Consider the following 55,684-nt stretch of genomic DNA (forward strand, 5'->3'; position numbering starts at 1 on the left):
ACATCTGACAACTATTCATAAGGCTGATGGCTATGAATATTAGTCCTAAAAACAAGGATGCCCTGTCGGGCAACTTATTTATTGGCGACAATTTCCCAGACGCTAATCCGTTGGCGGTACTCGCGGAGCTCGATATATCCGCCTCGGTTATAGCGTCCGCCCCCTTGTCGCATTTTAGGTGGCTCCATTAACCCTCTCAATAAAAAATTGTAGTGCGATCGAAAACCTCGAACCGGTTTCTTGAAGAAGCCGGGATTTTTGATTTTAAGCAGTCAGTCGATTTTAGATTTTAGATTTTAGATTTTAGATTTTAGATTGACTTCACATATGAATCTGGGAGCTTGAACTAGAGCTTAAAATTTGGGGCGGATGCCCGCTCCTATCGGAAACTTGTATCTGTCTTTGAGCGGGTTATTAAGTATATCCACGGAACAAAGGCCACACCAAGAAACTAGGTAAATGTAGGTAAAAGCGGGTTTATAAACAGGCTAAAAGTTTTACCTTGAATTAAGCAGAGCGATTTCGCTAGCAGTCATTAGTAATCTCTTAATAGATAAATTTTAATTTAATTGTTACCGTTTCTTAACCAAAAGTAGAGATGTGGGGGTTGCCAGAAGCGAGGAATCGGGACGGGGTTTGTGTTTCAAGTAGCAGGGCGATCGAGGAAATATCCGATCCCCAAGTCCGGCTGACACAAATCACTCATCAAGAGCCAATCGATCACATTTACTCCCGTAGTTGAATCACATAAATTTTGGCAAAATTAGTTAATACTGTCAAAAGTGAGTTCAAAAAAAACACATGATGACAACCCAAACGCTGTTACCTCAATTTACTATTGCAGAGCTAGTCTTTCAGGTATATCACTCCGGTCTGCTGACTCCCACTCACCGACAACAGCTCAAGATAGCCCTGTTAAATGACTGTCTTACCGAAGAAGATCAAACAGCCATCAACCGCTTGCTCCACGCCGTTCGCCGGGGCTGGCTGAAGGTTGTAGATTAAACTCGGTGCTAAATTTTTTGCCACTACTCTTTAAATGCACTGTCACTTGAAGGCAGAATTAAATCCCCTTAAAAAAATTAGGCATTAGCCTAACTGTAGGGTGCGCCACAGGCACCCTGCCGTTTTAACTTCTATTTTCTCAGCTTATTTAGTCACAGATTGTGCCGTCAGGCATCATGGCCTCTCTCAGATTCGCTTCATCTAAATTTGTCCCGCGCAAAGAAGCTTGATGCAAGTTTGCTCCCCGGAGATTTGCTCCCTTAAGGGAAACTCCGCTCAAATCTGCTTGATGGAGATTTGCACAGCTCAAGTTAGCTCCACTCAAATCGGCTCCCTTCAAATCAGCTTTTTCCAGATTTGCTTCCGTCAAGTTTGCCCAACTCAGATTTGCTTGAGTTAGGTGAGCACGGCTCAGGTCAGCTTGCGTTAAGTTCGCATCGGTTAAATTTGCTTTGCTCAGGTTGATTCCGCAAAGCTTGACTTCTGTCAAGTTGGCGCCTTGCAAGTTAGCGTTAACTGCATAAACTTGAATCAAAATTGCCCCCTGAAGGTTTGCATCTCTCATGTCTGCACCCCTGAGACTCGCCCCCGTTAAATCGGCTCCGCTGAAGACGACACTCCGCAAGATGGCGCCGCTCAAGTTCGCTCCCACGGCTTCGCTTTCGCCAAAATTAGCGGACATGAGGTTGGCTTGGGAGAGGTTGGCTTGACTGATATCTGCTTGATACAGATTAGCTCTGTAGAGGGTGAGACCGATCGAATTTGCACCTTTTAAATTAGCGTGACTCAGGTCAATATCGCGCAAATTTGTCCTTGACATATTGGCACCGCTCAGGTCTACTTTGTGAAAAACCCGTTCTCCGGCTGCATACCGTCTGAGAAGTTCATCTGCATCCATGTCATTTTCCCCAAAATAATTAATAATACCTTTGATATTTAAATAATATTAGGAATGAGTGACCTTTACGTTTCTTGGGCTGAGTACCATCGGAAAATTGAGGATTTGGCTGTAAAAATTGAGGAATCTCGGTGGAAATTCGATCGAATTGTCTGTCTGGCGAGGGGAGGGCTGCGGGTTGGAGATACTCTGTCGCGGATTTTCGACAAACCTCTGGCGATTTTAGCGGCCTCGTCCTATGGTGGGGCCGAGGGAAATGTCCGGGGCGCGATCGAGTTTGCCCGCGATTTGACAATGGTGGGCGATAATTTGGGCAGCAGCATTCTCCTGATTGACGATTTGGTGGATTCGGGAATTAGTTTGAACCAAGGTATCGCTTGGCTCAAGAGTCGCTACGGCGAGGATATTCAGGAAATTCGGACTGCTGTACTCTGGTACAAGGCTTGTTCTGTTGCCAAGCCGGATTATTATGTAGATTATTTGGCTGACAATCCTTGGATTCACCAACCTTTTGAAATGTACGAAAAGATGAGTGCGGCTGATTTGGTGGGGAAAGTCAATCGATTTTAGATTTTAGATTTTAGATTAAAGAATTGAAGCATTGACTTGCGCGACATAAATACGTTCGGCAAGTTTCATCGGATACAGGTTTTTTATTTTTGGACGGATCGATCGCGTGGCGGGTATCCTGGATGCGGGAATTGTCAAAAATTAGTATAACCCGCCCTCAACGGAGTCTTTGATTTGTAGTTGCTCTTTTGCCCAAGCTCGAAATGCTCTGATTGTCGGGCTTCGGCCTTGGGTGTTGGCGCGATCGACATATTCGGGAATTACATCAATAATGGGAAAGTCGGGGAAATTTTGGCTGGTATCGGACTCAGTATATTTTCCCTCTTGAAGCAGATAGATTTTCAGGGTTCGCCCGTCATATCTCCAAAGTTCCGGCACTTTCAAAGCTTGATAGCTGTTTAAAGCGGTTGGTGAAGAGTTGTCAATCTCGATCGCTAAATCGGGAGGCGGGTCTACTGTTAAATCTATTCGATCCTTGCCTCTGACAGCAGCTTCATTTTGAATGTAGAAACAGTCATCAGGTTCTACGCCGCTCAGCATTTCTTTACTTTTGAACGTAGTGGAACCTAAAACATCACAATCAATATTAAGCTCTTCCAGCATTAACTTAACGAAGTCGCCAATCAATGACTTAGCTTTTTCATGTTTTGGTAGTGGCATTCTGATTTCCAGTGTTTCTTTGTAATAAGTAAGTCGAATGGCGTAACCTTCTCCTAACTCGTCTAGGATAGACGAATACATTTCCCAGCTAACATTTTGTAACTGCACTTTATTGCCGGGGGGGACAATTAGTTGATTCAGTTCAAATACTGTGGATTTGGTTTCAGTTTGCATCGGTTGCTTCTAGGAATGGGACTCATATCATGTCCGATCGATTAACCATAATATCCCGGTCGGGGCGGGTTTTTGAGGTTGTCAATTATTGGCTGGTGTTGTTGGTGAACCCGCCCCTACGAAAATCGCGGTCGATCGACCGGACATGATATCATAGCTCTATTTTATCAAGGGATTGAAGAATCGATCGCCCAAAACTTTGATTTGGCTTTAGCTGCTATTTTGAACTTTTTGGCATAGTCCGCCAGGGGTTAAAAACTCCTGTCTCATAGAAGACAGTCCTCTGAAAGAGGACTGGATATTTATCAAGGTTGGGCAGTCGGTTTCAACTGAGATATTGCACCATTCTCAACAAGCTTTTTATGAACAGGCAAGATGCCTGTTCCACAAACAGTGAATTTTCTTGTGGAACAGGCATCTTGCCTGTTCTTGAGAATGGTGCAAAATGTGAGTTTTAACCAAATTTAGCTATGAGACGGGGAATTAATTCCCCGGCCCTCTTGTGGGTAAATGCAAGTCGGCTGATACAATTAGCGAACCGAAAGAATCCGATCGCCCAATTCCACACTATCTGCCAAAACTTCCTGCCGCGCCCACCTATCCGCCGCCAAAATATCGTCTAAACCAGGGCTTTCACAGTTATCGGCTTGATGTTTGTCGCAGGTCTTCTCAATCAACTTCGGAATATCCAAAAACTGGATTTTTTCCTCCAAAAATAGCGCTACCGCCTGTTCGTTTGCCGCATTCAGCACCGCCGGCATCGAACCGCCCGCACGTCCCGCCGCATAAGCCAACTGCATACAAGGATACTTTTCGTGGTCTGGTTCTCGGAAAGTCAAATCACCGGATTTTACCAAATCCAACTGCGGCCAATCCGTATGAATTCGCTCCGGCCAAGACAAAGCGTAAAGCAGCGGCAAACGCATATCCGGCCACCCCAATTGCGCCAAAACCGATGTATCTTGCAGCTCAATTAACGAGTGAATTATGCTCTGGGGATGGATGACAATATCAATGTCGTCATAATCCATTCCGAATAAGTAATGAGCCTCAATTACTTCTAATCCTTTATTCATCAAAGTAGCAGAATCGATCGTGATTTTGGGCCCCATCGACCAATTCGGATGTTTTAAAGCATCGGCTACTGTTACTCCTGCTAATTTGTCGATCGGCAAATCTCGAAAAGAACCCCCCGAAGCAGTGAGAATAATTCGCCGCAACCCGCCAACCTTAACACCTTGGAGACACTGAAAAATTGCTGAATGTTCCGAGTCAGCAGGTAATATTTTAACTCCGTATTTTTCGATTAAGGGGTTGACAACGGGGCCCCCTGCGATTAATGTTTCTTTATTGGCTAAGGCAATATCTTTGCCTGCTTTGATAGCCGCAATTGTTGGCAGCAAACCGGCACAGCCAACTATGCCGGTGACGACGGCTTGAGCGTCGCCGTATTGGGCAACTTCGACAACGCCTGACTCGCCAGCAAGTAAAATAGGTTGAGGGTCGATGTCTGCGATCGCCTCCTTCAATTCCAGTAATTGATCTTCGTCGCAAATCGCCACAATTTCCGGTCGAAACTGGCGAATTTGCTGGGCCAGCAACGTTACATTTCGTCCGGCGGTTAACCCGACAATCCGAAATTGATCGGGGTATTGAGCTACAATATCCAGAGTTTGAGTGCCGATCGAGCCTGTGGAGCCGAGAAGAGTTATTGCTTTCACAATTTTTTAATGTTTTGTGGATTATTCTAATATTACGATTGCGGGGATAAAAATTATTGGTTAACTATTGCGTGGAAAGCACATTCGATGGAATCATATTTTGAGTGACCACAAGGTGCCAGATTTCATGCAGAATAGGGAAAATTTTGCTGATGACCGTGAGGACATCAGTGTGTCGATCGCCGAAAATGTAGAGGAAGGTCGATCGCGGCTACCGTCGAGTTTGGTTGGGGCGATCGCGACTGCGGCGGCAATTTTCTTTTTGTGTAGCAGTTTGCGGCACGCTTTATTCCAATCAACTGCTTTCGATTTGGGAATTTTTGACCAAGCAATTTACTTAATCGCCCAAAACCAAACGCCTTTTTCTTCTTTAATGGGGATTCATATTTTGGGCGATCACGCAGCGGTAATATATTATCCGCTAGCTTTGCTGTACAAAATTTCCCCGGATGTGCATTGGCTGCTGTTTGTACAAGCAGTTGCATTATCCCTGGGGGCTTGGCCTACCTGGAGTTTAGCGCGTTTGGCAGGTTTAAATCAAGAACAATCCCGCGCGATCGCATTAATTTATTTGCTCTATCCGGTGGTATTTAACATCAATTTATTTGATTTTCACCCGGAAGTAATCGCTTTACCCGCACTTTTTGCCGCAATTTTGGCGGCGCGTTTAAATAAAATTGTGTGGTTTTGTGCAGCTATTTTGTTAGTTCTAAGTTGCAAGGCGGTTTTGTCTATAACCGTTGCTGCTGTGGGTTTATGGCTGTTCTTTTGCGAAAAAAAGCAACGGTACGGGGCGATCGCACTTTTGCTAGGTGCAGCTTGGTTTTTGATAGCTTCCCAGAAAATAATCCCCTTCTTTAGTGGCAGCGAAGTAGCTGGAGTCGGGCGCTACAGCTATTTAGGCAAATCCGTACTAGAAATCATCATCAATCTCATATTAAAACCACAGTTAGTATTAGGAAAAATCCTTTCCTTCGATACATTCAAATATTTATTCCTCCTCACCTTACCTGTGAGTTGGCTGCTATTGCCCTTCTCTGGAAAACTACGCCTACAATATCTAACAGCCCTAATTCCTGCCATCCCTACCCTCCTGATCAATATCCTCTCTGACTTGCCATTTCAACGCAGCTTAGCCTATCAGTATTCAGTACCTGTAATTCCCTTTTTATTTTTAGCAGCGATAGCGAAGGAAGAAACCAGGAAGAGGGAAGAAATAAAAGCCAACAAGGAAGAGGACAAAGCAAATAAGCAACTGTTTTTAACATGGGTAAATCTGCCACCAATTAAAAATTTCCGAATTTCTCAACTTTGGCAGGGAATTCAATTGCCGAGAATCATGATAATTTGGTCGTTAATAATTTTCCTATTCCTAGGCGAATATAAAGATTTTTATCTGTACCTAAATAGACTAGATACCTGGCAAGCTACACGCGAAGCAGCCGCACAAGTTCAACCCCAAAGCAGTATTCTAACAGATAATAGACTTGCCCCTCACTTTACCCACCGCCCAATAGTAAAATTGCTGTCACAAATTTCGCCCCAAACAAATTTAGCTGAATTTCAATACATATTATTAAACCTGCGCCATCCCTGGCCAGATACTGAAAAACTTGGTGCTGCTTTAGCAAATCAACTAAAAAGCTCTCCAGATTTTAAGTTAACTTATCAAAAAAACGAAGTTCTGCTATTTAAACGAAGCGCTGATTAAAACAATAAAATGCTAACTTTAAAATCCCTAAAAAATCATCCAATATTTTTAATGATTGGCGCAACAACGATAGTCTTATTTACCGCCAGCAGCGCGCGGCACGCTTTGTTTCAGTCAACAGCATTCGACTTAGCAATTTTTGACCAAGCAATTTATTTAATCTCCCAAAATCAAACGCCATTTTCCTCTTTAATGGCAATAAATATTTGGGGAGATCACGCCGCTTTTATTTTCTATCCACTAGCTTTACTTTACAAAATATATCCAGATGTTCGCTGGCTTTTTTTAGTGCAAGCTGTTTCCCTAGCTTTAGGCGCTTGGCCGAGTTGGAGTTTGGCACGTCAAGCCGGATTAAACGAACGAAAAGCAATTGCAATTTCAGCCCTATATCTGCTTTATCCCGCAGTATTTAATGTCAATCTCTTCGACTTCCACCCAGAAGTAATTGCTTTACCAGCATTGCTAGCGGCAATCTTAGCCGCGAGGCTGAATAAAACCTTGTGGTTTTGTGCTGCTATTGTATTAGTTTTGATCTGCAAAGCCGTGCTATCTTTAACTGTGGCTGCGATGGGTTTGTGGCTGTTGTGTTTTGACAAAAAACGCAATTGCGGGCTCATAGCTCTATTTCTAGGCGCGGGTTGGTTTCTGGTAGTTACTCAGGCAGTTATACCGTATTTTAATCAGGGAAGAGAACACGCGGGGATCGGGCGATATCAATATTTGGGAAACTCTGTTTTTGAAATTGCTATTAATTTAATAGTGAAACCCAATCTAGTTTTAGGGCGTTTGTTTTCTTTAGATACTTTGGGATATTTAGCGTTATTGCTATTACCTATAATTTGGTGGCTGTCCCCGCGTCATCTGTCATCTTTAATTAGTGCTGTGCCGATGTTGGCGATGAATATTCTTTCCGATATCCCCGCTCAGCGGGATTTAATTCATCAATATTCAGTGCCGGTATTGCCGTTTTTGTTGGTAGCCGTAATTTCCAGTTTAGCAGCTAGCGATCGGCAAAAGGGAAAGACAATATTTGATAGATTGCCAATTCCTAGTTATCCATTGCCTAGAGTCATTGTAATTTGGTCGTTGATTGCTTTCTTAGCTTTAGCGAAGTACGGCTATTTTTGGACTATTTATTTAAAGGGGATCGACACTTTGCCAGCTACCAGAGAAGCAATTTCTCTTGTTGAAACCAAAGGCAGTGTTTTAACAAATGCTCAGATTGCTCCGCACTTAGCGCACCGCCCTGTAGTAAAATTAACTCAGGCTGACGCGCCGCCTGCAAATCTCGGAGAATTTGATTATGTATTGCTGAATCTGAGATATCCTGGCTGGATGAGCGATCGAGCTTTTGTGGAAAACCTAGTAACTCAACTAAAAAACACCCCTCAATTTCAACTTAAATATCAGCAAGACGACATTTATCTATTTACTAAGAGTCATTAGTTATTAGTTAAGCGAGGTAGATGCAATGGTAAACGAATCTTCTCAACCTCGCATCACCAGCAAAGAAACCGGGTTTTTAGCCGCATCTGTCAGTCCTAGCAAAATTCTCGCACAAAAACCCGGTTTCTGGCCAATGTCGAACAGCTTAGATGCAATGGTAAACGAATCTTCTCAACCTCGCATCACCAGCAAAGAAACCGGGTTTTTAGCCGAATCTGTCGGCCCTAGCAAAATTCTCGCACAAAAACCCGGTTTCTGGCCACCCGTGCGTAACTCCTGAAACTTTTAACTGTCAACTGTCAACTTTCAACGCCTTTCTTGCCAACTTCACGTAAGTTTTCACAGTTGCATAAGGCATTTCCAAATCAGCAGCAATATCGAGCAAAGATTCCCCCAATTCCCGGCGCACCAAAATCGTCGCCCAAGTTTCCGCAATCTCAGCAGCGCGACTTCCGCCTTTACGTTTTCTGCGCGCCATAAACTTCTGTGTCAATTCATCTATTCGCGCCGCCAGTACGCTTTGTATCGACACTTCAGGTAGCGCTTCTGTCAACCATTGCGATCGCGTTTTTCCCAATCCAAAAGTTGTTTTGTAGCCGGTGCCGCAATCAGGCGCTAACCGCCCCAAAGCATAAAATAATTGTACAAAATCAGGACGATTGTGAGCCGATCGCCCTAGACCAAATTCCACCGCCCCAGTGAATCCCGTTACCATGCCTTTTTTCCCCGCCGCTACCTTTTGCGACTCCAATTCGTGGCTGCTAATAATTGCATTTTCATCAATCCAGTTCAAAAATTCTGCTCGGTCAAAATTTACCACCGAAAAGTTATTTCAGCGGCGCAAATAGCTGTGAAAAACATTTTATATAACTGGCTAAGGGAAGTGATTGCCTTTGCTAGGAAAGCTTGTAGGAGTTACAAAACTAAGTTTGATGCTGGGCAAAAATGGGCTTTCGGCTGTTAATAATTGCTGGTAAGTTGTGGGAGCAAAAGCAATATCCCAAGAGCGAATTCGCAGCGGAGCATTTAGCAAATTTATCTCTTCGGGCAAATTTTGCAGCCACTGACTCAGCCACTGCACTACGGGCTTTGAAAGTCTTGTTACGTACCAGCGATAAATGCGATCGCCCAAAAGCTGAAATTCTTTGCCGCCAGGGAGCAAATCACCTTCCAATCCCGAAATAGTAAAGGCTTTTTCTGACAAGCGAATTTCAAAGGTGATACCCGCCACGTGATTTATCTCGCGCAAATCAATCCCAAATCGAAAATCGAAAATCCTCAAGAAAGAGCATTTATCCGTGGGGTAGCCTCTAAAATCTAAAATCTAAAATCTAAAATCTAAAATCGATTGACTGTTAATCGCGCAAAAGTTTCGATAAATCCGGGTCAGTTTCCTGTACTTGACGTAAAAACCAAGCGTGCAAACCTATAGCATACTGCGCGTACAGATAGCTAGCAGCGCCGGGAGTCAATTCAAGCAGTAATCCGACTAACTCGGTGTCAGCCGGCCAAATCAGCCCAGAAGCAGGAGATATTCGATCGCCTGTGCCGCTGCGGTTCGGGGAAGTTGCCATCAGATGCCGTGCCTATAGCCGTCACAGAAAGAGTGCCGTGCTATCTTAGCCGATTTTTATCCCCTTTGGGGGATGATAGTTAAGGGCGATCGATCGCCCAAATCTTTTGGTAGCTCGAAAAACTCGCTCTCCCGCCAGTTTCCCTCACCCTCCGGGATAGACAAAAACCACTAAAAAACCAACAACCTAAAACTCAATCTTTGTCAAGGTTTTCCTTCTTGTAAGTAAACAGAAATATACAAGTGTTTAAAATCACATACTGCGCTACAATTGTCAAAAGCTCGTAGCATCCTCAACTCCGATCCTAAACTATGAACACAACAGAAAAATCTAAACTATCCAACGAAAAAACTTTGGAGGCAATGAAGAATTTCTCCGAAACCTACGCCAAGCGCACGGGAACTTACTTTTGTTCCGAACCTTCCGTCACTGCTGTCGTGATAGAAGGACTAGCAAAACACAAGGATGAACTAGGCGCTCCCTTATGCCCTTGTCGCCATTACGAAGATAAAGAAGCCGAAGTAAAAGCCGCCTACTGGAACTGTCCCTGCATTCCCATGCGCGAGCGCAAAGAGTGTCACTGTATGTTATTTCTGACGCCAGATAACGATTTCGCTGGAACTAATCAGGAAATAGGAATGGATCAGATTCAAGCGGTCAGAGATACTATGTAATTAGTTAAGTAGGCGGTCGTGAAATGGCAGTAGTTTTGAAAATGCGTCGGAATTTTTCCTGTTTTTAAGACTTAGCTATTAAAAAAAAATCGATCGCCGCCTACTCAAACACACATCCGCCATCGAAAATCCCCAATCCCCAATCGAATGACAGAGGAAATCCCGATCGAGTTTTGGCAAGGTATCGAACAGTTTAACAGCCAAGAATTTTACGCTTGTCACGATATTTTAGAGGCGTTGTGGATGGAAGCCGGGGAGCCGGAAAAAAGGTTTTATCAGGGAATATTGCAAATTGCGGTCGCGCTTTATCACTTAGGAAATCAAAACTGGCGCGGTGCAGTAATCTTGCTGGGAGAAGGAATAAATCGGCTCAGTTATTATCAGCCTAGTTATGCTGGAATTGCTGTTGAAGACTTGCTCGGACAAAGTGCTAAACTTTTGAGCGCTTTGCAACAAGCTGGCCCGGAAAAAGTTGCTGATTTTTTACCTTTATTCGCAGGTACAGAAGTTGCAGGCTTGCAATTGCCGCGAATTATCAAAGTACCAAAAAGTTAAATAAAAGTTAAATAAATGTTTGTATTAGGGTGCAGTAGACTTTGCCTCTACACAGAGGAGGGCTGGCTTTCTTGCCCGCTTCCCAAGCAGATTAATTGACTGTGTAACGAGCATCTTGCCGGTTCCCGGTTAAGACAGTTGCAGCCACTGAGCAAAATAGCCAATTAAATTCGCTGTTGTCTTGCTAGGATAATTGGTTGAGACTATCGGGTCAATCGATCGACCTCACGGGAATCTTTCTGACCGTCAAGATAAAATATCTAACTGGATATAATCCCCTTCAGCAATTTCACAAATATTGAGGCTCCAAGCTTATGATGCCCTCCGCTAAACTACTCAATTCCAGACTATTCAAAGGATTATCGCTGCTTTTGCCCCTGACTCTGGCAGGCGCGATCGCCTCTCCCACCTACCCGCAAGCCGGGGCGCCCCGCACTCTCAGCGTGCGATCGGACATTCAAGAAGCCGACTCCAAAACCGGCATCGTGACAGCCCGCGGCAACGTCCAAATCAACTATCCAGCCCGCCAAATACAAGCAACCGCAGCTCAAGCTCAATACTTCAGCCGCGAGCGCCGGATCATTCTCAGCGGAGATGTTTACGTATTGCAGCAGGGCAACAGCCTGCGCGGCGAAACCATAACATACCTCATCGACGAAGGGCGGTTTATTGCCCTGCCCGACAACCCAGGACAGGTAGAATCTGTTTATCTGGTTGCCCCCGAACAAGATGCGGCAGCCCAAAATACATTGGGCTCCCCACGTCCAACTACAGCCCCCCGGTAACAGTGGCTCGCAGCAGCGAAATTTCGCCTCAGCCAAAACCTACTACTTGGGATAGATGCGAAATTTCGTCTTTATAAAAATCACCAACTTCAAAAGGTAAAATTTAAATTAGAGACTCGATCGCACAAAGCCGCAGTCTGAAATTAGCTTGTAGAGCTTGCCGGGAGCGAAAATGAAAATTGTACTCGAAAATATTCACAAATCCTACGGAAAACGCAATGTAGTTAGTCGCGTCAACCTGTCGGTAGCCCAAGGAGAAATCGTAGGATTGCTAGGCCCCAACGGTGCCGGCAAAACCACAACATTTTACATAGCAACCGGATTAGAAAAACCCAATCAAGGCACCGTTTGGCTAAACGATTTAGACATCACTAAATTGGCGATGCACCAGCGAGCGCATTTGGGAATTGGCTATCTCGCTCAAGAAGCAAGCATTTTCCGAAACATGAGCGTGCGCGACAACATTTTGTTAGTTTTAGAACAAACTCAAGTGCCCCGCTGGGAATGGCGAGAGCGAGTCGATTTCCTATTGCAAGAATTTCGCTTAGAAAAAATAGCATCTAGTTTGGGAATTCAAATCTCTGGGGGAGAAAGGCGGCGGACTGAACTGGCCAGAGCCTTAGCCGCAGGGCGAGACGGGCCGATGTTCCTATTTTTAGACGAACCGTTTGCAGGCGTCGATCCGATCGCCGTAGACGAAATTCAAACCATTATTGCTAAACTGCGCGATCGTAAAATCGGTATCCTCATCACAGATCACAACGTCCGAGAAACCCTCGAAATTACCGATCGAGCCTACATCATGCGAGACGGCCAAATTTTAGCCTCCGGGGCTGAAGAAGAACTCTACAGCAACCCTTTAGTGCGACAGTATTACTTAGGTGACAACTTCGTGCGCTAGCCTTTGATAGCAACCCCGAACGGAGTAGGGGCGGGTTCGCCCACAGATAAATATCCCAGCCCAAATATCCATAAACCCGCCCCCCCACGACTAGATTCAACTATCAAAACAAAACACATAATTGAAGAATTGAGAATTTAAATTTTAACTTGAGGAGCCAACTGCAAAAGCGCCAAAGTATGAAAATAGCACTATCCAAATCCTTCAATCCCCTTAACTGGCTGCCGCGAATTTCAGTAATGGACTGGTACATTACCAAAGAACTAATCGGCCCATTTTTATTTGGCGTCGGACTCTTTACATCCGTCGCCGTCACAGTTGGAGCCTTATTTGAATTAGTCCGCAGAGTAGCAGAATCCGGCCTCCCCTACGGCGCAGCCATAGAAATTTTTCTCCTGCAAATTCCCTACTTCGTAGTATTGGCTTTCCCCATGTCAATGCTGCTAGCAACCTTAATGGCTTACAGCCGAATGTCAAGCGACAGCGAACTCATCGCCCTCCGCAGTTGCGGAGTTAGCGTTTACCGATTAATACTGCCTGCTGTGATTATGAGTTTAATTGTTGCAGGCCTCACCTTTGCTTTGCAAGAGTTAGTTGTACCCGCCGCCAGCTACAGAGCTACTCTGACTTTAGACAGAGCCCTGAAGCGAGAAAAACCGACATTTCAAGATAGAAATATTATTTACACAGAATTTCGCAAACCAGAAAAAGGCGGCGACGAAATCCTCGCCCGCTTTTTTTATGCAGAACAGTTTGACGGCCAGCAAATGAAAGGTTTAACAATTATCGATCGCTCCACCCCTGGCCTCAATCAAATCGTTTCTTCAGAATCCGCTACTTGGAATCCCTCAGAAAATACCTGGGATTTTTTCAACGGAACCGCTTATATAGTAGCTCCTGACGGCTCTTACCGCAATATAGTCAGGTTTCAACACCAGCAGTTGCAACTGCCCCGCACGCCCTTAGATTTAGCTGCCAGAGCGCGGGATTTTAAGGAAATGAACATTGCCCAAGCTTTAGAGCGTTTAGATATCCTTAAAAACAGCGGCGACGAACCGCAAATTCGCAAATTAAAGGTGCGAATTCAAGAAAAATATGCTTTTCCTTTCGTGTGCATGGTATTTGGTTTAGTGGGAGCCGCTTTGGGAACTCAACCGCGACGCTCCGGCAGAGGAACGAGTTTTGGTATTAGCGTAGTTGTGATTTTTACTTACTACGTATTTTCTTTCATCACCAGTTCTATGGGCGTGAAAGCTGTTTTGACTCCGATTCTTTCCGCTTGGCTGCCGATCGTGTTTGGTTTGGGAATCGGAGGATTATTGTTGGCGCGGGCTGCCGCTAGGTAAGTTTTACCACTAACATTGGGAATTGGGAATTGGGAATTGATAATATCGTTTTCGGGGCCCAACTTCCATCATTTAAGGATTAGCAAAAGTATTGATTTCGCCACCGCCAATGTAGCGTCCCGGAGCCAGGGAGCCTGGTGTAGCAAAAGTTTGAGGTTGAATGGGCTGCACGCCCTGATTGGTATTTTGGGGAACAACTCCAAAGTTAGGCTGCTGTGGTAAATTAAGCTGACTCGGTGGAGGTGTTTGAAATTGAGAATTCGCTGAATTGGGAGAGAATTGAGGGCTAATTATCTTGCTTGGGCCGAGCGCACTTGGAAAGGGAGATGGACTGACATTCGGAAGTAGAGGCGTTGGCGAAGGTATGGCTACTGGAAGTGCCACAGGTTGAACTTCTGGTGCGAAGCCGGAACCAGATAAATCAGTTTGGTAGGGATTTTTCGGCAAAGCCACCGTTGCAGCCCCTGCATTAATTTCCGGGAGGTTCGGTACTCTGGAAGTTAACCCCGCCGATGATTCAGGGACTGTAGCTGTCGGTTTTAAGAATTCTTGAGATTCCTTGCTCGCAGTATTTGTCGGAGCCACAAGTGGCAGAAGTGCTGTGGGAACATTCACAGGATTTGCTCCTCCTTGAGCTGTAGCGGTCGTTGGGAGCAAATTTGTCGCATTTCCTGCAGCAGGATCGGAAGCCGGTCGATCGAGCAATTTAGCCGATTCTGCTGTTTTCTCATCCGAAGCCGCCGTTGGCGAAGTGTTAGCAACGACGTATTTTTTCATAGCTGCTTGCAGCGGACTCAAAGGCAGAGAATTTTCGTTTTGTTTACCTGAATTAGCATCGCTAGACGCCTCGGATAAAATTGCTGTCGCTGTACCCCCAGACTCAGGCTTAATCGTTTTTATCCCGGAAGTTAGTCTCTCGCTGCTAGATAAACTCAATGCTGATGTTGCGTTTGAACTTGGCAAGCTGGAATTTTGGGGGTTATTGTTTCCGGCCTCGACAGCAGGATTTGCTAAATTTGGCAAGGAGAAAAATCCGCTGCTTCCTACCTGCTTGGGTGCTGAAGATGGCTGAGGAGTTTCTAAGTCCCGATCTCGAAGTTCCTCGAATAAACCTTTGCTTTTTACTGCTGATGAATTTAACAAGTTCAGTTCGGAAGCAGTAGATCCATTAAACTGATTGACTAGCACTGGTGAGCTGTCGATTTCAGCCGCAATGGCGGTATCTTCAGCAGATAGTCCCGATAGCGAAGCTGGAGTGTTTGAGGCTGGTTCTTCTTCGCCATCTATACTCAACCTTTCTGGATTTACAGAGACCTCCCAGATAAATAACCCCCCCGCACACAGCACGGCTAAGGGAGCCCAAACCGCCGGTTGCGTCCAGTGGCGCAACCGCGCTATTAGATAGCGGACAGATGTAGGAACTCGCTTAAAAATTGACATAGTTTTGCTTCCTTCCGAGCCTGCGGATTTAAAACTATTTTTCCTAGTCTACCACATGAATGTTGATTATTTTTGCTATGGAATGAGAATTAAATAACTTCCACTCTTGAAAGTGGGATGGGCTCTTATAGCCCTTCCTTTTTGGACGGGCTATAAGAGCCCATCCCACAATAACAATTAAAATTATAAGTTATTTAATTCGCGATACTATGCCGGGGTAAGTGCGATCGGGAGCATCTCGGTTTGGCTTTTACTGTCGGTGTGCGATCGTCCGGCTCGCTATATTTATAGACTTTGCTGTGTGGGACGGCTGGGAGTTCCCAAAAACGCTTTTTACTTTCTGCCCAGATGCTCCGAGTACGATCGAACTTTTGATTGAAAGTTGCGAAAGCTGAATGCAACCGGTGAAAATCCATAAAGCACTGGTAGAAAGATGTCTTGCTTTCCTTAAATCAAGAGGCATAAGATGATAATATGTTAGAGGATGTAGTCCCCTGTCTGCCCAGTATGTCAGCAGATCGACCTCAAACCAAAATGTCAAGGTAAAATTGGCAATTGCTCAGAACAACACGAATAGGAAAGTTGAGAGGAAATTAATGAAAAAAGTAGTTGAAGTATTAGCAAATCGGGAACAACTAATAGATCGATCGCTGGAGATTGTGCTGTCGAAAATCTCAGAAGCCATAGCAGAACGCGGACTTTGTACGATCGCCGCAGCGGGCGGAAGCACACCAGAACCGCTCTACAGATCGATCGCAGCCCAAGACCTGGCTTGGGACAAAATTCACGTTTTCTGGGGCGACGAACGCTACGTTCCCCCAGAACACCCAGACAGCAATCAAAAAATGGCGCGCCTCGCGTGGCTCGATCGAGTGAATATCCCCGCCAGCAACATCCACCCCATGCCCACAGGCGCCGGCGACCCCGCAGCCGACGCAGCAGCGCACCAAACAGAATTGCAGCAGTTCTTCAAAGTATCCGAGGGCGAGTTTCCTGCCTTCGACATCATTTTATTGGGCATAGGAGACGACGCCCACACAGCCTCTCTATTTCCCGGCACAGCAGCCTTGGAAGTCCGCGATGCCCTAGTAACTGTCGGCAACAAAGACGGTCAACCCCGCATTACCTTTACAGTCCCATTAATCAACCGGGCCCGGTGCGTCATCTTCATGGTTGCAGGATCCAGCAAACAACCCGCCCTCACTCAAATTTTTGCCCCCGCAGCCGACGAAATGACCTATCCAGCCAGACTCGTTCAACCAGAAGGCGAACTTTGGTGGCTGCTCGATGCGGCGGCTGGCGAAGCAGTAAAATAATAGCCGACAGAGCAGCCAGCGTGCCAGCACAGTCAGCATTATCACTAACTGCATCTTGCCCATTACAGCTAACGTCACGGCGTCAGCTCAGTTGCTAGTATTAGAAGCAATATAAGAATTGTGGCGGTTAAAGTTAAAATTTGACCATATACACGAGTATTTTTGTCAGGAACCTCAGCCCTGACGGCATGAGGCTTGAAAGAGAAATCTAACAAGCCATTCAGACGGGCTATCGTCTTAACAGACTACGTTTTGTGAGTAACGACACCCGCTTGATACGAAGCTAGTCCCTTGCTCTGTCGCTAGTGGTTAAACAGTTCTCCGGTAACAGGAACAGTGCTGCTAGCCCGCGCAAGCTCAGAAAACATTGACCGACAAGCTAACTTTACCCCAGAAATGGGAGATTGAGGACAACCATATCCTCACGGGGGGCAACCATACCCCCCTACCCCGCAAGGGGATTCAATTCAATGTAAAGCCGTCCTGTAAGGACGGGGTTTCAGACCCAAAAACTTTTGATGAGGCTGATTTGAAAATCTGGCCGATAGCAAGGAGAAATCGATGATTGTCTGTCCCAATTGCAATCACCAGAACCCCGACGGGGCCAGCCAGTGTGAGGCTTGCTACACGCCTTTACCTGCTACCGCAAGTTGCTCGAACTGCGGTGCAGCAGTTCAGACAGATGCAGCATTTTGCGGCCAGTGTGGCTTTAACTTACGTCCGGGTGCCATAGTTCCAGAAGTTGAGGTGACAGTACCGTCCCCCTCGCCTCTAGGCCCCACAGTGGTATCGTCACCGGCGCCCGATTTAGTGCCGCCCGATCCTCTGATGGCAATGGAACCTCTAGTTACCCTGAATAAGGGTCTCAACTTGGAAAAAACTCCCGCCAGCATTCCGACGATTCCAGATCCCCCGCCTTCGCCCTCGGTTCCTGTTACAACTGAATCGGTGGCAACACCAGTAAATATCTCTCCTCCGCTTCCGGGCCCACCGCCAGCAGGTGTAGCTAAAACTCAACTGCAACAGCAGTCGGCGCGCCTGCTACACGTTCAGACAAATACGCCGATGGAATTGCCTCACAGTCTGTCTGTGGTTCACATAGGCAAGCCAAATGACTTAGTGCCGCCGGATATTGATGTTTCGGGATTTGCTAATTCTGAGATAGTTTCTCGGGTACACGCAAATCTCCGGGTGGAGGGAGATGCCTGCTACCTAGAAGATGTAGGCAGTTCCAACGGCACTTACGTCAACAATACTCCGCTACCCAAGGGAAACCGCCACCGGTTGCGACCGGGAGATCGCATCTCTCTGGGGAAAGGAGACCTGGTTACGTTTTTATTTCAAATCTCTTAGAGCGAGTTTGGATTGGGCGATCGAAAGTCTAAAATCTAAAATCGCATCTTGAGGCGCTCAACCAAAACTCAATGCTGCCAATGTGATTAAGCTGACCTTGCTACATCCACTCCAGTCTATACCCGTCCGCAGTTGGATCTTTGAAGACGAGCAGGTCGTGCGGATCGGGCGCTCGACCGAAAACCACGTCGTTCTTTTTAGCGCTGTGGTTTCTCGTCGCCACATCGAATTGCGGCGCAGCGGCATAACTTGGGAACTGATCAATTTAGGTACCAACGGCACTTACCTCGATGGTAAGCCGATCGCTAAGGTTCCCATTGTGGACGGTCTGATCGTTCACTTGGCTCGCTCTGGGCCGAAAATTCAAATCAACGTAGGCCCGAATCAGTCCTCCGTCCAGTTAGGACTTCTTAGCGTCAAGCCCAGGGAGGCTAAGGAAATTAACGCTCCCTCGGCCGGCGTGCAAATGAGCACGATTCCTGTTCCCGACCACAAAGAAGTTGGCACTTCCAGGGAAGAGGACGAGTTAACCCAGGCAGATAATAATCGCCATTATTCGGAAGAAGAATATTAAATCGGCTTCTTTGGACGATCGACATTTTTCAAAGGCGACACTCAGGAGTTTATTTATGAGTACATCACCACAGATTGTTAGGCGCAGCGAACTGCAGGGGCGCCGCACCATCGACCGCAGAACGGCGGAAGAGGTCGGCAGGGTAGATCGGGTTTGGCTCGATGCTCACTCCCAACGGGCAATCGGCTTTACTTGCAAGTCGGGACTTTTGGGGAGCAAAAAAACTTGGTTCGCTTGGGCGCAAGTAGATACGGTGGGGGAAAATGTTTTTGTCACCATTAACCCGGAACTGCCGGAACTTCATCAGCCGGAACAAGCTGTTTGTCCGATCGGGCTTGAGGTGCTCACGGACGCTGGAAATAAGGCAGGTGCAGTGGTTGACTACCTTTTTGATGTCCGCACGGGTTCAGTCACCCACTACCTATTTAAATCGAGCGGCTGGCGCGGTGTTTTAGACGACATTTACTTGTTACCTGTGGCAGCTATTTCGACCATCGGCAGCAAGCGGGCGATCGTCTCTGAAGCTGCTGTATCGGAGCCAGTGCAGTACGCGGAGGGACTGCACAAAAAAGTCGGTCTGGTAGCAGAGTTTTTACATGAAGATTTCGACAGAACTCTCAAAAATGTGGCAGGCGTGAAGCGGGGCGCTCAAAGTCTGGCGGAAAAATTCCAAGATAAAGCTCTCGAAGTCAGGGATGTAGCTCAAGAAAAAGTTGCAGAGTTGAAGCGGCAAAGGCAAGAATCTGTCCCGCCCGATCCGAATCCGGAGCCGCCTGAGTCAGATTTGAGCTGAAGTTTGGCCTTCCCGCTCGCTGGGGGACTAATTGCCGATCGCATTTGGGGACCGCGCGCGAGGAAGGTCGATCGGTACTTTCGCTATGAGAGATTGATGCCTTGTCGCTCAAAATTCCAGTGCTGCTCAAAGCATTGTATTTTAAAGGTATTGCATCAATAAGGAAAATGTTAGCAACTCAAAATGACCTATGCTGTTTGATACAACTCACATCTTGCACTATTCTCAAGAACGGGCAAGATGCCTGTTCCACAAAGAGTGAACTTTCTTGTGAAACAGGCATCTTGCCGCTCCCTAAACAAGTAATTGAGAATGGTGCAACATCTCAGATACAATCAACAAGTATTTTATCTAGAGACTCCAGGATTAATAATTGGTTAACTTCTTTCTTTATAAACAGCAAGTCGTTGAGCAGTGACTGTCGCCCGACCGAGAAAACGAATCAGCGGTGCAAGCAGCACGGGTCTGAGTTAAATTCTCTGGTTCATCAGCGGGGAATGGATTATTTAGCCGATCGAATTGAGCGACTCACCCATCGGCAGAATCGCTCCCTCACAGACCAAATTAATCAAGCGGTTAAAACCGCTGTCCGTCACTGGGAAGTTCACCCGATTTATCACATCGTGTTTGGTTGTTACCGAGTACCGCAAAAATTTGCCCCTGCGCCAAAAGCTAACCCTCAAAAGTTGTTTCAAATACCTCAAGCAGCCAAAAGTTGGAATTTTAGGGCAGATAGGGGGAATATTCGCCCACTGACGACGGCTTTAAAAAGCAAATTTTTTGCAGTTTTCTGGCAAAAAATCTCTCTGGAAGTATCCCCATTGCTGTCTGGCGGTGGAGTGTCAAAACATCAGTGATTACCTTAACTCTTTTACACCCTATCCAGTCTGTCCCTGTTCAAAGTTGGTGTTTTGAATCAGAACCCGTGGTTCGGATCGGTCGATCGAACGACAATGATGTAATTATTTACAGCGCTGTAGTTTCCCGCCACCACGTAGAACTGTGGAATCACGCTAATGGCTGGGAAATTATTAATTTTGGTGCTAACGGCACTTATGTAGATGATAGACCGATCGCTCAGGTGTCCGTTGTGGACGGCATGACAATTCGCTTGGGCAATTCCGGGCCAAAAATCAGGATTCGGGTGGGCGCAACGAATCAACCGGGCAAAATCATCAAGCCACCGCAGCGCGAACTCCGCCAAAAGGACGAAGTTTCAAAAGACAGGTCAACTCCTTTGCCGGGGGGCGTGGGAATCATCGAAGACGATGAACTTGGAGGGATCACTCAAATCGATCTTGACTGACCGGCAGCTATCTATCCCTGCTGGCTCGTTCCCACAAGTATCCCGATGCCCAAATCGAGCGTCTAAGTAATACTGTGGTAAGTTGCCTGATTTGTGCCTAATTATCCCTATACATTAATTAACAGCTTCTTTAGTAGGATTTCAGCCTTCTAAAGATAAGATAGGGGGGATTTCGATCGATCTTAGCTCACTTTCGCTGCTTGCCCAGCGGCGGTAATCGGAGAGCAACTGGTGCATCAACCGCTGTTTGACGCTCAGCAGTACGCTCTTGAGCAAAGCATTCCCCGTTGCTTCTAAAATGGGTTTGGGCGTCAGCCAAAACGGCGGCGGTAATTCTACTTGCACTTCCAAATCCGCTTTTCCCTTTAAGTATGCTACACCGCTGCTTTGGTGTACACAAAGCTTTCCTTTGAGATTGAGAGCAAAGCGATCGTTTATATAACCCACGCCGCGAATTTCGCAGGCGACGGACTCCAAATTGATTGTGCCATCCGACTGGGCCCACACCCTCATGTCTACTGTGGGTTGAATGCTCAGCATCATAAATTGTAACGGTCGCATTTTCAGGCGGAAACAGTCCTCGCTTAGCTGTTGTGTGCGACTTCGATCGACCAGGGCGTTCACCAGTCGCCTCGGCTGGCGCAGATAATGTTGAATGGGAACCCGTTCCTCTGGTACGGCGAGTTCAACGTATTGGGAAGAATAAAAGCGGATATACATGAGAAAATATCAAAATATAGGATTCCTAAGCATATCTTAATAAAGTATCACCTTTTCTAAGGTGACATAAGTTGCCCCCTAAGTCGCGAACCCAGCAATGTCATCCGAGAAATCACTGATAAAAGCTTTCGGGACATCGCTAATTTTTCATCATACTTCCTAGCTGATGAGAGTAAAGCAAACATTTGTAACCTAAAATTGCCTGTAAATGAAAATTTCGTTAGCGAAGCCCTCGAAGAGGATCGCACATCTCGGCCCTGTTGGTACAAATGCAGAAACAGCGGCTCTAGCTTATGTCAAGTGGTTGAGCCGGGAAACTAACTTGGAATGCACCCTGTGTCCTTATTCCACCATTTCTCAAGCGCTAGAGGCATCTGCCCTAGGGCAGGTTGATTATTCAGTTGTGCCCGTCGAAAATTCGATCGAAGGCAGCGTGACTGTCACCTTAGATACACTGTGGCGACTCGATCGACTCCGCATTCAACACGCCTTAGTTTTGCCAATTTCCCACGCCCTAGTGTCTCATGCTAAAAATTTTAACGAGATTAAAAAAGTTTACTCTCACCCGCAAGCGCTAGCTCAGTGTCAGGTATGGTTGGGGCAGTTTATTCCCTCAGCCCAATTAATTCCGGCGAATTCTACCACGGAAGCATTGCAATATCTGGAAGATACAAATGTAGCAGCGATATCTTCGCCAAGAGCTGCTGAACTTTACCATTTGCCAGTGTTAGCTCACCCCATTAATGATTATCCCGATAATTACACTCGATTTTGGGTACTCAGCAGGAGTGGTGGAGAAATCGCCAACGTAGAACCAAGGGATCCCTCATCCCTTAAATCCATTACACAATCTGCTTCTAAGTTGATCCTCGATGCTTCAACGTCTAATTGCACCCATACCTCACTAGCTTTTAGCGTACCTGCCAATATGCCGGGAGCACTGGTAAAACCTTTGCAAGTATTTGCCAGTCGCGGTATTAATTTAAGTCGGATTGAATCTAGACCGACTAAACGATCGCTCGGAGAATATATTTTCTTTATGGACGTTGAAGCTAACGCCTGCGAAGCATTTGTTCGATCGGCACTCGAAGAATTAAAAAATCACACCGAAACTTTAAAAATATTTGGTTGCTACAATGTACTGTCAGTAGTATAATTTATTTTTAAGTAAAACTTAGGAGGCTGGCGAGATGAATGCTGATGAACTTCTCAAGCGATACGCAGCCGGAGAAAGAAATTTTCATGAAACCAACTTGAAAGAGGCTTTTTTGCGAGAAGCTTTCCTAATTCATATTAATCTAGCCTGCGCGAATCTCAAAGAAATAAATTTTTCTTTGGCAAACTTAAGGGGGGCAACCTTAATAGCTGCCAAGCTCAAGAATGCTTGCCTGGTGATGACAAACCTCAATGGGGCTAACCTGAGCCGAGCCGATCTAACTTTCGCAAGATTAACAGGATCTGACCTGATTGAAGCAAACTTGGACAACGCCAACTTGAGCGACACCAAAATGATTGGTGTTAATTTGAGCGGAGCCAACTTGGAAAAAGCAAACTTGATGGAAGCAAACCTCCTAGATGCTTGCTTGGACAATACAAACCTCGAAGAAGCCAATCTCAGCGAGGCTAAACTGCGGGGAGCGAGTCTCAGAAGAGCCAACTTGAGAAACGCTTTTTTGTGTGAAAGTAACCTTGAGGGTGTAGATTTAAGCGGTGCTGATTTAAGCGGTGCTAATTTGAGCGGAGCATTTTTATGCGGGGCTAATCTGGAAGGAGCTAACTTAGATGAGGCAATTTTAAGTGGGGCGATACATTTTTGCGTCAGACAAGTTTGATCTCACACAATATATAACTGCAGAATCAGACAACTAAGGACTAAAAAATATACTATTGACTTGGCTGAAAGTGAAGTCTATTTGCTGCTGTACCTTAGCAAAATGAAGCTGCATCTTGAGGATCTCTTTCTTGGAATTAGCTTGAGCAATCTTACTTTCCAAAGCCAGCAAGTTGCGGTTGAGATTTTCTACTCGCACAGTTTGGTAGTCTAAGTCAATTTTTAGTTCAGCAGCCCGATCGACTTGAACCTGCTGGCGAACCACGGCGAGGCGGATTGAATTCTTATCCTGTGTCTGAAGAGCTAGCAAAGCTCGCTGCTGCCACTGGTTGGCTTGAGATTCAGCTTGATTGTACAGCCACTGAATCCGCAGTTGGGCGGAAATCGCACTGCCAACAGCCTGACGCAGTTCTTTGAGAGGTTCCTGAATTTCTAAGATTAATAGTTCCCAAAGATTCATCAGTTCGCTGGTAAATTCTTCGCGTTCTACAGAGGCTACCAGTGCTTCTAACAGCAACAAATTTGGTTGCATTTGCTGCGTAATTGTCTCAAATATTAACTGTGCTTCGGACATTTGCCGATCGTAATTTTTTTCTGAGACTGCACCGGATGAGTGCTTTAATATTTTTTCCGTGCTGTCTAACTCAGTTTCTGCATCTGAACTTGAAGCTACAAAGGCCTGTAATTTTTCGCGGGCGATCGAATTCAGCCTTTGTCGGAGCAAATCGCAGGCCGCCCGCTGCACTGGCCCGGTTTCGCTTTGACAAATCTGGATGACTATTTTTAAGCCAGCATCGCCGTAATTCAATGTCTCTCTCAGGGCGGCGATTCGATGTTCGCTGACTGAACTAGACAGCCGGTGTTTAACTCCTGCTAGTCCGCCGAGCACTACACCGCCCACAGGAGGTGGCAGTTGACCGCCTCTAACTGCATCGTATGGTTTCGGTTGGTCGTGATTTTCTAACACAAGCATCTAATTTTGGAACGGGCATCTTGCCCCTTCCACAAAAATAAATTTTTCTGTGGAACGGGCATCTTGCCCCTTCCTAGATAATTTTGTAAAAGGCCTATTAATTCTCAATTATTTAATCTCCAACGCGAAAATCTCCAATGCGAAAATCGTATGATTTCTATGTAATTTTGGGTTCAATGCAGGCAAAGTCGATCGTACTTTTTGCCTGCCCCATTGGCTACTTGAGGGTATCTTTAAGTACAGTCCTGGCTGCCAAGTGATTGCGAGTAGAAGTCAAAATTTCGGTTTCGCGTTCCAATCTCGCAGCAGTATCTTGCAATTCTAAAAGAGTTTGCTGTTCTGTCGCTGCGCCGTAAAGGTAGCTGGCTACCCAGTAGGACAATTCGGTGGGCAAACTGGGAATGTCTTCCGGCAGGTCGATCGGCTGATCCATCAATTTGCTGGAGAGGCGAACTACATCTCTGAGCAGTTGTTCGACATCTTTTCCCAAAGGTCTGAGGTCTTGTTGCGGCGGTGCGTCTTCAATCCATTCTACCAGACCGACTAAATAGGGTTTTTCCCGAACGGCGTCGAGCACTCGGAACCGCTGCTGGCCGAGAGTCATAATTTTCATGCGATCGTCGGGCAGGCGTTGGCAGTGAATCACTTCGGCGCAACAGCCAACGGCAGAGACTTTGTTTTGGTTGGGGTCCCACATGAGCACACCGAAACGCCGATCGCCCTCCAGAATCGTGTTCATCATGATTCGATAGCGAAACTCGAAGATTTGCAGCGGGAGAGGTCTACCTGGAAATAGAACCACTTCCGGCAACGGAAATAAGGGGAGTTCGCGAACTGCTACAGAGGAAGAGGATGCCATTGTCGCTCAAATGTGACGGTACTTGCGCTTATTTTTCTTACTTTAACTGATTAAAGGCAATTCCGAGCGGGGTGAGGGGCGATCGGGGGGAAATGCGACGCGGGCGATCGAGGCTTTGGGCTGATGCGTAGGATCGTAAACCGGGTTTTTCCTCAAAAATCCTTGGTTGTTACCCAGGTTTTTGCTTGGTGTGGGTGAGTTATCGCCCGTACTCTTGAACCACAAAAACCGGATGACTCAACCCGCGCTGATTCTGCTTTTTGATCCGAATTAGGCGATCGAGCAACGAATCAACTTGCTGAAGATAGGCATGAAGAATAGTAACTTGTCCCAGGTAATCTCGATCGTCTTTACAAACAATAATTCCTGCGTGGCGATCGCCACGACGGTGCAGCGCCACAAAATCATCGCGATTGAAGCTAATTACCGCCCGATTTTGTGCAGTCGCAAAGCGCAGAACCTCGTCATCAGGAATTCCTTGATTTGCTTGACCGGCATCATAAGAAGTTAAAACATCACTGTCGAGACTACGTAAATGCTCGACCATTGGGATCGGGAAATTTTCATTGGAATAAAGCCTCACCCTTTCAATCATCGGTTTGATGAGAAATAATAATACGATCGATTTCTTCGCGGTGGCGATCGTAATAACGCCAAGCATTCTCTAGATCGCGATCGTCCAAGACTGGATAATTCCGAAGTAACTCAGCATCATCAGCCCCCTGTTGGTGAAGCGAAACCAGTGTCCAAACAGGAATGCGGGTGTTGCGAATCCGGGCATTTCCTCCACAGACTCCAGGTGTACTCTGAATCGCCCTAGCTGAAAGTTTTTCTTGGAACAACAAACTCTCTTCAGGTGTCAGCGATTCAATGACTTGAATTAAGGAGTCAACCAACTGAATGTTCATAGCTGGTAATTGAAGAAATATCGAATAGCGATCGCTTAAACTATCATAGCAAATGTATCGAAAAATAAAAGAATCTTATCAACCATTGCATTACCAGCCACGCAGCTTACAACACTTCGATCGTATTCTCAACTTTAAAACTGGTTTCTGACTATCCTTGCGTCCGGGAATGAAAAAAAGGAACAAAGTATTTTTCCATTGTTCCTTTTTTTGTTATTTTCCCAGCCCTCAATCTACAGCTTGACTTCGATATCTACGCCGGCTGGCAAATCCAGTTTCATCAAAGCGTCAATTGTTTTGGCCGATGGCTGGTGAATGTCGATGATGCGGCGGTGCGTGCGGGTTTCAAAGTGTTCGCGAGAATCTTTGTCTACGTGGGGCGATCGCAGCAAGCAGTAAATCCGCCGTTTTGTCGGTAGGGGAATCGGGCCGATCGCTGTGGCTGCTGTCCGATTTGCTGTATCTACAATCTTTTCGCAGGATGCGTCTAGAATTCGGCGATCGAAAGCTTTGAGGCGAATGCGAATTTTTTGTTGTTGAATTGTTGCCATTTTTGTTTCTTGAATTTTCGAGGTTCAGTTTATTTTTAGTCATTAGTCATCAGTCATCAGTCATTTGTTATTTGTTATCTGTTATTGAACATTTAACCCATAACTACTAACAACTGGCCACTAACCTATAACTACTCACTACTCACTAAATAGCAGAAAAGCCTGATTACATTTGGCGGCTTTTCTGCTATTTAGTCTGTTATCGGATTCCTACTTGAGGATTTTGGAAACAACGCCGGCGCCTACGGTGCGGCCGCCTTCGCGGATAGCAAAGCGCATTCCTTGTTCGATCGCGATCGGGTGAATCAACTCAACAGTCATTTTGATCCGGTCACCTGGCATCACCATTTCTGCTTCACTACCGTCATCAGCGGTGAACTGTGCGATCGTGCCGGTCACGTCAGTGGTACGGACGTAGAATTGAGGGCGGTAGCCAGAGAAAAAGGGCGTGTGCCGGCCGCCTTCTTCCTTCTTCAGGATGTACACTTCAGATTCAAACTGAGTGTGAGGCATGATGCTTTTCGGCTTGGCAATCACCATTCCGCGCTCAATATCCGCCTTTAAAATCCCCCGCAGCAGTAGACCCACGTTGTCGCCAGCCAAACCTTCTTCCAGAGACTTGGTGAACATTTCCACACCAGTCACTGTAGTGCTGCGAGTGTCCTTAAGACCCACCAATTCGACTGTTTCGCCGACTTTGATAGTTCCACGTTCGATCCGGCCTGTGGCGACAGTACCCCGACCAGTAATCGAGAATACGTCTTCAACTGCCATCAAGAAAGGCTTGTCAACTTCGCGTTCTGGGGTGGGGATGTAAGCATCTACTTCTTCCATCAGCTTGTAGATTTTGTCAACCCACTCATTTTCGCCCTTGACAGTCTTGGGATTAGCAAGCATCGCTTCGAGAGCTTTCAATCCCGAACCTGTGACGATGGGGATGTCATCGCCCGGAAAATCGTAAGAGCTCAAAAGTTCCCGAACTTCCAGTTCTACCAATTCCAACAGTTCAGCATCATCCACCATGTCTTCCTTGTTCAAGAAGACAACCAGGCTGGGAACGCCAACTTGCTTAGCTAGCAGGATGTGTTCGCGAGTTTGAGGCATGGGGCCGTCTGCCGCTGACACTACTAGGATGCCGCCGTCCATTTGAGCTGCACCGGTGATCATGTTTTTCACATAGTCAGCGTGTCCGGGACAATCTACGTGGGCATAGTGCCGACCTGTTGTTTCGTATTCCACGTGAGCAGTATTAATCGTAATACCCCGTGCTTTTTCTTCTGGCGCAGCGTCGATGTCGGCGTAGTTCTTAGCCTTTGCTTGACCTAGTGCAGAGAGAGTCATCGTAATCGCGGCGGTCAAAGTTGTTTTGCCGTGGTCAACGTGACCGATCGTGCCGATGTTTACGTGGGGTTTATTCCGTTCAAATTTTGCGCGTGCCATTCTCGATTTGTTCCTTGTTTCTTTTAGCGATTTTAGATTTTAACATTTTAGATTTTCGACTTTGGATTTCATCCAAAATCCAAAATCTAAAATTCAAAATCGTTAGTTACCTTTGTTCTTAGCGATAATGGCTTCAGCCACATTTCGCGGCACTTCTTCGTAATGGCTGAATTCCATTGTGAAGATGCCTCGACCTTGGGTTTTCGAGCGGATATCAGTAGCGTAGCCAAACATTTCTGCTAGTGGAACTTTTACAGAAACTTTGGCTATCCCCTGATCCGTCTCTTGACCTTCGATCTGACCCCGACGCGAGTTGAGGTCTCCGATGACGTTCCCGATGTAATCTTCGGGAACTTCCACCTCTACTTTCATCATAGGCTCTAGCAGCACTGGCGACGCCTTCATCACGGCTTCTTTGATCGCCATTGAACCGGCGATCTTAAATGCCATTTCTGAGGAGTCTACGTCGTGGAAAGACCCGTCTACCATAGTAGCTTTGAGGTCAATCACGGGATATCCTGCTACAATACCTGATTCGCAGGCTTCTTTCATCCCTTGTTCTGCCGGGCCGATGTACTCTTTGGGTACAGTGCCACCAACAATTTTGGAGACAAATTCAAAGCCGCTTCCGACTTCGGTGGGTTCTAGTTCGATCACGACGTGACCGTACTGACCTTTACCGCCGCTTTGGCGGATAAATTTACCTTCGGCGCGGACGGCTTTGCGAATAGTTTCGCGGTAAGCTACTTGTGGCTGACCCACGTTCGCTTCTACTTTGAATTCCCGCAGCATCCTGTCAACCAGGATTTCCAGGTGCAGTTCGCCCATACCGGCGATGACTGTCTGGTTGGTCTCTGGGTCAACGTTGACTCGGAAGGTGGGGTCTTCTTCCGAGAGCGACTGGAGGGCTTTGGAGAGCTTCTCCATGTCTTGTTTGGTTTTGGGTTCGACAGCCACCGAAATGACTGGCTCTGGAATAAACAGAGATTCCAGAATCACTGGCGCTCCTTCTTCGCAGAGGGTGTCGCCGGTGAAGGTGTCTTTCAAACCCAAGGCTGCTCCCAAGTCTCCTGCCCGCAGTTCCTCAACTTCTATCCGATCGTCCGCTTTGAGGACAATTAGGCGAGAAACCCGCTCTTTTTTGTCTTTGGTGGAGTTCTGGACGTAGGTTCCTTTTTTGAGGATACCGGAGTAGACGCGAACGAAGGTCAGGCGACCGTAGGGGTCAGCCATGATTTTGAATGCCAGGGCTGACAGAGGCGCATTGTCGTCTGCAAATCGTTCTGCTGTGTCGCCGTTGGGCAGGAGTCCTTGAATTGGAGGAACTTCCAAGGGCGACGGCAGGTAGTCGATGACTGCATCCAACAACAACTGAACGCCTTTGTTTTTGAAGGCAGAACCGCACAACATGGGGACGATCGTACCTTCGACAGTGCCGTCACGCAGGGCCCGGCGGATTTCGTCTTCCGTTAACTCTTCGCCTTCGAGGTATTTCTCCGTGAGGGCGTCGTTGGTTTCTGCTACCGACTCGATCAGCTTGGTGCGGTATTCTACCGCTATATCCTTTACTTCATCGGGGATTTCTACTTCCTCGATGTCGGTTCCCGTGTCGTTGTTGTAGATATAGGCTTTCATTTGCACTAAGTCTACAATTCCCCGGAAGTTTTCTTCACTGCCGATCGGGATTTGGATGGGTACGGCGTTCGCTCTCATGCGATCGCGAATTTGGCCGTAGACTTTGTAGAAGTTTGCCCCCATCCGATCCATTTTGTTGACGAACACGATCCTCGGTACTTTGTACCTATCGGCCTGTCGCCAAACTGTTTCGGATTGCGGCTGCACTCCCCCTACCGAGCAGAACACTGCGATCACTCCGTCGAGCACTCGCATCGAGCGTTCGACTTCGATCGTGAAGTCTACGTGTCCGGGAGTGTCGATGATGTTGATTTTGTAATCTTTCCAACTGGTGGTGATAGCAGCGGCAGTAATCGTAATTCCCCGCTCTCGCTCTTGCTCCATCCAGTCAGTGACTGCTGTTCCCTCGTGCACTTCACCCATTTTGTGAACCATGCCTGAATAGAACAGAATTCTTTCAGTTGTTGTTGTTTTGCCCGCGTCTATGTGGGCTGCGATGCCGATGTTGCGAGTTTTTTCTAGCGGGACGGTACGTGCCACAGCTACCTCCTTAATCTTGTGTTGCTGTTATAATACTATTATACTACACAGTAACCCTATTTTGCACTCCCCAGTGACTTACAAAAGTCTCTGGAGCTTATTGTTACATTTTAATATTTTTTGCAAGATTTGTTTACAAAAATATTAAGGATGCGACATGGAGGATTCAGAGAGTGCGTAAATCTTGAGTGTGTGAATTTTGATTTTGGGAGTTTTGAGTTTGCTTCACCAATGACAACTGCGCCAAGAGAAGCAATCTCAACACTCAAAACTTACACTTTCCAATTTCTCACCCGATGCTTTTATACCGCACGATCGCGCTCTTCTCCATGCCCGTTGTTGCAGTTAGTAGCGGTAGTGAGCAAAAGCCTTGTTAGCTTCAGCCATCCTGTGAGTTTCTTCGCGCTTGCGAATAGCACTCCCTGTTTCGTTAGCTGCATCCATCAGTTCGTTGGCTAGCTTGGCTGCCATCGAGCGGCCGGTGCGGGCGCGGGCAAATCTGATCAGCCAGCGGAGGGCGAGGGTGGTACCGCGATCGGAACGCACTTCCATTGGCACTTGGTAGGTGGCGCCACCTACCCGGCGGGCTTTGACTTCGACTAGGGGTGTCGCGTTTTTGACTGCTTTTTCAAACAAGTCTAACGGTTCAGCCCCTGTGCGTTCTTGGATGGTTTTGAGGGCGTCGTAGACGATGCTGGAGGCAACGGATTTTTTGCCGTGCTGCATGATCCGTCTCACCATCATGCTTACCAACCGGCTGTTGTAGGTTGGATCTGGTGGAACTGGACGTTTTTGAATAACTGTGCGGCGAGACATAGTTCTATTTTGGATTTTTGATTTTGAATGATTGAGTTTGGGGTTTTGGGATCGCATTTCGATTTATGACGATCGAGCGTGCAATTGAGCGGCGCGATCGGATTTTTTTTTGCTTCCCAACCCCGACGATCGGGCGAGTTCCGTGTTATTTTTTCTCTTTAGGACGCTTGGCCCCGTATTTGGAACGACCCTGCTTGCGGTCTTTCACCCCAGCGGTGTCTAATGTACCCCGAATGATGTGGTATCTAACTCCGGGCAGATCTTTTACCCTACCGCCCCGGATCATTACTACCGAGTGTTCTTGCAAGTTGTGACCGATCCCTGGGATGTAGGCGGTGACTTCAAAACCAGAGGTCAGCCGTACCCGAGCCACCTTCCGCAGCGCCGAGTTGGGTTTTTTCGGGGTGGTCGTGTACACTCTGGTGCAAACTCCGCGGCGCTGCGGGCAACTCTTGAGAGCTGGCGATTTGGTTTTTTTCTGCGTTTGTTCCCGTGCTGAACGGATGAGTTGCTGAATAGTGGGCATGAGTTACGGCATTTCTAGCTTTTTGCTGAATATAGTGATTTGGCTGTATCCGCACTGAAAGTCCCTTCCCCTCTGGGGGGACGGGATGAATGAAAATAATTATGGGTAAGTGAGGATACCAGACTCTGTATTGTACACGACGCGAGTTTCTTTGGCAAGAAATTTGCGCCGCCCGCGCTCAAACTTCCTTCCTTGGTGCAAGTTGGGAGGGGGCGAGCGCAACGGGAGAATGGTATGTGACATCGTATAATTTAGGCGCAACTATGATGATTGTCACAGCCGTCAGCAAAATTTATGACGATCGCAAAAGCGCGATATGGCGATCGAATTACCATTAGTTAGGAGAGGCGCATTAACTCCAGCCTGGGATCGCATCACAGTCTATAGCCGATCTACATCACATAAAGTTATCTAAAATTGCCGGACAATAAGAAATATACATTGAGTTGACGGCAGATGACAACCAAAGCTTATATTCCTGAATATAAAATTTCCGAACTTTACTTGAACATTTGGAAATCCGGTAAGATCGATCGCACTGTGTTCCAGCAAATTCAATACGCAATTAATTCTCACAGTTTAAAAAGTTCAGAGGAGCGAAAAATTGTCAGCAGGTTGCTGTACGCAGTACGGCGGGGATGGGTGTCAGTCATGGACTGAGTTGCTTGGGAGTTTTGAGTCAGGGCGCGAGATTGCTTCGTAAGTCCCCCGGCGTAGCTGCGTCAATGAGTTTTGAGATTGCTACCCACTTGCCATCCACAGAGCGCAACACACACGGGGTGCAGGAGTTGTGAGCTAAAATCTCATCCAGAAAATTTAGAGGACTCCCAAATAGATGCACCCCTGTGGAAAGGCAATATAAAGGTAAAAGGATAGGGTATGTTTAATTCAACAGAACTTCTGATCGAGGCTTTCATCGAACAACTTCAGAACGGTTACAGCCGCACTTACGGAGGCTACAAATCAGACTATGCTGACATTATTGCCTGGGTGGGGGCAATGGCGTTAGAAAACATCGCCAACAGCGACGCTCTTTATCACAATGTAGAACACGCCATTTGCATTAGCTTAGTCGGTCAAGAAATCTTGCGGGGAAAACACATACGCAAGGGCGGAGTTTCCTGCGAAGATTGGCTGCACTTCATCATTTCTTTGCTGTGCCAAGACATCGGATATGTCAAAGGAGTTTGCCGGCAAGACCAAGAATCAGAAGGATTGTATGCTACGGGAAAAGATGGCATGAGAATTGCACTTGCTCCCGGTGCAACGGCGGCCAGCCTAGCTCCTTACCGAGTTGACAGAGCTAAATTGTTTATTGACGAGCGCTTCGGCAACCACAAGCTAATTAATGCTGAGATAATTAAGCAGAACATAGAACAAACTCGTTTCTCGGTGCTTGACGGTAACACAGACGAGGATGCAGGTAATTATTCTAGTTTAGTGCGCGGTGCTGACTTGATAGGTCAGCTCAGCAACCCCCAATATTTGCAGAAAATTGGCGCGCTGTTTTACGAGTTAGAAGAAAGCGGTGCTACTAAAGTTTTGGGCTACCGACATCCGGGCGACTTGCTGCAAAGCTACTCTAAGTTTTACTGGAGCGGCATTTATCCTCACATCAGTGAATCTCTCGGTTACTTGCAGTTGACACAGGAAGGCAAACAGATTGTTGCTAGTTTGTACGCTAACATATTTCGGATGGAACACCAACGTTGCGATTCTTCTGAGGTTGCTTGATTGCAAAAATGAATTCAGCAGTCAGCAGTCAGCAGTCAGTTGTCATTGGTTATTTGTAGGTGCTAATAACTAACAGCTCATAACGAATAAAAAAGCACCAATTACCAATTACCACCAATTCCATATTACCTAAGTGTATTTCATCCAAATCAACTAATTTCCTCATCAATTTCTGAATGATATCTGGGACACAACCAATTGCTGGGTAGCAAAGAAGGCCATCCCTCCCGCAGCGCTTCCAAACAAACAGCACGCACAGTTAATTGACAGTCAAGCAGTTCTACCCCAGCTTTCTCAACTTGCTTTTTGCCAATTTTAAAAATTGATTCATCGCTAAATTCAAAGGTTTTGTGACACTGAATACAAACCAGATGGTGGTGGTGGTGTAATTCCGGCAAATTCAGTTCGTAATGTTTGTGTCCTTCTGCTAATTCTAGTTCACGCAAAATTCCTATCCTTGCTAATAAATGCAGCGTTCGGTAGACAGTAGACAAGCCAATTCGTTCTCCTTTATTCTGCAAAGTCCTGTATAATTCTTCCGCACTTAAATGATGACCTTGCCGCAGATTTTGAAAGACACCCAAAATAGTTTCTCGCTGGGGAGTCAGGCGACAGCCTCTCTGGTTTAGTTCGACTTTGAGTGAGTTGGCGCTGTATAAATTCATATTCGTGAATAAATAAAAAAGAAGTAAGAAAGATTTCGTGAAGAAAGAAGAGTTTCGTGATTCATCATTAATGGATCTAGCTACTTATCCCTGTTGGTAAAGGTGTAACTGGAGGATTAGTTTTCGGTATTTCTATGTAAGCTTTGTGAAGCTTTGAGCAATGTTGCTGACAAGAATTGGCTAAACAAGTTTTCGGTTCAAAGTCAGTACAGCCGATCGCCTCCTCAGTACAAGCAACGCACGGCCGCACAGTACACTTGAGGCGGTAGTCATTAGTAAAAAACTCGCAATCCGAACACGGAATCTGATGCAGCCGCCGGAGTTGATAGACTCCTTCTCGCAGCGCTACTGCAACACTCCACAAAAACAGAACTATCACAGTCACGATACAGAAACAGCAAATAAAAACACTCATAAACTAATTTTCTCTCTTGGTACTTACAAATTCCAAACTGAAGTAAGATAAGCAAGAAACTTTAACTTTGTTTCTTGCTTATCTTACTTAAATTGCATTCAGCTTATATTAATGCGGGCGCGAAAAGCGTGCCAAATGTGACCGGCAAGCGCTATTATACCCAAGAAAAATTGTGCATTTGTCAGTGCGAGCCGATCGCTCCCATAGAATTCTACAGGATAAACAGTCGTGTTATATCCCGCAAAAGCACAGGAAACAAAAGCCATAAAAGCCAAAGCCCCCAAACTGTAAGCAAGAATAGCATCGGCATTAATAATTAAAAGTCGCTTGGCCCAAGGAAAAGGCTCAACGCGAGTGTGCCACGCGCCACCTGCAATTAACATTGCACCAATCCAAATGTGACCCCCAATAACATCCTCCAAATTATTAACAGCAGCCATCCCTAAGATTGTCCAGCCGCCGTTAGCAAATCCCAACAGATAGCCAAAAATTGTTCCCAGGTTCAAATTAGGGTTAGCAATCAGGCGGACATCGCCGATCGCGCTGTCATAAATTCCCCCAAAATACATAGCTTTCAGGACTAATAGAAATGCACCCAATCCCAAAATAATTAAGTGACTTCCCAAAATAAATCCCAGCTTCTTAGCATCATTCCATTCGTAGTGAAACAGAGCAACAATTCCGCCGCTGTTGTGCAAAATCGCAGGGCCGCGAAACACATGAAAAAGACCTCCCGCACCCAAAACAGCAGATGCAACTAAATGCAAAATGCCGATCGCAAAATAAGGATAAGTATCAATCACCGCACCTCCCGCACCAACACCCCAACCCAAAGTTGCTAAATGCGGCAGTAAAGTGAGGTTTTGCTCGTACATTGGTATATTTGGTACAAAGCGAGTAACTTCCGAAATAGTAGTTGCTCCCGCCCAAAACATAATCAAACCCGCGTGAGCAACATGAGCACCCAACAACCTACCCGACAAATCTGTTAAGCGGGCATTACCCACCCACCACTTAAAATTCGTTTCATCCTTTCCAAAGTCGTTAATGCTAGCAATTGTCACAGTTCTTTTCCTCGTAAAATTAATAGCTGGGCAATTTTTAACTTGAATCTTGTTGCCCTTCGCATTCCTTGCAGAGTTTTTGGAACTAGGCAAAATTTTAATAGGACTTACGAATGGGGGCTCAGAAACCGGGTTTTTTACGAAAATAGTTCGTTGTCACTCGTAGATTCAGTAAAAACCCGGTTTCTTTGGTGGGAGTGCGTCCAGGATTGCTTAAGTATTACGACTCAGTTCCCACCGCATTCAAAGAAGTTTCAACTTGCTTGAAATTGAAGCCGATCGCCCGAAGAGCGTGCCACAGATGACCTTGCAAGAAGAAGAAAGCCAAGAAGAAATGAGAATTAGCCAGCCAGCAGCGGGGAGTGTGAGCGCCCATCGGTAGGGCGATCGTATCTGCAAAATAGGGGGTAATACCCAGCTTGGTTTCGAGTACAGGCCCGTAGAATTCAACCGGATAAGCTAAAGTATTCACTGCACAGAAATAAGCCGCTGTAAACCCTGCTAAAGCAATACCGCCGAGAGAGTAGGAAAGAATAGCTTCCCCTGAGAAAATCAACACTCGCTTAGCCCAAGGAAAAGGCTCTTTGACGATGTGCCAAACGCCGCCGAGAATCAGCATAACGCCGACATAAATGTGACCGCCAACTAAATCTTCCAAATTATCAACACTGGCAAAATGAGTTTGATAGCCGTAGATAACTAACGGATCGAGAGTAGGACTCACAACAGTGCGAACTTCGTGAATTGTCGAGTCGTACAAACCGCCCCAAAACATCGCTTTTGCTACCAGCAGCAGCGCCCCCGCGCCGAGGAAAAGCAGGTGGTGTCCTAAGATGAAACCCAGCTTTTTCGAGTCGTCCCATTCAAAGTGGAACTTGGCGGCGCGACCTTTAGCATCTTTCAAATTTTTAGGCGCTTTAAAGGTGTGAAATAAAGCACCAGCACCCAAAACAGCAGATGAAATGAGGTGTACCATTCCGACCACAAAATACGGATAAGTATCCACTATCTGGCCGCCCGATCCTACACCAAAACCGAGAGTAGCTAAGTGGGGGAGCAAAATTAATCCCTGTTCGCCCATAGGGATGGCTGGGTTGTAGCGAGACAGTTCAAACAGAGTAAATGCTCCGGCCCAGAAAGTAGTTAAAGCGGCTTGAGCGACGTGAGCGGAAATGAAATATCCCGAAAGATTGGCGAACCTGGCATTGCCGGCCCACCAGTCATATTTTACCTTGGGATTGTCGTAGGTTTGCATCGTTTGTTGTTTCCTTGTTGTACTTGTCAGGCTTGAGATAAATTGAGCTGTGACTTGGGGAGAAACCGGATTTCTTGAAGGTATTAGCGCCGCAATTAGCGGGCAGAAACCCGGTTATTTAGCATTGCCGATCTTCCTCAGTTCACAACACCTCGGAAAATTGCATCAATGCCAGCAAAATTGTCTAGCAGCAAATAGGCGAGGAAAGCTCCGCTGGTACCTCCGAGCACAAAACCCCCCCGGAATAAACTCCAATCTTCCGGCGTTTTGTGCCAGTAAAGAACTTTACCCGCTTCGATGTTCCGATTCTCGTAAATCGAGAGGCCCATTGACAAAATCAAGACTAATGCCAGAGTTATCAGCAATGCTGCCAGCGGTGCTAAACCTTTTTCTTGCAAAGGCAGCAATACTGCAAAAGCTCCTACCAGGAAATAGCCGTGAGCCAAACTAACTTCTAATCCCCTGACTATGGGAGACAATCCCTTGCGGTAAATCGGCAAATTCCGCAAAAAAGTTACAGTCACATCTGAAAAACTCACTGCGGCTGCTGGTTGAGCTTGAACCCGATCGGACTTTTCAACATTGCGGGCAGTTGCCGTTACAAATTCGCCCGATCGAAAATCAAACCCCGCTGCTTTTGTCCGAACCCGCAGCGCGTGCCAGATGTGACCCGAAAGCGCCAAAATCGCTAAAACAAAGTGAGTTGTTGCCAGCCAAGTCCGCGAAGAAACAACCGCTGCATCTGGGCCGGTCAAACCCACAGGGCCGTAGAAAACCTCTGGATAAACAGTGTCATTTACAGTCACGAAATAGGCAGCCAAAAAGCCCATATAAGCCAGAGCGCCCAAACTGTAAGAAAGGTAAGCTTCCCCAGACCAAAAAAGGACTCGCTGGGCCCAAGCAAAAGGCTTGGTGAAGATATGCCAGAAACCGCCAAGAATGCAGAGCAAGCCAACATAAATGTGACCGCCGACAACATCTTCTAAGTTGTCAACTGCTGCCATTCCTTCCGGGCCGTGTACGGGCAAGAGATAGCTGAAAATGCGGGCGGGATTGAGCGTCGGTTCGCTAATTATCCGCACATCTGCGACGTGGGGATCGTAAAGACCGCCCCAAAATAAGGCTTTTGCCACGAACAACCAAGCACCAGCACCTAACAGCAATAGGTGAATGCCGATGATGGTTGTCATCTTGTCTTTGTCTTCCCAGTCGTAGCCGAAAGAACCGAAGAAAGTTTTGTTTTGCGGCAATACTTTCGGGCCGAGCAAGGAATGGTAAAGCCCGCCTGCACCGAGAACGGTAGAGCTAATTAGATGCAAAACTCCGATGACGTAGTAGGGATAGGTATCAATAATTTGACCTGCTTTTCCTACTCCAAAACCCAAACTTGCCAAGTGCGGCAGCAGGATTAAACCTTGGTCGTACATCGGCAACTCTGGCTTGAAATTCGAGAGTTCAAACAAAGTCATTGCCCCGGCCCAGAGTACGATTAAACCTGCGTGAGCTACGTGAGCTCCCAAAATTCGCCCTGAAAGGTCAATGAAGCGGGCGTTGCCGGCCCACCAGCCGTACTCGCTTTGTGGGTTGTCCGGTTCTGGAATTAAATTCGGATCTGCTATTCCTTGCATTTTTGCTTTCCTCCTGATGCGGTTAACTGGCTGGACTGGCTGCAATTGGGCCGCCCCCTGGCTGGATGTCTTCGCGCATTGGCTGCACGACTTTGCCTTTGCGGAAGTCAAATCCTGCGGCTCGCAGGGCGTGCCACATATGTCCTTGGAGGACGAAGAAGGCGAGCCAGAAGTGGGTGTTAGCCAACCAGACGCGGGAGGTCAGCATTCCTTCGCTGTGGAAGTAGGGAAATTGCTCGAAGCCAATTTTTAGGGCCGGCCCGTAGAATTCCTCTGGGTAAACTAGGGTATTGACCGACACAAAGTAGGTGGCGATGAAGCCCATTAAGGCTAGGGCGCCGAGACTGTAGGAGAGGTAAGCTTCTCCTGACCAGATGAAAAGGCGCTCCGTCCAAGCAAAAGGCTGGGTGCGGATGTGCCACAGCCCGCCGATTATGCAGAAGATTCCTACCCAGATATGGCCGCCGACAACATCTTCGAGGTTGTCAACTGCGGCGAGCCAGTGTTTGCCGCCTGCACCGAACAGGTAGCCGAAAATGACAGCGGGGTTGAGTGTGGGTTCCGAAATTACCCGCACTTGCCCGACTGTGGTATCATATAAACCACCAAAATACATAGCTTTGGCCACCAACAAGAAGGCTCCGATACCCAGCAAAACTAGGTGGATGCCCAAGATGGTGGTCATTTTGTCTTTGTCTTCCCATCTGTAGCCGAAGAAAGGAGTTCTTTCTTCGAGGGTGGCTTCTCCTTTGAGGGAGTGGAAGATACCGCCGAAGCCGAGAAAGGCTGAGCTGATTAGGTGTACAACACCAATTTGAAAGTATGGATAGGTATCGACAATTTTGCCTCCGGCACCGACGCCCAAGCCGAGTCTGGCTAGGTTGGGCAGCAGAATTAAGCCTTGTTCGTACATGGGCAATTCTGGGTTAAAGCGGGAAAGCTCAAACAGGGTATAGGCTCCCGCCCAGAGGACGATGAGGCCGGAGTGGGCGACGTGAGCACCCAGCAAACGACCGGAAATGTTAATTAAGCGGGCGTTCCCAGCCCACCAGGGAAAGGTTTCTCCTTCGGCTGGGAAGGATTTTTTTGCCATGCTTGTCACGGCTAGTTACCTCTTGAGAAAGATGTCAATTGAGTCTTAAGCTTTTGCGGCTTATTGATATAGATAATCAACAATTTTGAAAGTTTAGTCAAGTCTTTTTGAAAATTTTTTTCACTTATTTTAGTTAAGTTATGTAAATAAATCGCTCAAAAGAGCTTACAGCTAAAGTTTTAGGGGGTTTGAGCGATCGGCTCTCACAAGCTTTATTACTGGTCTAGGTTGACAGTCAGTAAATATTTATAGATTTATTGATAAAGTATTTTATTAAGGGGTGGAGATTGAGTGGCTTGGACATTTCAAATCAAAAGCCTGAGAGCAAATGCTCTCAGGCTTTTCTAGCGGGATTTTTAACTGCTTGTTGCATCTGGGGTGCTAGCTCAAGCAGAGGATTTGGTTTCTTCAGCTACTTGTTCGTTGTTGGGCAACTCCAGGCAATAACCAGCCCCGTATACGGTTTTGATGTACCGAGGATGGCGGGGATCGGGTTCCATCTTGGTTCTCAGGTGTCTGATGTGTACGCGAATAGTTTCGATGTCGTCGTCGGGGTCGTAACCCCACACTTCTTTGAGAATTTCGCTGGGAGAGACTGTCTGACCGTGGCGCTGAAGCAAGCAGTGCAGCAACTCAAACTCTAGGTGGGTCAGTTTGACTGTCTGAGCGTACCAAACAGCTTCAAACCTTTCGGGGACAAGGGTCAGCGGGCCGTAATTCAGAATTTCGGAGTGTTTGGCCGCTTGGGGAATGCGGTCTGTGCGCCTTAGTAGAGCTCGCACTCGGGCTAGCATCTCTTCTAGTTCAAAGGGTTTTGTCAGGTAGTCGTCGGCGCCGGAGTTGAAGCCTTCTACTTTGTCTTGAGTTTGACTTAAGGCTGTCAACATCAAGACGGGAATGTCTGAGGTGCGATCGTCACGCCGCAAACGCTGACATACGGTGAATCCGTCTACTCTAGGCAGCATGAGGTCTAGGATGATCAGGTCGGGGAGCAGTTGTATTGCTAGTGCCTGACCTTTGATGCCGTCTTCTGCCTGGGTGACTTCATAGCCAGCCATTTCTAGGTTGACGGCTACAAGTTCGGCAATCGCCGCGTCATCATCAATAACAAGTATCCGGGGCATCATTATTTATCTCACCGCTAACCGAATGGCAGATCCTACAGCCTTCTGGGGGTTCCAGGTAACTTTAACGAACAATTTTTTAATTTTAAGCTTCATTAAGGATTATAAGGTTGATTAAGAACTTTCGGGACTCTGTAAATATTCTTGTACTTATTATAAGCGATAAGAGCGCATATCAGAAAAATGTTTACTCCAAATCTGGCTGGGGGCAGATTTGGGGTGGGGAAGAACAGCCTTAACTTTGGCAGGATGCGCCTGGGTCCTCACAGGCTCGCCCTAACGGTAGTCCGCGTCTTGCATTACCCTGTTAACCGTTAACTGTAAATTTTTTAAGTTAGTTAATTTTGCTTACAAAACTTTTGTGTTTTTTGAGTGGGTAGGGCTGGCTTTTTTGAGGAATTGACGGTATTATTAAATAATAATAATATAAGTATTTATGTGATTAATGAAAACTATTACCATTATTAAATTATGACCTATAAAAGTCAAATAATCAATCCCGCAACCTGAAAATTTTTGGTCAATTTTTTGCCTGTGGGGCTAATATTTAGGTTGCCCTGGAATCAGCAAAACAGCCGATAAAAACCACTTGCATACTTACTGAGGGCGAGTTTCAGATCGAGCTGGCTGAGTATTTTTGTTGGGAACACTCGCCTGAGAGCTTAGTTTTTGGAAATAAAGACCGCCGATGGTGGCTAAGAATATTGTGTAAGCCGCTGCTTGGACGAGATAAACTCGATCTCTATATCCAAACAGTGCTTTGAGAATCACTCCCGGAAATTGCCGATCGGGCAAAATGTCCGCTGCATTCCACACCAGAGGCCCTAAAATACAAGAGTGGAGTGGTGCGAGGCGATCGTAATAAAAACAAATCGCTGCATACTTGCTATTCATCTGCGACAAAATTCCAACGGCTTGGTCAAAATGCTTGAGTGCAGATACTGCCAAACCTGCCACGATTAACAGCAACAAAATCCCCATAAACTTGAAAAACAGGCGGATATCAATTTTGACACCCCACTTGAACAGTAGCGCGCCAATGATTGCCGCCCCAGTCAAACCGCCCAAAGCACCCAAAGCGGGACTCAAACCTTGTTGAAATTGAGCGCTGACAAATATAACTGTTTCAAAACCTTCGCGCAGTACCGCAATAAAAATTAAGCCAAATACACCCCAGCCGGCATTGGTATTTTCTGTCAAAGCTGCTGTAACTGCTCCTTCAACTTCTGCTTTGAGAAAGCGAGCTTGCTGAGTCATCCAAATTAGCATCCAGCTTAGCATGGCGATCGCCACAATGCCCAACACGCCCTCCAATAGCTGTTTAAGGACTGGTGCGTAAGGCTGCTCTGATGTTGATAGTGCTGCGAGCAATCCATTGAATACAACACCCACAAAACCGCTAGCAGCCATGCCGGCTGCGATACCTGCATAAACCCAAGAATTGAGGTGACTTTGCTCGGCTTTTTTGAGGCAAGCTAGTACAATTCCGACGACTAAGGCGGCTTCTACGCCTTCACGCAGGGTAATTAAAAAAGTCGGTATCGCTTCACTAAAATTCATTTTTTATAATCATGGGGCAGGGGTATGAGGCATCGGTCATTGGTGATTGGAAATAATCAATAACCAATAACCAATAACAATTAACTAATGATTAAATCAACTATAATCCCGCAGCATTTTTTTCAATTCTACTTGGTGCAATTCTTCTTGTCCAATCAGATTGCGGGCATATTCTTCCAAATAAACGCTGGAGTCAGTCACAACTTCAAGTAAAGATTTATACTTTTTGAGCGCTTTTTTCTCGTGATTTAAACTTTCTTCCAACAAGTCTTTCACCGAGTGTTTGTATGTTTCTTCGATGGGAGCAATTTTCTGACTGGGATGCCCCTCTAAACCGGTGAGAATTTCTCCTGCTTGTTGGGCGTGGAGTAGAGATTCCGTTGCTTGTGCTTTAAAAAACTGCACGATGGGAATCCGGTTTGGCCCTGTCACCATTAGTGAATAGTGGGTATAGCGCACGACACCTGCAAGTTCCCATTCCATGATGGTGCATAGCAGTTCCTGGGTTTTTTTCTCGTCAAGTTCTTTCATTTGTTGTTTTAGAGGTAGAATGCCTTAGAGGGCGCTGTTTATAATATCACATTTAAGTTAAAAATGAAAAGTAAGGTGCTGATGGTGCGCCTTACCGGAGAGATGTTGTATGTGAGCTAGGGGTTAACTTCTAAGGTTCCTGTAGGAGCAAACACTACAGTAAACTTAGCGACTGGTGCTGCACTGTTACTGCTGCTAGTTTCGGAAGATTTGAGGAGATTTGGCAAAGGAGTTTCTTTGGTGTAATCCTTGGCTGGTTGATTGAGCGGCTCGAAATTGCCGTAGCTTGCGGGGCGGAACGCCATCGCCCCATCTTGACTTGTACTGACTCGATAGACTAGATTTTGATTCAACGTAGGGCTAATTTGCCAACTTCGATCGATGCGATCGTAGACTTTCAGAGTTAACTCATCTAGTTTAGCGCCAGCCGTAATTTCTGCTGTCTGATTTGTTCCATCTACCGCCTAAACTTTCTGCTGGGCTGCTGATACAGGTACAGCTTGGAGAGTATTATGTGTAGCCCTACTTGCCATAGCCGTTTCAGTAGACATATTAGTGAAAGGTACAACGTCTGGAGACTTTTCAGGCAAATTTTTGGGGTTGTCAACAGCTAAACTGGAATTATTTGCAGCCGGAAGCGCACTGTTACTCGCAATAGCTAGTTAGGCAACCCCCTTAGCAACAGCATTAGCGGGATTTGACCCCTCGATTGTCAAAGACTTGACATGAAAACCGCGAAACTTTTGTTTTTGGCTAACGCGCGGGAGCATCTGAATGAAAGCAGCCCAGCTAAAAATTGGAGTTTTGAGGCTCTCTTGCTGGGGGGCAGGAGGCAGGAGGGAAGAGGAAGAAGGAAGGAGGGAAGAGGAAGAAGGAAGGAGGGAAGAGGAAGAAGTGTTTTTACAAATATGAGATGTTCACTAACGCGCCACATTGCGATGGGAAAAGTCAGTCGATTGCGCGATTTTAGATTTGAGATTTTAGATTAAAGCATTGACCCAGCCCAAAAACGGATACGCTGCCACGTGCAGGAGTCGTGGAAAGATCAAAATTTTAGACTCTTGTTCAAGCTCCCAGATTTATCTGTGGGGTAAATCTAAAATCTCAAATCTCAAATCTAAAATCTAAAATCTCAAATCTAAAATCGACTGACTTGCGCGAGATAAATACGTTCGGCAAGTTTCATGGGATACAGGTCTTTTATTTCTGGACGGATGAATACGGGACTTGTATCCTGAATGATTTCGGTCAAAAATTTAATGTAAGTTATTCTCAAGAGTGGGAATAAAACCAATTAGGGATTTTCAGTTTTTTATTGATATTTTTTTTAAATTATTGCTTGAGCTTGATGGTAAATACATTTGGCAGGTTAATCTGTAAACAAACATTGATCGTTCTTATCAAAAACCTTGAATGCGGGGGTGCTCGGTAAAATATCCGAATAATTCTTCAGGATTATTTAATGTTACATTTCTCATCCTCAAAACTTTGGCTGTGAAGCCCGAATCTATGTCAAATAAGCGATCGCCAGCCGCAAATCCCCCGATCGCTCGATCGCATTAATGCCCCCAGAGGGGGTTTTAAATTTTAGTAATAAATAGTTGACTAAAGAGTTGGAACTTCTCTCGTTAGGATACATCAATGCACATACCTGATGGTTTTCTTTCACCGCCAGTAGCCATTGCCACCGGCATAGCAAGCGCAGCAGCAATCGCAGTTGCCCTAAATCGAACCAGCGCTAGTCTTGGACTCCGACAAGCCCCAATCATGGGCTTAACTACAGCTTTCGTGTTTGCAGCCCAGATGATCAACTTTCCGGTAGCTGGCGGCACTAGCGGCCACTTGCTGGGAGGGGCGCTAGCTTCCGTCGTTTTGGGGAGTCCTTGGGCGGCAACTTTGGCCATGAGCACAGTTTTTATAATTCAAAGCGTCTTGTTTGCCGACGGGGGCATCACCGCCTTGGGAGCTAATATTTTTAACATGGGGCTAGTTGGCATTTGGGTGGGCTGGTGGCTGTTGCAGCCATTGCAGCAACTTTTGGGAGGTTCTAGAAATCGTTTGCCCCTAGCAGCGGGTATTGCCGCTGCCCTCAGCGTCGTGGCTGCTTCGATTAGTGTGGCGATCCAATTGGCAATTTCTGGTACTGTAGGGCTCAATATCGCATTGCCAGCAATGGTAGGGGTACATATTTTAATTGGGATTGGCGAAGGGGTAATTACAGGCGGCGTTTTAACTTATCTCGTCAAAGTGCGGCCGGATTTACTGCCGGGAGAACAGCCACAATTGCAGAAATGGGTAGTGCCAGTAATCGGAGTTTTATTAATTTCCGGGGTGCTTTCACTGTTTGCATCAAGTTGGCCTGACGGGTTAGAAGCGGTAGCCGAAAAATACGGCTTTAAAGATAAAGAAGCTGTGGCGATCGAAAATCCCACTCCTTTAGCAGATTACACAGTTAAAGGATTAGAAGAACAGCCGATTGGTACTAGCATTGCTGGACTTTTAGGGTCTGCCTTCAGCTTCGGCGCGGCTTTTGGGATTGCTCAGTTGGTGGTAAAACCTAAAGATGTCTAAACTGTCCATACCTTTTCGATTGCGAGTGTCTCTCACAATTGTGATTGGCATGAGTTTTCTGAAGACAGGGGCTTGGCTGTGGCTGGGAATTTACGGGGCGATCGCACTTTTTTGGTCGTTTTGGCTCAGGGCTCCGGTGCGAACCCTAGCGCAACTGTTGGGAGCAGAATTGATTTTTCTCTCCTTATTAGTGCTGCCCCAAGGTTGGGAACGCGCCAGTTTTTTGTTGCTGCGTTCCCTAATTTGCCTGCTAATTATGAACAGCTTTCTGCTAACTTTGCCACCCCACAGTTTCGGAATCGCCCTCAAAGGATTACCCCTACCAGCAGGTTTGCAAGAAATTGTACTTTTAACAGGACAATACTTAGAAATCCTGCTGTCCGAAGTCAACCGCATGAAAATATCTGCCCAACTCCGGGGCTTGTCAGGTACCGGAGGATGGCTGCGTTACGCCAGTGCTTCCATGATCGGAGCGCTTTATTTGCGAAGTCTCGATCGGGCAGAAAGAGTACACGCAGCAATGCTAATTCGCGGGTATCAAGGAGCTTTACCTGCCGAATCAAAATCAACACCAAAAGAGCGACTCTGGCTGACAGTAGCAATTGTAATGGCAGCCGGATTAACAATAGCTTCTTATGGTTATTCCTAATTGGGCCTGGGGCATTTAACTGGTTTTAACTGGTTCCCAGGCTCTGCCTGGGAATCCATATCCAGAGGCTCTGGCTCGCTTCTTGCGGAGGAAAATTCGAGGCAGATCCTCCCGATCTGCGTTCCCAGGCAGAGCCTGTGAACGAGTAGAATTGGTAATTGATTAATTCATTCCTCTACCTTTTGCCTTCTCCCTTCCCCTCTCTGCGCCCTCAGCGCTCTCTGCGGTTAAACACTCTTAATCCTAAAATAGAGGAAAATAAAACTTGACTAGACTAAAATCAGTGCCAACAATCGAAGTAGAAAACTTAGTATTTGGCTATCCCGATCAAAAGCCAATATTGCGGGGAATTTCTTTTAGTTTGCAACCAGGAGAAAGAGTTGCTCTACTCGGCCTGACAGGTGCTGGTAAAAGCACTTTGCTCGAAAACTTGATCGGATTAAAAATCCCTCAAGCGGGCGAGATTCGAGTGCAGGGAAAAAAGTTGGAAGAGGCGACGTTATCCCAGGCGCGCAAGCAGATTGGATTTTGCTTTCAAGATGCTAACGACCAGCTATTTATGCCGACTATTTTGGAAGATGTCATGTTCGGGCCGCGCAATTACGGAGTGCCGCCGGGAGTTGCGCGCGATCGAGCTTTAGCCCTATTAGACGAATTTGGTTTAGTAGAATTTGCCAACCGTTCTGCCCACCAACTTTCGGGAGGTCAAAGAAGATTAGCAGCCTTGGCAGCAATTTTAGCATTAGAGCCGGCAATTTTAATCTTAGACGAGCCGACGAACGGACTAGATCCCTCGTGGCGGCGTCATTTGGCGTCAGTTTTGTCCCAATTGCCGATCGAGGTAATTTTGATCGCGTCCCACAATTTGAATTGGATCGGGAAAACGACTCAAAGGGCGTTAGTTTTGGCTGACGGTCAGATTCAGGTCGATCGAGAAACGCAAGAATTGCTAAAAGATCGATCGACTCTTGAATATTACAATTTGCCGCCAGACTGGTAATTAGCCATTAGTCATTAGTGCTGTACATAAAGCGGTCAATCGATTTTAGATTTTAGATTTTAGATTTTAGATTTTAGAATTGAAGCATTCACCTCACGGATGAATCCGGGGGCTTGTATCCTGGATGCTTGATTGTCATAACTGCAAGTGATTGCTTTCCTTCGGCTTGCTCTGCTAACGCTTCGGTCGCAATTATAGGTAACATATATCTGTCATTAAAGCTCGAATTTGCGAACAGCTTCATTATAAAAATGAATAGCTAAATCGCGAATAATTTCTTCATTTTTAAAATCATTTCCAAACTTTTCTTTCGCCGTTAAAACACACATTTTCATCAAATCAGATGAACTTTCGATGTGAAGCGCGATCGCACTTTGGTTTTGTTTAAACCCGACCTCGATTTCCGCCATCCTTTTGACCGATTGACAATTCGCAAATTCCTCTAATTTTTCAGCTTTTTTTTCCTGCTTTCTTTTTTGTAGTTCCTCGGAAAAACCCGCAGCAATGAGTCCCGCAGGTAACGCAAAAATTCCGATTCCCAAAAATGCCAATATTGCTCCTAAAAATTTCCCTAAAGGAGTGATTGGATAAATATCACCGTAACCGACAGTAGTTAATGTCACAACTCCCCACCACATTGCATCGGGGATGCTCGCAAAAGTTTCTGGATGCGCCTCGTTTTCAACAAAATACATGACGCTAGAGGCAAATATTAACAGAATAAAAACTGCAAAGGCAGTGGCAATTAACTCCTCTTTTTTAGCGTACAATACTACTCCCAGAGTTCTGAGTGAATCTGAATAACGGCTCATTTTTAGCAACCGCAACAAGCGCAGAACACGAATTAAGTTGACGAAGTTAAAACTCGGAAATAACAGCAAGAAGTAAAAAGGTAAGATTGAAATTAAATCTATCAAGCTTAGCGGTGTAAGAGCATATTTCAATCTTCCCCAAAGCGGGTGGCTATATCTGCGATCGACTGTAGAAACCCATAGCCTCAAAATATATTCTATTGTAAATATTAAGGAGGAAACAATTTCGATATTTGCCAAAAGCGATGTGTGTTCTGGCGACAATCTGGGGGAAGTAGAAGCAATAAAAGCTGCGACGTTAATCACAATCAAACAAGTTATGAAAACATCATCTGCTAAACTGTATAAATTGCTAGATTCTGATGTTTCTAAAATTTTATAAATTATAGTTTTGATTTTTTTACGCATTTGAGTTTGTCCTGAGAATTTAGCAATTAACGCTCGCGCTTGACTACAGTATAAGCAATTAAATTCAAAAAATTAAGCAGGAGTTGCCCTCAAGCTAAAAAAATGACTTCTTCAGAGAGGCTATTGTTACGAAATTCAATGTTTCTCATGGAAAGTGGGTTGTTTGGGACAACGGTAGTCTAGTAAAATTTAGAGTCGATCGGGAAAAAAGTTCCAACTATTACTGGGTTTGCAGGCAAAAATCATGAAGGTAGCCGTATTCAGCACCAAATCCTACGATCGCACATTTCTGGAAGCAGCGAATGTCGGCGGCAAACACGATTTAGTTTTTTTTGAACCGCGTCTGAACCTGGAAACCAGCGTTTTGGCTGCTGGATTTCCGGCAGTCTGCGCGTTCGTGAACGACTCCTTGGACGCGAAAACGCTGCTTAGCATTGCCGAAAAAGGCGTCCGCTTGCTGGCCCTGAGATCCGCCGGATTCAATCACGTCGATTTAGCAGCAGCGAAGGATTTAAATCTAACTCTCCTCCGAGTTCCGGCTTATTCTCCCTACGCAGTGGCCGAACACGCAGTCGCTTTGATTTTGTCCCTCAACCGCAGAATACATCGGGCCTACAACCGCGTCCGCGAAGGCAATTTCGCCCTAGACGGCCTCTTGGGTTTTGATCTCCACGGCAAAACGGTGGGAATTGTCGGGACTGGCAAAATTGGCGCACTTACTGCCAAAATTTTGCACGGATTCGGGTGCCGCCTCCTGGGATACGATGTTTCCCAAAACCCAGATTGCCTCGCCCTAGGCATGGAATACGCCGCACTCCCGGAACTGTTCGCCGCCTCTGATATTGTCAGCCTCCACTGTCCGCTGATACCGGAAACTTACCATTTAATCGGTGCAGAGGCGATCGGGCAAATGAAACCGGGGATGATGCTGATCAATACCAGCCGCGGTCAGTTGATTGACACTAAAGCTGTCACCAAAGCACTGAAGTCTGGTATAATTGGCTACCTAGGCTTAGATGTTTACGAACAAGAGACGGATCTGTTTTTTGAGGATTTGTCAAATCAGGTCATTCAAGACGACGTTTTTCAGCGTTTGCTGACTTTTCCAAACGTCCTGATTACCGGACATCAAGCTTTTTTCACCGAGGAAGCTTTGAAAAATATCGCCGAAACCACGATCGCCAATATCACCGACTTTGAACAAGGACGCCCTTGCCCGAATCAAATCGACCTCGATCGAGTGAAAAAATGAGTCAAAAGACCGATTTGGCAGCGGAGGCAATTGTTTAAAATCAAGTCATATCGTTATTTTTGCTTGCAATTTGTGAAACTCTGCCTTAGTCTCATCAATTAGTCCCTGCAGCGCGGATGCTGTGCTAATTGCCGGAGAATTATACTGGCAGCAATTCACAGCCTGCAATTTTACCTGACAACGGAGGAAGTATTCAATGACACAAGCTAACTTTTCGGACGAGACAGAAACAATCACTGAAGTCGTGACAGTAGATCTGGTGGAGGACAAACCGGGGGTCATGACTACAGTGACAACCACAGAAACAACGGCCAGCCAGTTCCAAGATATTAAAGACCAAGTTATTACAATTTTGTCGGAACTTCCAGCCTATCTCTCTAATTTTTTCGCTGACTACCAAAAGCCCCTCATAACTGTTGGTTTAATCCTGGCAGGCGGTATTAGTATTAAGGTAATGCTGGGAGTTTTAGGTGCTCTTAATGATGTCCCTTTGGTAGCTCCAGTTTTTGAGTTGATTGGCATGGGATATACGGGTTGGTTTGTTTACCGCTATCTGCTCAAGGCTTCCGACCGCCAAGAGTTGTTAACGGAAATTGATTCTTTAAAAGAACAAGTTGTAGGTAGAGATTCTTAGAGGAAGTCATTGGTCATTGGTCATTGGTTATTTGTTATTTGTTAGTGGTTATTTGTTATTTGTGAGGCTATAGCAATAACCGATAACAATTAACCAGCAACCAATGCCCAATGCCCTGCGCGGGCCAATGCCCGCTCTTAATTAGGATGGCAAACTTGTTGCAAAGTGGCGGTAAAGTCGGGGTAGGAAATGGCAGCAGCTTCAGCCCGGTGAATGTTAGTAATACCTGTGGCATTGAGGGCTGCGATCGCCAAACTCATCGCTATTCTGTGGTCGGTGTAGCTGTCAACATCCGCGCCGGTCAAAGGAGTTCCCCCGGTAATTTCTAAACCGTCGGGTAACTCGGAAATTTGAGCTCCCATGCGGTTGAGTTCCGCAGCAGTCACGGCCAGCCGATCGCTCTCTTTGACTCGCAACTCGGCCGCATCTCGAATTATTGTAGTACCCGATGCAAAGATTGCCGCTACGGCCAAAATCGGGATTTCGTCAATCAGTCGGGGAATTAAGTCGCCCGCAATGGTGCATCCCCGCAATTGGCCGGAACTGCGAACCAAAATATCCGCTACAGGTTCTCCGGCGGCCTCTCGCTGATTTTGCAGTTCAATGTCGGCGCCCATCATTTCCAAAGCTTCCAAAATCCCTGTACGAGTTGGGTTGACGCCGACATTTTCGACTACGAGTTCCGAACCGGGGACGATCGCCCCAGCAACTAGCCAAAATGCTGCCGAACTAATATCCCCCGGTACAATCACATTCTGCCCTTGCAGTTGTGTCGGCCCAGTAACTGTCACGCTGCAAGTTTCTGGATCGACGCTCAATCGGGCTCCAAACGCCCGCAGCATCCGCTCGCTGTGATCCCGCGACAGAGCGGGTTCTGTGACTGTAGTTTCTCCCTCCGCCATCAAACCGGCGAGCAAAATGCAAGATTTAACTTGAGCCGAGGCGATCGGAGAATGGTAGTGAATCGGTTTTAACTGCTGTCCCAGTATCCCTAAAGGAGCTAAAGAATTGCTCTTTCTACCCCAGATTTGCGCTCCCATTTGTTGCAGCGGTTTAATGACGCGCGACATGGGGCGCGATCGCAGAGAACTGTCACCAGTTACTGCATAAAAACGCCCCGGATGAGAGGCTAAAATTCCCAACATCAGCCGCATCGTCGTGCCGGAATTACCCGCATCCAAGACTTCCACAGGCTCCTCTAACTCGCCAATTCCGACACCCGTGACTGTCACCCGTTCCGCGTTGAGTTCCGAAACTTTGGCTCCCAGGAGCGAGAAACATTTAGCCGTGCTGCGGGGGTCTTCCCCTAGGAGTAGTCCCTCAATAGTAGTTTCACCTCGGGCGATCGCACCCAACATCAAAGCTCGGTGAGAAATCGACTTATCGCCCGGAACTCGAATCCTCCCCACCAGCGACAAGCCCGATGCCGGTTTTTGAATGCTTAAAGTTTGGCTTTTGTCAAGAAGCGTAGTAGTTATAATGTCAGCTTGCATTGAGATAAACTAGGATTGGATGGCGTTAGCTATCCTACCTTTTTCCCTGTCCTAAGTCAGTCGTCTTTTGTACGGGCTGCGGGTTTTTTCCCAATGTGTCGGGTTAACTCAAAGGCTGATTAAACTCGCCCGGAGACTCCGCTGTCAGTTCTAGACGACATGGGAGTGCGGACGCAAAGGCACAGATTTCACTTTAATTTCACCTTAATTTCACAAAAATTATCCGTGTATATGCTTAGATTTCATATCCTGCTCTGAGCGATTGACCAGATGATTGAATTTTGACTAAACAATTTTAGATTTTCGATTGCCAGTTGTAGATTTTTCATTTTTTTAAGCAAAAGCTCCGGAATTTGGAACCCAGCTAATCTAAAATCTAAAATCTAAAGCCTAAAATCTCAAATCTCAAATCTCAAACCGCCCGATCCACAACAACTCCTACACTTTTGTTTATGCTGACGCATCACCGCAAGCCTGTAAGTTTATCGCTGGTATCCACAGATTTACCGTTGTGGTCAGTTGTTGAAACCGCTGGTACGCTTTATCAAAAAGACCGCGATCGCTTTCACTTGTTGTTGCACGAACCAGCAATAATCGATCGCCAATTTTCCGACGACTCCGACGCCTCTGCCGAGCAAGTTACAATCTTGCCCCCAACTACAAAACCCCGGTTGCTATGGCTAGAAGTTTCGCCCTATCGAGTCATTATGACCATGCAAGGAAACGGCAAATACAGTTACCGCCACTGCTGGGAACGAGGAATGTACGGCCTGAGCCGTTATTGGCTTCAGGGCGAATCGCTGGCGACTCCCGAACAGTTGAGACTCCGCAACTTCACCCGCAACTTGACGCTGACAGGAACGCCAGAACCGGAACACCTGCGGTTAGAATATGAGTTGTGGTCGGAGAAAGTGCAACTCGGTCGCTATATTTTGAATCTAGAAATTCATCACTAAATTGGGTAATTGCAAAGCGGTGGATAGTAGGTGAAGGCGACGCATTCCTCCAATTCATTCACCCCCCGTGGGTTGTTGGGGTTCGCGTGGCAATCTCAAAACTCAAAACTCTTAGCTTTTAGCGATCGCCCTTACAATAATTCATCAGTTTGCTAGTCAAAGCGTCTTGATTTGCGGCTGCTTGATTCGCCTGCTGTCCGGCTCTAATAATATCGGCTCGAGCTGTTTGGATTTGCTCTCGACCTTCTATACTTGTAGAAGCGAGATTTCCAGCCTGAAGGCTTTTGCTTATGTCGCCGAGTGCTTGACTAATTTCCTGGAAGGATTTAACCGATGGCTCCTGAATTTCTTTTAGGGTTGGATCTGTTATTCGCAGATCCTCAAGTTCATTCGCTATCAGGTTCAAATTTTTAGCTAAATTGTCGGTCGTTGCAGCATCGTTGCTGTCTTTATCGACATCAATGAGAGCGTTGCCTTTGTTGACAATTTCAGTAAATTTAGTACACTGGACAGTTCGACTCTCGCTGCAACTAACCGTCAGCGTACAGCAAGCAACAACTATCAGCAGGATGGCAATCTGTTTGCGAAAAAAGTACATGAACCCTCGGTTGAAAAAAAAAATAGATTCTGGGATTTTATAGTAGAGTGCGTCAGCCCATTTTCGATTTTCGATTTTCGATTTACTTGCGACATTGAATCAAAGGAGCTGGAACTTTGGTCTAAAATTAGGGATTGTCCACAAGGCGAGTGTACGCGGCACAGTATCCGTTTTTGGGTGTGTCAGCGGGCCGATCGATATATCGACTGTCGAAAAACTTTTGCGGCACTCAAACACGCTCTACTAAGCTAAACTACGTACCTGTTTAGGAACTATGGTCAAAAACAGCAATAACCTAAAAAAGGGAAGCATTTGGGGATATCTTACCTTGCTTTTGCCTATTTCCTTGACGGCGGTTGCCAGTTTCGAGTCGGGAAGGATGTTTTGGGCGATCGCCACCACAGCGGGCATTGCTTGGGCTTACAAGCTCTACCAGCAGCAGCAAAAACATAAACTCGCTCATTTAGACTCGGTTTTCTACAAGTTGATCAAGGAAAATCAAGGGCGAGTGACGGCTTTGGATTTGGCGATGAATGCGAAACTGCCCGGAGAAAAGGTTCAAGAGTATCTCGACGAACGAGCCTCTGAGTTTGCCGCAGATTTTGAAGTGACGGAACAAGGCGGAATTTTGTATTATTTTCAAATAGCTCCAACTGTCAATCAAAGCGAAACAGCTAATGCGACAATAGCTGTTCAAGAGCCTCCCACAAATCGGGAAAAAACACAAGAGAAAAAACCAAATTTATTCCCCATTGCTCCAACCAAAACTCCTCAAAAACCCAAAATCTCTTTTACCCAGACGGAACTCTCCCGCAGGTTCAAAGTTCACGCAACTACGATCGGCAAGTGGAAACAGAAGCCGGAGTTTGCTCAGTGGAGCCGCGAAAAAGACCCGGAGGCTATTGCCTGGGAATATTCTACAGAAAACAAGCGATTTTATCCCAAAGATTGAGGTATTGACTAATTGGCTGGTTTGGGTTATCTTCAGTTGAAGTATAACTTTTTTGGAAATTAAAGGCAAAGCAAATGCAGCAGCACCAGAACCGAGAACAGCTCCCGCTCGATCGGATACTTCTGGGAAATTGTCTGGAACTTCTGAGCAGCTTGCCAGATGAATGCGTTGATTTAGTAGTATCCTCTCCTCCCTACAATTTGGGCAAGGAATACGAAACCAAGCAAGCTCTCAATATTTATTTAGAAGAACAGAGAATTGTGATCCAAGAGTGCAGCCGAATTCTCAGAAAATCAGGTTCGCTGTTCTGGCAAGTCGGTGCTTTCTCCGATCGGGGTACGCTAATTCCGCTCGATATTCGCTTCTTTCCAATTCTAGAATCCTGCGGGTTAATTCCTCGGAATCGAATTATCTGGGGGAGACAGCACGGTTTGCACGGCAGAAAGAAATTCTCATGCCGCCACGAGACAATTCTTTGGTTTACTAAATCCGATGAATATATATTTAACTTAGACGATATTAGAGTCCCGCAAAAGTATCAAAATAAAAAACATTACCGGGGATCTCGCAAAGGCGAACTTTCATGCAATCCTGACGGGAAAAACCCAGGCGACATTTGGATGTTCCGCAACGTCAAACACAACCACGAAGAACAAACTATACATCCCTGTCAATTTCCCGAAGACTTAATAGCTAGAATTGTCTTGACTACAACCGTGAAAGGTAATGTTGTTCTCGATCCTTATATGGGTTCGGGTACGGCGGCAGTTGTAGCTAAAAACTGCGATCGGCATTTTATCGGTGCAGAATTGGATCTAAAATATTATCAAGTTGCGCTGCGTCGTTTAAGCGGGGAACCGGACGAGCGCGGCTATTTCCCCAACTTAAAAACTCTGCGGGACTATGTAGAAAAAACCGGACAGCCAATTGAAGGATTTCGGTTTGACGTACAAGTAGGTAAAAAACCAACTGAACGCAGCAAAGCAAAAATATATCCCGAAGAGTATCACTTAGAAGAAATGGAGAAACGCTTGCTCTATGAGGAAGCTGCTTTTGCTGCAGATATTCGGGGAAAAGCTCCACCAGTAGACCTCAAGCTAAATGGGAACGGTAAGAAAACGCTGAAGTCTACTAAAATTGGAGAGCAATTAGAACTTGAGTTGTGGAGCTAGTATATCATTTTTCAAATAATCCGAATAGAACTGCGACTGCGGGGCGAGCGTCCTGAAATTATTTGACATTCACACTCTTGCTGAGTTACTATTGTCCTTGATGTTCGAGCGCTGTAAACAGTCAATTTTGCAGGTACTGTTGTATTCCTTTCCTCGAATAAACCAACTATTCTGAGCGGTACATTAAATAGAGAGGCCGATAATACTGTTAACTGGTTCACAGCTTGCTCGTAGTAAAGGCTGCTATTAGCAGCAGGAAACATTTGTGATCTTGTAACTATAATAACAACCTTAACGGGCTGTCCTGTCAGAGGCGTCTTAGTGTTGAAAAACAATTGCGATCGCACAGTATTGTTTAATAGAAGTGCATAGTGAGAAAACTGAACTTCTGCAATCGCACCACCAGAACCAAAGTCAACATCTGTTCCCAAAAATCGATAAATCGCCGGAATCGGGATTTTGGCTTGCCAGCCAAGTTTGACCAACTCTGTTTTGATGTATTCATTTGTTGCTACAG

Annotated in this window: 63 protein-coding genes (1 of these 63 cut by a window edge); 30 read left to right on the forward strand and 33 right to left on the reverse strand. The window is 46.2% G+C overall.

Annotated features, from left to right (window positions below; genetic code table 11):
* Positions 1-804 precede the first annotated feature (804 nt).
* Entirely contained in the window at positions 805-1,005 is a 201-nt protein-coding gene (locus QUA50_RS04060; protein ID WP_333260635.1) for a hypothetical protein, read from the forward strand.
* Positions 1,006-1,153: 148 nt separating this feature from the next.
* On the opposite strand, the gene QUA50_RS04065 is transcribed toward QUA50_RS04060, so the two are convergent.
* Entirely contained in the window at positions 1,154-1,903 is a 750-nt protein-coding gene (locus tag QUA50_RS04065) for a pentapeptide repeat-containing protein (RefSeq protein WP_333260618.1), read from the reverse strand.
* Positions 1,904-1,957: 54 nt separating this feature from the next.
* Here QUA50_RS04065 and QUA50_RS04070 point away from each other — a divergent pair, with 54 nt between their 5' ends.
* Positions 1,958-2,473, forward strand: coding sequence for a phosphoribosyltransferase family protein (locus QUA50_RS04070; protein WP_333260615.1), 516 nt, complete (start codon positions 1,958-1,960; stop codon positions 2,471-2,473).
* 141 nt (positions 2,474-2,614) lie between these two features.
* Here QUA50_RS04070 and QUA50_RS04075 read toward each other — a convergent pair whose 3' ends face one another.
* Together QUA50_RS04075 and dxr are read right to left on the reverse strand one after the other, a co-directional pair.
* Positions 2,615-3,307 (reverse strand): Uma2 family endonuclease, encoded by a 693-nt coding sequence (locus QUA50_RS04075; protein ID WP_333260613.1) that lies wholly within the window; start codon positions 3,305-3,307, stop codon positions 2,615-2,617.
* Positions 3,308-3,837: 530 nt separating this feature from the next.
* Complete coding sequence (gene dxr, locus QUA50_RS04080) at positions 3,838-5,028, reverse strand: 1-deoxy-D-xylulose-5-phosphate reductoisomerase (RefSeq protein WP_333260610.1); 1,191 nt, start codon at positions 5,026-5,028, stop codon at positions 3,838-3,840.
* A gap of 127 nt (positions 5,029-5,155) precedes the next feature.
* On the opposite strand from dxr, the gene QUA50_RS04085 reads away from it, so the two are divergent.
* From QUA50_RS04085 to QUA50_RS04095, 3 genes are read left to right on the forward strand one after another with little or no spacing between them, the layout of a single operon-like run.
* A complete protein-coding gene (locus QUA50_RS04085; RefSeq protein WP_333260607.1) occupies positions 5,156-6,739 on the forward strand; it encodes a DUF2079 domain-containing protein in 1,584 nt (527 codons plus the stop codon).
* Positions 6,740-6,748: 9 nt separating this feature from the next.
* On the forward strand, positions 6,749-8,185 hold the full coding sequence (locus tag QUA50_RS04090; protein ID WP_333260605.1) for a DUF2079 domain-containing protein: 1,437 nt from the start codon (positions 6,749-6,751) through the stop codon (positions 8,183-8,185).
* 25 nt (positions 8,186-8,210) lie between these two features.
* Complete coding sequence (locus tag QUA50_RS04095) at positions 8,211-8,465, forward strand: hypothetical protein (protein WP_333260602.1); 255 nt, start codon at positions 8,211-8,213, stop codon at positions 8,463-8,465.
* A gap of 12 nt (positions 8,466-8,477) precedes the next feature.
* Here the strand turns inward: QUA50_RS04095 and cas6 are convergent, their stop codons facing one another.
* From cas6 to QUA50_RS04110, 3 genes are all read right to left on the reverse strand, one after another.
* A complete protein-coding gene (gene cas6, locus QUA50_RS04100) occupies positions 8,478-9,005 on the reverse strand; it encodes a CRISPR system precrRNA processing endoribonuclease RAMP protein Cas6 (RefSeq protein ID WP_333260599.1) in 528 nt (175 codons plus the stop codon).
* Between the two features lie 54 nt (positions 9,006-9,059).
* Positions 9,060-9,416, reverse strand: a complete 357-nt coding sequence (locus QUA50_RS04105; protein WP_333260596.1) for a hypothetical protein — start codon at positions 9,414-9,416, stop codon at positions 9,060-9,062.
* A 124-nt stretch (positions 9,417-9,540) separates the two neighbouring features.
* Positions 9,541-9,759 carry a hypothetical protein gene (locus QUA50_RS04110; RefSeq protein ID WP_333260593.1) on the reverse strand — a complete coding sequence of 73 codons (219 nt, stop codon included), beginning with the start codon at positions 9,757-9,759 and terminating at the stop codon, positions 9,541-9,543.
* Between the two features lie 311 nt (positions 9,760-10,070).
* Between QUA50_RS04110 and QUA50_RS04115 the strand changes: the two genes are divergently transcribed.
* From QUA50_RS04115 to QUA50_RS04135, 5 genes are all read left to right on the forward strand, one after another.
* The gene (locus QUA50_RS04115) at positions 10,071-10,433 is read left to right on the forward strand and encodes a ferredoxin-thioredoxin reductase catalytic domain-containing protein (RefSeq protein WP_172186333.1); all 363 of its coding nucleotides are present in this window, start codon (positions 10,071-10,073) and stop codon (positions 10,431-10,433) included.
* Positions 10,434-10,580: 147 nt separating this feature from the next.
* Complete coding sequence (locus QUA50_RS04120; protein ID WP_333260590.1) at positions 10,581-10,988, forward strand: DUF309 domain-containing protein; 408 nt, start codon at positions 10,581-10,583, stop codon at positions 10,986-10,988.
* A gap of 314 nt (positions 10,989-11,302) precedes the next feature.
* A complete protein-coding gene (locus QUA50_RS04125; protein WP_333260587.1) occupies positions 11,303-11,773 on the forward strand; it encodes an LptA/OstA family protein in 471 nt (156 codons plus the stop codon).
* 172 nt (positions 11,774-11,945) lie between these two features.
* Complete coding sequence (gene lptB, locus QUA50_RS04130; RefSeq protein ID WP_333034782.1) at positions 11,946-12,674, forward strand: LPS export ABC transporter ATP-binding protein; 729 nt, start codon at positions 11,946-11,948, stop codon at positions 12,672-12,674.
* Between the two features lie 179 nt (positions 12,675-12,853).
* On the forward strand, positions 12,854-14,020 hold the full coding sequence (locus QUA50_RS04135) for an LptF/LptG family permease (protein ID WP_333260584.1): 1,167 nt from the start codon (positions 12,854-12,856) through the stop codon (positions 14,018-14,020).
* A gap of 72 nt (positions 14,021-14,092) precedes the next feature.
* Here QUA50_RS04135 and QUA50_RS04140 read toward each other — a convergent pair whose 3' ends face one another.
* On the reverse strand, positions 14,093-15,460 hold the full coding sequence (locus QUA50_RS04140) for a hypothetical protein (protein WP_333260581.1): 1,368 nt from the start codon (positions 15,458-15,460) through the stop codon (positions 14,093-14,095).
* A gap of 221 nt (positions 15,461-15,681) precedes the next feature.
* Between QUA50_RS04140 and QUA50_RS04145 the strand changes: the two genes are divergently transcribed.
* The 7 genes from QUA50_RS04145 to QUA50_RS04175 all read left to right on the forward strand — a co-directional run bounded on the left by QUA50_RS04145 (position 15,682) and on the right by QUA50_RS04175 (position 20,802).
* Positions 15,682-15,855, forward strand: a complete 174-nt coding sequence (locus QUA50_RS04145; RefSeq protein WP_333298514.1) for a hypothetical protein — start codon at positions 15,682-15,684, stop codon at positions 15,853-15,855.
* A 201-nt stretch (positions 15,856-16,056) separates the two neighbouring features.
* A complete protein-coding gene (pgl, locus tag QUA50_RS04150; RefSeq protein ID WP_333260578.1) occupies positions 16,057-16,776 on the forward strand; it encodes a 6-phosphogluconolactonase in 720 nt (239 codons plus the stop codon).
* Between the two features lie 561 nt (positions 16,777-17,337).
* Positions 17,338-18,129: an FHA domain-containing protein gene (locus tag QUA50_RS04155; protein WP_333260575.1), complete on the forward strand. Its 792-nt coding sequence runs from the start codon at positions 17,338-17,340 to the stop codon at positions 18,127-18,129.
* Positions 18,130-18,211: 82 nt separating this feature from the next.
* Positions 18,212-18,703 (forward strand): FHA domain-containing protein, encoded by a 492-nt coding sequence (locus tag QUA50_RS04160; protein ID WP_333260573.1) that lies wholly within the window; start codon positions 18,212-18,214, stop codon positions 18,701-18,703.
* Positions 18,704-18,758: 55 nt separating this feature from the next.
* Entirely contained in the window at positions 18,759-19,496 is a 738-nt protein-coding gene (locus QUA50_RS04165) for a PRC-barrel domain-containing protein (protein WP_333260570.1), read from the forward strand.
* Between the two features lie 167 nt (positions 19,497-19,663).
* On the forward strand, positions 19,664-20,353 hold the full coding sequence (locus tag QUA50_RS04170) for a hypothetical protein (protein WP_333298512.1): 690 nt from the start codon (positions 19,664-19,666) through the stop codon (positions 20,351-20,353).
* Positions 20,350-20,802, forward strand: a complete 453-nt coding sequence (locus tag QUA50_RS04175; protein ID WP_333260565.1) for an FHA domain-containing protein — start codon at positions 20,350-20,352, stop codon at positions 20,800-20,802. The genes QUA50_RS04170 and QUA50_RS04175 overlap by 4 nt, the downstream gene beginning before the upstream one ends.
* Positions 20,803-20,943: 141 nt before the next feature.
* Here the strand turns inward: QUA50_RS04175 and QUA50_RS04180 are convergent, their stop codons facing one another.
* Positions 20,944-21,522, reverse strand: coding sequence for a DUF1997 domain-containing protein (locus QUA50_RS04180; protein ID WP_333260562.1), 579 nt, complete (start codon positions 21,520-21,522; stop codon positions 20,944-20,946).
* A 208-nt stretch (positions 21,523-21,730) separates the two neighbouring features.
* On the opposite strand from QUA50_RS04180, the gene pheA reads away from it, so the two are divergent.
* The gene (gene pheA, locus QUA50_RS04185; protein WP_333260559.1) at positions 21,731-22,678 is read left to right on the forward strand and encodes a prephenate dehydratase; all 948 of its coding nucleotides are present in this window, start codon (positions 21,731-21,733) and stop codon (positions 22,676-22,678) included.
* 34 nt (positions 22,679-22,712) lie between these two features.
* Positions 22,713-23,354 (forward strand): pentapeptide repeat-containing protein, encoded by a 642-nt coding sequence (locus QUA50_RS04190; RefSeq protein ID WP_333260556.1) that lies wholly within the window; start codon positions 22,713-22,715, stop codon positions 23,352-23,354.
* 33 nt (positions 23,355-23,387) lie between these two features.
* Here the strand turns inward: QUA50_RS04190 and QUA50_RS04195 are convergent, their stop codons facing one another.
* From QUA50_RS04195 to rpsL, 9 genes are all read right to left on the reverse strand, one after another.
* Positions 23,388-24,326 carry a PspA/IM30 family protein gene (locus QUA50_RS04195; protein ID WP_333260554.1) on the reverse strand — a complete coding sequence of 313 codons (939 nt, stop codon included), beginning with the start codon at positions 24,324-24,326 and terminating at the stop codon, positions 23,388-23,390.
* Between the two features lie 217 nt (positions 24,327-24,543).
* Positions 24,544-25,185 (reverse strand): LON peptidase substrate-binding domain-containing protein, encoded by a 642-nt coding sequence (locus QUA50_RS04200; protein WP_015174045.1) that lies wholly within the window; start codon positions 25,183-25,185, stop codon positions 24,544-24,546.
* 199 nt (positions 25,186-25,384) lie between these two features.
* Positions 25,385-25,780 carry a DUF5615 family PIN-like protein gene (locus tag QUA50_RS04205; protein WP_333260632.1) on the reverse strand — a complete coding sequence of 132 codons (396 nt, stop codon included), beginning with the start codon at positions 25,778-25,780 and terminating at the stop codon, positions 25,385-25,387.
* The gene (locus QUA50_RS04210) at positions 25,773-26,093 is read right to left on the reverse strand and encodes a DUF433 domain-containing protein (protein ID WP_333153296.1); all 321 of its coding nucleotides are present in this window, start codon (positions 26,091-26,093) and stop codon (positions 25,773-25,775) included. Before QUA50_RS04210 ends, QUA50_RS04205 begins: the two co-directional genes overlap by 8 nt.
* A gap of 233 nt (positions 26,094-26,326) precedes the next feature.
* Complete coding sequence (rpsJ, locus tag QUA50_RS04215) at positions 26,327-26,644, reverse strand: 30S ribosomal protein S10 (protein ID WP_006632193.1); 318 nt, start codon at positions 26,642-26,644, stop codon at positions 26,327-26,329.
* Between the two features lie 210 nt (positions 26,645-26,854).
* Positions 26,855-28,084, reverse strand: a complete 1,230-nt coding sequence (gene tuf, locus QUA50_RS04220; protein WP_190660866.1) for an elongation factor Tu — start codon at positions 28,082-28,084, stop codon at positions 26,855-26,857.
* A gap of 102 nt (positions 28,085-28,186) precedes the next feature.
* Positions 28,187-30,259, reverse strand: a complete 2,073-nt coding sequence (gene fusA, locus QUA50_RS04225) for an elongation factor G (RefSeq protein ID WP_333260550.1) — start codon at positions 30,257-30,259, stop codon at positions 28,187-28,189.
* A gap of 345 nt (positions 30,260-30,604) precedes the next feature.
* Positions 30,605-31,075, reverse strand: coding sequence for a 30S ribosomal protein S7 (rpsG, locus tag QUA50_RS04230; RefSeq protein ID WP_006632196.1), 471 nt, complete (start codon positions 31,073-31,075; stop codon positions 30,605-30,607).
* Between the two features lie 145 nt (positions 31,076-31,220).
* Positions 31,221-31,601, reverse strand: a complete 381-nt coding sequence (rpsL, locus tag QUA50_RS04235; RefSeq protein ID WP_006632197.1) for a 30S ribosomal protein S12 — start codon at positions 31,599-31,601, stop codon at positions 31,221-31,223.
* A 456-nt stretch (positions 31,602-32,057) separates the two neighbouring features.
* Here rpsL and QUA50_RS04240 point away from each other — a divergent pair, with 456 nt between their 5' ends.
* On the forward strand, positions 32,058-32,261 hold the full coding sequence (locus QUA50_RS04240) for a hypothetical protein (protein WP_015174049.1): 204 nt from the start codon (positions 32,058-32,060) through the stop codon (positions 32,259-32,261).
* A 219-nt stretch (positions 32,262-32,480) separates the two neighbouring features.
* Positions 32,481-33,335: an Npun_R2479 family HD domain-containing metalloprotein gene (locus QUA50_RS04245; protein WP_333059034.1), complete on the forward strand. Its 855-nt coding sequence runs from the start codon at positions 32,481-32,483 to the stop codon at positions 33,333-33,335.
* Between the two features lie 149 nt (positions 33,336-33,484).
* Here the strand turns inward: QUA50_RS04245 and QUA50_RS04250 are convergent, their stop codons facing one another.
* The 11 genes from QUA50_RS04250 to QUA50_RS04300 form a co-directional block, all read right to left on the reverse strand.
* Positions 33,485-34,000 carry a transcriptional repressor gene (locus QUA50_RS04250; protein WP_333260545.1) on the reverse strand — a complete coding sequence of 172 codons (516 nt, stop codon included), beginning with the start codon at positions 33,998-34,000 and terminating at the stop codon, positions 33,485-33,487.
* Between the two features lie 76 nt (positions 34,001-34,076).
* Positions 34,077-34,415 carry a hypothetical protein gene (locus QUA50_RS04255; RefSeq protein ID WP_333260543.1) on the reverse strand — a complete coding sequence of 113 codons (339 nt, stop codon included), beginning with the start codon at positions 34,413-34,415 and terminating at the stop codon, positions 34,077-34,079.
* A 98-nt stretch (positions 34,416-34,513) separates the two neighbouring features.
* The gene (locus QUA50_RS04260; RefSeq protein WP_333260540.1) at positions 34,514-35,479 is read right to left on the reverse strand and encodes a chlorophyll a/b binding light-harvesting protein; all 966 of its coding nucleotides are present in this window, start codon (positions 35,477-35,479) and stop codon (positions 34,514-34,516) included.
* 220 nt (positions 35,480-35,699) lie between these two features.
* Positions 35,700-36,734, reverse strand: coding sequence for a chlorophyll a/b binding light-harvesting protein (locus QUA50_RS04265; protein ID WP_333260537.1), 1,035 nt, complete (start codon positions 36,732-36,734; stop codon positions 35,700-35,702).
* A 137-nt stretch (positions 36,735-36,871) separates the two neighbouring features.
* Positions 36,872-38,362 carry a chlorophyll a/b binding light-harvesting protein gene (locus QUA50_RS04270; RefSeq protein WP_333260535.1) on the reverse strand — a complete coding sequence of 497 codons (1,491 nt, stop codon included), beginning with the start codon at positions 38,360-38,362 and terminating at the stop codon, positions 36,872-36,874.
* 22 nt (positions 38,363-38,384) lie between these two features.
* A complete protein-coding gene (locus QUA50_RS04275) occupies positions 38,385-39,455 on the reverse strand; it encodes a chlorophyll a/b binding light-harvesting protein (protein ID WP_333260533.1) in 1,071 nt (356 codons plus the stop codon).
* Between the two features lie 386 nt (positions 39,456-39,841).
* Complete coding sequence (locus QUA50_RS04280) at positions 39,842-40,579, reverse strand: response regulator transcription factor (protein ID WP_333260629.1); 738 nt, start codon at positions 40,577-40,579, stop codon at positions 39,842-39,844.
* Between the two features lie 597 nt (positions 40,580-41,176).
* Complete coding sequence (locus tag QUA50_RS04285; RefSeq protein ID WP_333260530.1) at positions 41,177-42,139, reverse strand: FTR1 family protein; 963 nt, start codon at positions 42,137-42,139, stop codon at positions 41,177-41,179.
* A 96-nt stretch (positions 42,140-42,235) separates the two neighbouring features.
* Positions 42,236-42,670 (reverse strand): ferritin-like domain-containing protein, encoded by a 435-nt coding sequence (locus QUA50_RS04290; protein ID WP_332954961.1) that lies wholly within the window; start codon positions 42,668-42,670, stop codon positions 42,236-42,238.
* 116 nt (positions 42,671-42,786) lie between these two features.
* Entirely contained in the window at positions 42,787-43,023 is a 237-nt protein-coding gene (locus QUA50_RS04295; RefSeq protein WP_333260527.1) for a hypothetical protein, read from the reverse strand.
* Positions 43,024-43,134: 111 nt separating this feature from the next.
* Positions 43,135-43,260 carry a hypothetical protein gene (locus tag QUA50_RS04300; RefSeq protein ID WP_333298510.1) on the reverse strand — a complete coding sequence of 42 codons (126 nt, stop codon included), beginning with the start codon at positions 43,258-43,260 and terminating at the stop codon, positions 43,135-43,137.
* A gap of 184 nt (positions 43,261-43,444) precedes the next feature.
* On the opposite strand from QUA50_RS04300, the gene QUA50_RS04305 reads away from it, so the two are divergent.
* Positions 43,445-43,582: a hypothetical protein gene (locus QUA50_RS04305; RefSeq protein WP_333260526.1), complete on the forward strand. Its 138-nt coding sequence runs from the start codon at positions 43,445-43,447 to the stop codon at positions 43,580-43,582.
* A 595-nt stretch (positions 43,583-44,177) separates the two neighbouring features.
* Here QUA50_RS04305 and QUA50_RS04310 read toward each other — a convergent pair.
* On the reverse strand, positions 44,178-44,312 hold the full coding sequence (locus QUA50_RS04310) for a hypothetical protein (RefSeq protein WP_333260523.1): 135 nt from the start codon (positions 44,310-44,312) through the stop codon (positions 44,178-44,180).
* Here QUA50_RS04310 and QUA50_RS04315 point away from each other — a divergent pair.
* From QUA50_RS04315 to QUA50_RS04325, 3 genes are all read left to right on the forward strand, one after another.
* Complete coding sequence (locus QUA50_RS04315; RefSeq protein ID WP_333260520.1) at positions 44,312-45,241, forward strand: energy-coupling factor ABC transporter permease; 930 nt, start codon at positions 44,312-44,314, stop codon at positions 45,239-45,241. The genes QUA50_RS04310 and QUA50_RS04315 overlap by 1 nt on opposite strands.
* Complete coding sequence (locus tag QUA50_RS04320; protein ID WP_333260518.1) at positions 45,234-45,890, forward strand: energy-coupling factor transporter transmembrane protein EcfT; 657 nt, start codon at positions 45,234-45,236, stop codon at positions 45,888-45,890. The genes QUA50_RS04315 and QUA50_RS04320 overlap by 8 nt, the downstream gene beginning before the upstream one ends.
* A 265-nt stretch (positions 45,891-46,155) precedes the next feature.
* A complete protein-coding gene (locus QUA50_RS04325) occupies positions 46,156-46,890 on the forward strand; it encodes an ABC transporter ATP-binding protein (protein WP_333260515.1) in 735 nt (244 codons plus the stop codon).
* A 215-nt stretch (positions 46,891-47,105) separates the two neighbouring features.
* Here QUA50_RS04325 and QUA50_RS04330 read toward each other — a convergent pair whose 3' ends face one another.
* Positions 47,106-48,110, reverse strand: coding sequence for an ion transporter (locus QUA50_RS04330; protein WP_333260512.1), 1,005 nt, complete (start codon positions 48,108-48,110; stop codon positions 47,106-47,108).
* Between the two features lie 244 nt (positions 48,111-48,354).
* Here QUA50_RS04330 and QUA50_RS04335 point away from each other — a divergent pair, with 244 nt between their 5' ends.
* Positions 48,355-49,362 carry a 2-hydroxyacid dehydrogenase gene (locus QUA50_RS04335; RefSeq protein ID WP_333260509.1) on the forward strand — a complete coding sequence of 336 codons (1,008 nt, stop codon included), beginning with the start codon at positions 48,355-48,357 and terminating at the stop codon, positions 49,360-49,362.
* Between the two features lie 196 nt (positions 49,363-49,558).
* Positions 49,559-49,996: a CAAD domain-containing protein gene (locus QUA50_RS04340; protein ID WP_333260506.1), complete on the forward strand. Its 438-nt coding sequence runs from the start codon at positions 49,559-49,561 to the stop codon at positions 49,994-49,996.
* Between the two features lie 137 nt (positions 49,997-50,133).
* Here the strand turns inward: QUA50_RS04340 and aroA are convergent, their stop codons facing one another.
* On the reverse strand, positions 50,134-51,489 hold the full coding sequence (gene aroA / locus QUA50_RS04345) for a 3-phosphoshikimate 1-carboxyvinyltransferase (RefSeq protein WP_333260503.1): 1,356 nt from the start codon (positions 51,487-51,489) through the stop codon (positions 50,134-50,136).
* A 452-nt stretch (positions 51,490-51,941) separates the two neighbouring features.
* Here aroA and QUA50_RS04350 point away from each other — a divergent pair, with 452 nt between their 5' ends.
* The gene (locus QUA50_RS04350) at positions 51,942-52,445 is read left to right on the forward strand and encodes a hypothetical protein (RefSeq protein ID WP_172186420.1); all 504 of its coding nucleotides are present in this window, start codon (positions 51,942-51,944) and stop codon (positions 52,443-52,445) included.
* 118 nt (positions 52,446-52,563) lie between these two features.
* On the opposite strand, the gene QUA50_RS04355 is transcribed toward QUA50_RS04350, so the two are convergent.
* Positions 52,564-53,043 (reverse strand): hypothetical protein, encoded by a 480-nt coding sequence (locus tag QUA50_RS04355; RefSeq protein ID WP_333260502.1) that lies wholly within the window; start codon positions 53,041-53,043, stop codon positions 52,564-52,566.
* Positions 53,044-53,317: 274 nt separating this feature from the next.
* On the opposite strand from QUA50_RS04355, the gene QUA50_RS04360 reads away from it, so the two are divergent.
* Together QUA50_RS04360 and QUA50_RS04365 are read left to right on the forward strand one after the other, a co-directional pair.
* On the forward strand, positions 53,318-53,995 hold the full coding sequence (locus QUA50_RS04360) for a hypothetical protein (RefSeq protein WP_333260499.1): 678 nt from the start codon (positions 53,318-53,320) through the stop codon (positions 53,993-53,995).
* A gap of 74 nt (positions 53,996-54,069) precedes the next feature.
* On the forward strand, positions 54,070-55,167 hold the full coding sequence (locus tag QUA50_RS04365) for a DNA methyltransferase (protein WP_333260497.1): 1,098 nt from the start codon (positions 54,070-54,072) through the stop codon (positions 55,165-55,167).
* A gap of 11 nt (positions 55,168-55,178) precedes the next feature.
* Here QUA50_RS04365 and QUA50_RS04370 read toward each other — a convergent pair whose 3' ends face one another.
* Positions 55,179-55,684 carry the 3' portion of a hypothetical protein gene (locus QUA50_RS04370; RefSeq protein ID WP_333260494.1) on the reverse strand. 61 nt of this gene lie beyond the right edge of the window, so 506 of the gene's 567 nt are visible here — the last part of the coding sequence; its start codon lies beyond the right edge, outside the window; it ends in the stop codon at positions 55,179-55,181.

Origin of the sequence: Microcoleus sp. M2_D5 (assembly GCF_036701935.1) — a bacterium.
In the GTDB taxonomy this organism is placed as follows: Bacteria; Cyanobacteriota; Cyanobacteriia; order Cyanobacteriales; family Microcoleaceae; genus Microcoleus.

Excerpts from the sequence above, each read along its gene's own strand:
- QUA50_RS04060 (WP_333260635.1), top strand. The coding sequence starts at position 805 with ATGACAACCCAAACGCTGTTACCTCAATTTACTATTGCAGAGCTAGTC.
- QUA50_RS04065 (WP_333260618.1), bottom strand. The coding sequence starts at position 1,903 with ATGGATGCAGATGAACTTCTCAGACGGTATGCAGCCGGAGAACGGGTT.
- QUA50_RS04070 (WP_333260615.1), top strand. The coding sequence starts at position 1,958 with ATGAGTGACCTTTACGTTTCTTGGGCTGAGTACCATCGGAAAATTGAG.
- QUA50_RS04075 (WP_333260613.1), bottom strand. The coding sequence starts at position 3,307 with ATGCAAACTGAAACCAAATCCACAGTATTTGAACTGAATCAACTAATT.
- QUA50_RS04085 (WP_333260607.1), top strand. The coding sequence starts at position 5,156 with ATGCAGAATAGGGAAAATTTTGCTGATGACCGTGAGGACATCAGTGTG.
- QUA50_RS04090 (WP_333260605.1), top strand. The coding sequence starts at position 6,749 with ATGCTAACTTTAAAATCCCTAAAAAATCATCCAATATTTTTAATGATT.
- QUA50_RS04095 (WP_333260602.1), top strand. The coding sequence starts at position 8,211 with ATGGTAAACGAATCTTCTCAACCTCGCATCACCAGCAAAGAAACCGGG.
- QUA50_RS04110 (WP_333260593.1), bottom strand. The coding sequence starts at position 9,759 with ATGGCAACTTCCCCGAACCGCAGCGGCACAGGCGATCGAATATCTCCT.
- QUA50_RS04115 (WP_172186333.1), top strand. The coding sequence starts at position 10,071 with ATGAACACAACAGAAAAATCTAAACTATCCAACGAAAAAACTTTGGAG.
- QUA50_RS04120 (WP_333260590.1), top strand. The coding sequence starts at position 10,581 with ATGACAGAGGAAATCCCGATCGAGTTTTGGCAAGGTATCGAACAGTTT.
- QUA50_RS04125 (WP_333260587.1), top strand. The coding sequence starts at position 11,303 with ATGATGCCCTCCGCTAAACTACTCAATTCCAGACTATTCAAAGGATTA.
- lptB (WP_333034782.1), top strand. The coding sequence starts at position 11,946 with ATGAAAATTGTACTCGAAAATATTCACAAATCCTACGGAAAACGCAAT.
- QUA50_RS04135 (WP_333260584.1), top strand. The coding sequence starts at position 12,854 with ATGAAAATAGCACTATCCAAATCCTTCAATCCCCTTAACTGGCTGCCG.
- QUA50_RS04140 (WP_333260581.1), bottom strand. The coding sequence starts at position 15,460 with ATGTCAATTTTTAAGCGAGTTCCTACATCTGTCCGCTATCTAATAGCG.
- pgl (WP_333260578.1), top strand. The coding sequence starts at position 16,057 with ATGAAAAAAGTAGTTGAAGTATTAGCAAATCGGGAACAACTAATAGAT.
- QUA50_RS04155 (WP_333260575.1), top strand. The coding sequence starts at position 17,338 with ATGATTGTCTGTCCCAATTGCAATCACCAGAACCCCGACGGGGCCAGC.
- QUA50_RS04165 (WP_333260570.1), top strand. The coding sequence starts at position 18,759 with ATGAGTACATCACCACAGATTGTTAGGCGCAGCGAACTGCAGGGGCGC.
- QUA50_RS04170 (WP_333298512.1), top strand. The coding sequence starts at position 19,664 with ATGTTAGCAACTCAAAATGACCTATGCTGTTTGATACAACTCACATCT.
- QUA50_RS04180 (WP_333260562.1), bottom strand. The coding sequence starts at position 21,522 with ATGTATATCCGCTTTTATTCTTCCCAATACGTTGAACTCGCCGTACCA.
- pheA (WP_333260559.1), top strand. The coding sequence starts at position 21,731 with ATGAAAATTTCGTTAGCGAAGCCCTCGAAGAGGATCGCACATCTCGGC.
- QUA50_RS04190 (WP_333260556.1), top strand. The coding sequence starts at position 22,713 with ATGAATGCTGATGAACTTCTCAAGCGATACGCAGCCGGAGAAAGAAAT.
- QUA50_RS04195 (WP_333260554.1), bottom strand. The coding sequence starts at position 24,326 with ATGCTTGTGTTAGAAAATCACGACCAACCGAAACCATACGATGCAGTT.
- QUA50_RS04200 (WP_015174045.1), bottom strand. The coding sequence starts at position 25,185 with ATGGCATCCTCTTCCTCTGTAGCAGTTCGCGAACTCCCCTTATTTCCG.
- QUA50_RS04205 (WP_333260632.1), bottom strand. The coding sequence starts at position 25,780 with ATGATTGAAAGGGTGAGGCTTTATTCCAATGAAAATTTCCCGATCCCA.
- QUA50_RS04210 (WP_333153296.1), bottom strand. The coding sequence starts at position 26,093 with ATGAACATTCAGTTGGTTGACTCCTTAATTCAAGTCATTGAATCGCTG.
- rpsJ (WP_006632193.1), bottom strand. The coding sequence starts at position 26,644 with ATGGCAACAATTCAACAACAAAAAATTCGCATTCGCCTCAAAGCTTTC.
- tuf (WP_190660866.1), bottom strand. The coding sequence starts at position 28,084 with ATGGCACGCGCAAAATTTGAACGGAATAAACCCCACGTAAACATCGGC.
- rpsG (WP_006632196.1), bottom strand. The coding sequence starts at position 31,075 with ATGTCTCGCCGCACAGTTATTCAAAAACGTCCAGTTCCACCAGATCCA.
- rpsL (WP_006632197.1), bottom strand. The coding sequence starts at position 31,601 with ATGCCCACTATTCAGCAACTCATCCGTTCAGCACGGGAACAAACGCAG.
- QUA50_RS04240 (WP_015174049.1), top strand. The coding sequence starts at position 32,058 with ATGACAACCAAAGCTTATATTCCTGAATATAAAATTTCCGAACTTTAC.
- QUA50_RS04245 (WP_333059034.1), top strand. The coding sequence starts at position 32,481 with ATGTTTAATTCAACAGAACTTCTGATCGAGGCTTTCATCGAACAACTT.
- QUA50_RS04250 (WP_333260545.1), bottom strand. The coding sequence starts at position 34,000 with ATGAATTTATACAGCGCCAACTCACTCAAAGTCGAACTAAACCAGAGA.
- QUA50_RS04255 (WP_333260543.1), bottom strand. The coding sequence starts at position 34,415 with ATGAGTGTTTTTATTTGCTGTTTCTGTATCGTGACTGTGATAGTTCTG.
- QUA50_RS04265 (WP_333260537.1), bottom strand. The coding sequence starts at position 36,734 with ATGCAAACCTACGACAATCCCAAGGTAAAATATGACTGGTGGGCCGGC.
- QUA50_RS04270 (WP_333260535.1), bottom strand. The coding sequence starts at position 38,362 with ATGCAAGGAATAGCAGATCCGAATTTAATTCCAGAACCGGACAACCCA.
- QUA50_RS04275 (WP_333260533.1), bottom strand. The coding sequence starts at position 39,455 with ATGGCAAAAAAATCCTTCCCAGCCGAAGGAGAAACCTTTCCCTGGTGG.
- QUA50_RS04280 (WP_333260629.1), bottom strand. The coding sequence starts at position 40,579 with ATGCCCCGGATACTTGTTATTGATGATGACGCGGCGATTGCCGAACTT.
- QUA50_RS04285 (WP_333260530.1), bottom strand. The coding sequence starts at position 42,139 with ATGAATTTTAGTGAAGCGATACCGACTTTTTTAATTACCCTGCGTGAA.
- QUA50_RS04290 (WP_332954961.1), bottom strand. The coding sequence starts at position 42,670 with ATGAAAGAACTTGACGAGAAAAAAACCCAGGAACTGCTATGCACCATC.
- QUA50_RS04305 (WP_333260526.1), top strand. The coding sequence starts at position 43,445 with ATGAAAGCAGCCCAGCTAAAAATTGGAGTTTTGAGGCTCTCTTGCTGG.
- QUA50_RS04315 (WP_333260520.1), top strand. The coding sequence starts at position 44,312 with ATGCACATACCTGATGGTTTTCTTTCACCGCCAGTAGCCATTGCCACC.
- QUA50_RS04320 (WP_333260518.1), top strand. The coding sequence starts at position 45,234 with ATGTCTAAACTGTCCATACCTTTTCGATTGCGAGTGTCTCTCACAATT.
- QUA50_RS04330 (WP_333260512.1), bottom strand. The coding sequence starts at position 48,110 with ATGCGTAAAAAAATCAAAACTATAATTTATAAAATTTTAGAAACATCA.
- QUA50_RS04335 (WP_333260509.1), top strand. The coding sequence starts at position 48,355 with ATGAAGGTAGCCGTATTCAGCACCAAATCCTACGATCGCACATTTCTG.
- QUA50_RS04340 (WP_333260506.1), top strand. The coding sequence starts at position 49,559 with ATGACACAAGCTAACTTTTCGGACGAGACAGAAACAATCACTGAAGTC.
- aroA (WP_333260503.1), bottom strand. The coding sequence starts at position 51,489 with ATGCAAGCTGACATTATAACTACTACGCTTCTTGACAAAAGCCAAACT.
- QUA50_RS04350 (WP_172186420.1), top strand. The coding sequence starts at position 51,942 with ATGCTGACGCATCACCGCAAGCCTGTAAGTTTATCGCTGGTATCCACA.
- QUA50_RS04355 (WP_333260502.1), bottom strand. The coding sequence starts at position 53,043 with ATGTACTTTTTTCGCAAACAGATTGCCATCCTGCTGATAGTTGTTGCT.
- QUA50_RS04360 (WP_333260499.1), top strand. The coding sequence starts at position 53,318 with ATGGTCAAAAACAGCAATAACCTAAAAAAGGGAAGCATTTGGGGATAT.
- QUA50_RS04365 (WP_333260497.1), top strand. The coding sequence starts at position 54,070 with ATGCAGCAGCACCAGAACCGAGAACAGCTCCCGCTCGATCGGATACTT.